This is a genomic window from Citrobacter sp. R-1.5.2 (assembly GCF_035064245.1).
Taxonomy (GTDB): domain Bacteria; phylum Pseudomonadota; class Gammaproteobacteria; order Enterobacterales; family Enterobacteriaceae; genus Citrobacter.
The window spans coordinates 57,672-115,342 of record NZ_JASEYC010000009.1 but is presented as its reverse complement, the minus strand read 5'-3'; the positions used below and the strand labels follow the sequence as shown (position 1 = coordinate 115,342).

Annotated in this window: 53 protein-coding genes (2 of these 53 cut by a window edge); 31 read left to right on the top strand and 22 right to left on the bottom strand. The window is 53.5% G+C overall.

The annotated features are described in order from the left end of the window. Both tamB and QMN38_RS16685 read left to right on the top strand, forming a co-directional pair. Positions 1-2,892, top strand: partial view of an autotransporter assembly complex protein TamB gene (gene tamB / locus QMN38_RS16690; RefSeq protein WP_323605401.1) — the 3' portion only. It extends 885 nt beyond the left edge of the window; only the last 2,892 of its 3,777 coding nucleotides appear in the window; its start codon lies beyond the left edge, outside the window; the stop codon is at positions 2,890-2,892. A 2-nt stretch (positions 2,893-2,894) separates the two neighbouring features. Beyond that, complete coding sequence (locus tag QMN38_RS16685) at positions 2,895-3,239, top strand: gamma-glutamylcyclotransferase family protein (RefSeq protein ID WP_048212859.1); 345 nt, start codon at positions 2,895-2,897, stop codon at positions 3,237-3,239. A gap of 57 nt (positions 3,240-3,296) precedes the next feature. On the opposite strand, the gene QMN38_RS16680 is transcribed toward QMN38_RS16685, so the two are convergent. The 3 genes from QMN38_RS16680 to ppa all read right to left on the bottom strand — a co-directional run bounded on the left by QMN38_RS16680 (position 3,297) and on the right by ppa (position 7,200). Beyond that, a complete protein-coding gene (locus tag QMN38_RS16680) occupies positions 3,297-5,306 on the bottom strand; it encodes a TonB-dependent receptor domain-containing protein (protein ID WP_323605400.1) in 2,010 nt (669 codons plus the stop codon). Positions 5,307-5,392: 86 nt separating this feature from the next. Then, a complete protein-coding gene (gene yncE, locus QMN38_RS16675) occupies positions 5,393-6,463 on the bottom strand; it encodes a 7-bladed beta-propeller protein YncE (RefSeq protein ID WP_323605399.1) in 1,071 nt (356 codons plus the stop codon). A gap of 209 nt (positions 6,464-6,672) precedes the next feature. Beyond that, the gene (gene ppa, locus QMN38_RS16670; protein ID WP_005134479.1) at positions 6,673-7,200 is read right to left on the bottom strand and encodes an inorganic diphosphatase; all 528 of its coding nucleotides are present in this window, start codon (positions 7,198-7,200) and stop codon (positions 6,673-6,675) included. Positions 7,201-7,509: 309 nt separating this feature from the next. Here ppa and ytfQ point away from each other — a divergent pair, with 309 nt between their 5' ends. The 5 genes from ytfQ to QMN38_RS16645 all read left to right on the top strand — a co-directional run bounded on the left by ytfQ (position 7,510) and on the right by QMN38_RS16645 (position 13,312). Further along, positions 7,510-8,466: a galactofuranose ABC transporter substrate-binding protein YtfQ gene (ytfQ, locus tag QMN38_RS16665; RefSeq protein WP_271440304.1), complete on the top strand. Its 957-nt coding sequence runs from the start codon at positions 7,510-7,512 to the stop codon at positions 8,464-8,466. 103 nt (positions 8,467-8,569) lie between these two features. Then, positions 8,570-10,072 (top strand): galactofuranose ABC transporter, ATP-binding protein YtfR, encoded by a 1,503-nt coding sequence (gene ytfR, locus QMN38_RS16660; protein ID WP_323605398.1) that lies wholly within the window; start codon positions 8,570-8,572, stop codon positions 10,070-10,072. A gap of 13 nt (positions 10,073-10,085) precedes the next feature. Beyond that, positions 10,086-11,108, top strand: coding sequence for a galactofuranose ABC transporter, ATP-binding protein YtfT (ytfT, locus tag QMN38_RS16655; protein ID WP_271440306.1), 1,023 nt, complete (start codon positions 10,086-10,088; stop codon positions 11,106-11,108). Further along, positions 11,095-12,096, top strand: coding sequence for a galactofuranose ABC transporter, permease protein YjfF (gene yjfF / locus QMN38_RS16650; protein ID WP_323605397.1), 1,002 nt, complete (start codon positions 11,095-11,097; stop codon positions 12,094-12,096). The genes ytfT and yjfF overlap by 14 nt, the downstream gene beginning before the upstream one ends. A 103-nt stretch (positions 12,097-12,199) precedes the next feature. Further along, positions 12,200-13,312 (top strand): methyl-accepting chemotaxis protein, encoded by a 1,113-nt coding sequence (locus tag QMN38_RS16645; RefSeq protein WP_271456367.1) that lies wholly within the window; start codon positions 12,200-12,202, stop codon positions 13,310-13,312. 125 nt (positions 13,313-13,437) lie between these two features. Here QMN38_RS16645 and fbp read toward each other — a convergent pair whose 3' ends face one another. Next, positions 13,438-14,436, bottom strand: a complete 999-nt coding sequence (fbp, locus tag QMN38_RS16640) for a class 1 fructose-bisphosphatase (RefSeq protein WP_323605396.1) — start codon at positions 14,434-14,436, stop codon at positions 13,438-13,440. Positions 14,437-14,611: 175 nt separating this feature from the next. On the opposite strand from fbp, the gene mpl reads away from it, so the two are divergent. Both mpl and QMN38_RS16630 read left to right on the top strand, forming a co-directional pair. Beyond that, on the top strand, positions 14,612-15,991 hold the full coding sequence (mpl, locus tag QMN38_RS16635; protein WP_271440310.1) for a UDP-N-acetylmuramate:L-alanyl-gamma-D-glutamyl-meso-diaminopimelate ligase: 1,380 nt from the start codon (positions 14,612-14,614) through the stop codon (positions 15,989-15,991). A gap of 142 nt (positions 15,992-16,133) precedes the next feature. Then, entirely contained in the window at positions 16,134-16,658 is a 525-nt protein-coding gene (locus tag QMN38_RS16630; RefSeq protein ID WP_271440311.1) for a GNAT family N-acetyltransferase, read from the top strand. 37 nt (positions 16,659-16,695) lie between these two features. On the opposite strand, the gene yjgA is transcribed toward QMN38_RS16630, so the two are convergent. After that, the gene (gene yjgA / locus QMN38_RS16625) at positions 16,696-17,247 is read right to left on the bottom strand and encodes a ribosome biogenesis factor YjgA (protein WP_137378430.1); all 552 of its coding nucleotides are present in this window, start codon (positions 17,245-17,247) and stop codon (positions 16,696-16,698) included. 95 nt (positions 17,248-17,342) lie between these two features. On the opposite strand from yjgA, the gene pmbA reads away from it, so the two are divergent. From pmbA to QMN38_RS16570, 11 genes are all read left to right on the top strand, one after another. Continuing rightward, positions 17,343-18,695 carry a metalloprotease PmbA gene (gene pmbA, locus QMN38_RS16620; RefSeq protein ID WP_271440312.1) on the top strand — a complete coding sequence of 451 codons (1,353 nt, stop codon included), beginning with the start codon at positions 17,343-17,345 and terminating at the stop codon, positions 18,693-18,695. Between the two features lie 80 nt (positions 18,696-18,775). After that, positions 18,776-19,162, top strand: coding sequence for a cytochrome b562 (gene cybC / locus QMN38_RS16615; protein WP_005134218.1), 387 nt, complete (start codon positions 18,776-18,778; stop codon positions 19,160-19,162). A 345-nt stretch (positions 19,163-19,507) separates the two neighbouring features. Further along, positions 19,508-19,816 carry a glycine dehydrogenase gene (locus tag QMN38_RS16610; RefSeq protein WP_323605395.1) on the top strand — a complete coding sequence of 103 codons (309 nt, stop codon included), beginning with the start codon at positions 19,508-19,510 and terminating at the stop codon, positions 19,814-19,816. 10 nt (positions 19,817-19,826) lie between these two features. Continuing rightward, positions 19,827-20,189: an SFCGS family glycine-rich protein gene (locus QMN38_RS16605; protein WP_137383954.1), complete on the top strand. Its 363-nt coding sequence runs from the start codon at positions 19,827-19,829 to the stop codon at positions 20,187-20,189. Positions 20,190-20,191: 2 nt separating this feature from the next. Beyond that, the gene (locus QMN38_RS16600) at positions 20,192-20,491 is read left to right on the top strand and encodes a DUF4312 family protein (protein ID WP_038636649.1); all 300 of its coding nucleotides are present in this window, start codon (positions 20,192-20,194) and stop codon (positions 20,489-20,491) included. Between the two features lie 22 nt (positions 20,492-20,513). Then, positions 20,514-21,290 (top strand): DUF4311 domain-containing protein, encoded by a 777-nt coding sequence (locus QMN38_RS16595; RefSeq protein ID WP_003025764.1) that lies wholly within the window; start codon positions 20,514-20,516, stop codon positions 21,288-21,290. Between the two features lie 11 nt (positions 21,291-21,301). Continuing rightward, positions 21,302-21,946 (top strand): DUF4310 family protein, encoded by a 645-nt coding sequence (locus QMN38_RS16590; protein WP_003830379.1) that lies wholly within the window; start codon positions 21,302-21,304, stop codon positions 21,944-21,946. A gap of 111 nt (positions 21,947-22,057) precedes the next feature. Further along, a complete protein-coding gene (locus tag QMN38_RS16585; protein ID WP_323605394.1) occupies positions 22,058-23,191 on the top strand; it encodes an amidohydrolase/deacetylase family metallohydrolase in 1,134 nt (377 codons plus the stop codon). Continuing rightward, positions 23,175-24,293 (top strand): DgaE family pyridoxal phosphate-dependent ammonia lyase, encoded by a 1,119-nt coding sequence (locus tag QMN38_RS16580; RefSeq protein ID WP_323605393.1) that lies wholly within the window; start codon positions 23,175-23,177, stop codon positions 24,291-24,293. Before QMN38_RS16585 ends, QMN38_RS16580 begins: the two co-directional genes overlap by 17 nt. Continuing rightward, a complete protein-coding gene (gene dagF, locus QMN38_RS16575) occupies positions 24,290-25,030 on the top strand; it encodes a 2-dehydro-3-deoxy-phosphogluconate aldolase (protein WP_271440315.1) in 741 nt (246 codons plus the stop codon). Before QMN38_RS16580 ends, dagF begins: the two co-directional genes overlap by 4 nt. Positions 25,031-25,051: 21 nt before the next feature. Beyond that, positions 25,052-26,965, top strand: coding sequence for a BglG family transcription antiterminator (locus QMN38_RS16570; RefSeq protein ID WP_323605392.1), 1,914 nt, complete (start codon positions 25,052-25,054; stop codon positions 26,963-26,965). 33 nt (positions 26,966-26,998) lie between these two features. Here the strand turns inward: QMN38_RS16570 and nrdG are convergent, their stop codons facing one another. From nrdG to treR, 5 genes are all read right to left on the bottom strand, one after another. Beyond that, positions 26,999-27,463 carry an anaerobic ribonucleoside-triphosphate reductase-activating protein gene (gene nrdG, locus QMN38_RS16565; RefSeq protein ID WP_271440317.1) on the bottom strand — a complete coding sequence of 155 codons (465 nt, stop codon included), beginning with the start codon at positions 27,461-27,463 and terminating at the stop codon, positions 26,999-27,001. 120 nt (positions 27,464-27,583) lie between these two features. Then, complete coding sequence (gene nrdD, locus QMN38_RS16560; protein WP_003844922.1) at positions 27,584-29,722, bottom strand: anaerobic ribonucleoside-triphosphate reductase; 2,139 nt, start codon at positions 29,720-29,722, stop codon at positions 27,584-27,586. A 409-nt stretch (positions 29,723-30,131) separates the two neighbouring features. Then, positions 30,132-31,784 carry an alpha,alpha-phosphotrehalase gene (gene treC / locus QMN38_RS16555; protein ID WP_323605391.1) on the bottom strand — a complete coding sequence of 551 codons (1,653 nt, stop codon included), beginning with the start codon at positions 31,782-31,784 and terminating at the stop codon, positions 30,132-30,134. Positions 31,785-31,833: 49 nt separating this feature from the next. Next, positions 31,834-33,252 (bottom strand): PTS trehalose transporter subunit IIBC, encoded by a 1,419-nt coding sequence (gene treB, locus QMN38_RS16550; protein ID WP_271449179.1) that lies wholly within the window; start codon positions 33,250-33,252, stop codon positions 31,834-31,836. A 157-nt stretch (positions 33,253-33,409) separates the two neighbouring features. Next, on the bottom strand, positions 33,410-34,357 hold the full coding sequence (gene treR / locus QMN38_RS16545) for a trehalose operon repressor TreR (protein WP_137383943.1): 948 nt from the start codon (positions 34,355-34,357) through the stop codon (positions 33,410-33,412). A 417-nt stretch (positions 34,358-34,774) separates the two neighbouring features. Between treR and mgtA the strand changes: the two genes are divergently transcribed. The 4 genes from mgtA to QMN38_RS16525 all read left to right on the top strand — a co-directional run bounded on the left by mgtA (position 34,775) and on the right by QMN38_RS16525 (position 40,718). Further along, positions 34,775-37,483, top strand: coding sequence for a magnesium-translocating P-type ATPase (gene mgtA / locus QMN38_RS16540; RefSeq protein ID WP_323605390.1), 2,709 nt, complete (start codon positions 34,775-34,777; stop codon positions 37,481-37,483). Positions 37,484-37,858: 375 nt separating this feature from the next. Continuing rightward, positions 37,859-38,836 (top strand): TRAP transporter substrate-binding protein, encoded by a 978-nt coding sequence (locus tag QMN38_RS16535; RefSeq protein WP_271449181.1) that lies wholly within the window; start codon positions 37,859-37,861, stop codon positions 38,834-38,836. 55 nt (positions 38,837-38,891) lie between these two features. Beyond that, the gene (locus QMN38_RS16530) at positions 38,892-39,401 is read left to right on the top strand and encodes a TRAP transporter small permease (protein WP_323605389.1); all 510 of its coding nucleotides are present in this window, start codon (positions 38,892-38,894) and stop codon (positions 39,399-39,401) included. A 30-nt stretch (positions 39,402-39,431) separates the two neighbouring features. Further along, a complete protein-coding gene (locus QMN38_RS16525) occupies positions 39,432-40,718 on the top strand; it encodes a TRAP transporter large permease (protein ID WP_271440322.1) in 1,287 nt (428 codons plus the stop codon). A 91-nt stretch (positions 40,719-40,809) separates the two neighbouring features. On the opposite strand, the gene ridA is transcribed toward QMN38_RS16525, so the two are convergent. The 4 genes from ridA to pyrL form a co-directional block, all read right to left on the bottom strand. Beyond that, entirely contained in the window at positions 40,810-41,196 is a 387-nt protein-coding gene (gene ridA, locus QMN38_RS16520; RefSeq protein ID WP_000047544.1) for a 2-iminobutanoate/2-iminopropanoate deaminase, read from the bottom strand. 73 nt (positions 41,197-41,269) lie between these two features. Further along, a complete protein-coding gene (gene pyrI, locus QMN38_RS16515; protein WP_016151492.1) occupies positions 41,270-41,731 on the bottom strand; it encodes an aspartate carbamoyltransferase regulatory subunit in 462 nt (153 codons plus the stop codon). Positions 41,732-41,744: 13 nt separating this feature from the next. Then, positions 41,745-42,680 (bottom strand): aspartate carbamoyltransferase, encoded by a 936-nt coding sequence (pyrB, locus tag QMN38_RS16510; protein ID WP_016151493.1) that lies wholly within the window; start codon positions 42,678-42,680, stop codon positions 41,745-41,747. A gap of 35 nt (positions 42,681-42,715) precedes the next feature. Continuing rightward, positions 42,716-42,817 carry a pyr operon leader peptide gene (gene pyrL / locus QMN38_RS16505; protein ID WP_202039763.1) on the bottom strand — a complete coding sequence of 34 codons (102 nt, stop codon included), beginning with the start codon at positions 42,815-42,817 and terminating at the stop codon, positions 42,716-42,718. Positions 42,818-43,055: 238 nt separating this feature from the next. Between pyrL and QMN38_RS16495 the strand changes: the two genes are divergently transcribed. Continuing rightward, positions 43,056-43,508, top strand: a complete 453-nt coding sequence (locus QMN38_RS16495; RefSeq protein ID WP_271440324.1) for a YhcH/YjgK/YiaL family protein — start codon at positions 43,056-43,058, stop codon at positions 43,506-43,508. Between the two features lie 95 nt (positions 43,509-43,603). On the opposite strand, the gene argF is transcribed toward QMN38_RS16495, so the two are convergent. Beyond that, complete coding sequence (gene argF, locus QMN38_RS16490; protein ID WP_323605388.1) at positions 43,604-44,608, bottom strand: ornithine carbamoyltransferase; 1,005 nt, start codon at positions 44,606-44,608, stop codon at positions 43,604-43,606. Continuing rightward, positions 44,578-44,673 (bottom strand): putative translational regulatory protein ArgL, encoded by a 96-nt coding sequence (gene argL / locus QMN38_RS27020; protein WP_416348267.1) that lies wholly within the window; start codon positions 44,671-44,673, stop codon positions 44,578-44,580. Before argL ends, argF begins: the two co-directional genes overlap by 31 nt. A gap of 98 nt (positions 44,674-44,771) precedes the next feature. On the opposite strand from argL, the gene rraB reads away from it, so the two are divergent. From rraB to QMN38_RS16475, 3 genes are all read left to right on the top strand, one after another. Continuing rightward, complete coding sequence (gene rraB / locus QMN38_RS16485) at positions 44,772-45,197, top strand: ribonuclease E inhibitor RraB (RefSeq protein WP_005134179.1); 426 nt, start codon at positions 44,772-44,774, stop codon at positions 45,195-45,197. Positions 45,198-45,248: 51 nt separating this feature from the next. Then, a complete protein-coding gene (gene miaE, locus QMN38_RS16480) occupies positions 45,249-46,007 on the top strand; it encodes a tRNA isopentenyl-2-thiomethyl-A-37 hydroxylase MiaE (protein ID WP_271440326.1) in 759 nt (252 codons plus the stop codon). Positions 46,008-46,176: 169 nt separating this feature from the next. Continuing rightward, complete coding sequence (locus QMN38_RS16475; protein WP_271440327.1) at positions 46,177-47,007, top strand: topoisomerase II; 831 nt, start codon at positions 46,177-46,179, stop codon at positions 47,005-47,007. Between the two features lie 25 nt (positions 47,008-47,032). Here QMN38_RS16475 and QMN38_RS16470 read toward each other — a convergent pair whose 3' ends face one another. From QMN38_RS16470 to pepA, 4 genes are all read right to left on the bottom strand, one after another. Next, on the bottom strand, positions 47,033-47,536 hold the full coding sequence (locus tag QMN38_RS16470) for a GNAT family N-acetyltransferase (RefSeq protein WP_271440328.1): 504 nt from the start codon (positions 47,534-47,536) through the stop codon (positions 47,033-47,035). Positions 47,537-47,712: 176 nt separating this feature from the next. Then, entirely contained in the window at positions 47,713-50,568 is a 2,856-nt protein-coding gene (locus QMN38_RS16465; RefSeq protein WP_323605387.1) for a valine--tRNA ligase, read from the bottom strand. Beyond that, positions 50,568-51,011, bottom strand: coding sequence for a DNA polymerase III subunit chi (holC, locus tag QMN38_RS16460; protein ID WP_271449200.1), 444 nt, complete (start codon positions 51,009-51,011; stop codon positions 50,568-50,570). The genes QMN38_RS16465 and holC overlap by 1 nt, the downstream gene beginning before the upstream one ends. A 144-nt stretch (positions 51,012-51,155) precedes the next feature. Further along, positions 51,156-52,667 carry a leucyl aminopeptidase gene (gene pepA, locus QMN38_RS16455; RefSeq protein ID WP_323605386.1) on the bottom strand — a complete coding sequence of 504 codons (1,512 nt, stop codon included), beginning with the start codon at positions 52,665-52,667 and terminating at the stop codon, positions 51,156-51,158. Between the two features lie 153 nt (positions 52,668-52,820). Here pepA and ytgA point away from each other — a divergent pair, with 153 nt between their 5' ends. From ytgA to lptG, 3 genes are all read left to right on the top strand, one after another. Further along, positions 52,821-52,871: a protein YtgA gene (gene ytgA / locus QMN38_RS16450; RefSeq protein WP_211180521.1), complete on the top strand. Its 51-nt coding sequence runs from the start codon at positions 52,821-52,823 to the stop codon at positions 52,869-52,871. A 63-nt stretch (positions 52,872-52,934) separates the two neighbouring features. After that, positions 52,935-54,035 (top strand): LPS export ABC transporter permease LptF, encoded by a 1,101-nt coding sequence (lptF, locus tag QMN38_RS16445; protein WP_271440330.1) that lies wholly within the window; start codon positions 52,935-52,937, stop codon positions 54,033-54,035. Next, on the top strand, positions 54,035-55,117 hold the full coding sequence (gene lptG / locus QMN38_RS16440; protein WP_137383924.1) for an LPS export ABC transporter permease LptG: 1,083 nt from the start codon (positions 54,035-54,037) through the stop codon (positions 55,115-55,117). The genes lptF and lptG overlap by 1 nt, the downstream gene beginning before the upstream one ends. Before the next feature lie 195 nt (positions 55,118-55,312). Here lptG and QMN38_RS16435 read toward each other — a convergent pair whose 3' ends face one another. Both QMN38_RS16435 and idnR read right to left on the bottom strand, forming a co-directional pair. Beyond that, a complete protein-coding gene (locus QMN38_RS16435; RefSeq protein WP_323605385.1) occupies positions 55,313-56,815 on the bottom strand; it encodes a helicase HerA-like C-terminal domain-containing protein in 1,503 nt (500 codons plus the stop codon). A gap of 79 nt (positions 56,816-56,894) precedes the next feature. Beyond that, positions 56,895-57,671 carry the 3' portion of a DNA-binding transcriptional regulator IdnR gene (idnR, locus tag QMN38_RS16430; RefSeq protein ID WP_271449188.1) on the bottom strand. 222 nt of this gene lie beyond the right edge of the window, so the window shows 777 of its 999 coding nt (coding positions 223-999); the start codon falls outside the window, past its right edge; its stop codon occupies positions 56,895-56,897.

Sequence of the window (57,671 nt, the reverse complement as noted above, 5' to 3'; positions counted from 1 at the left end):
ATTACGTTAAACAGCACACTCAACATCGACCCGTTAAAAGGCGAAAAGGTGAAGCTGAAGGTCGGCGGCGCACTGCGTGAACAGCTGGAGGTTGGCGTCAATCTTTCCGGTCCGGTCGATCTGGATCTGCGTGCGCAGACGCGCCTGGCGGAAGCGGGGTTACCGCTCAATCTGGAGGTGAACAGTAAACAGGTTTACTGGCCGTTCACTGGCGACAAGCAGTTCCAGGCTGATGATATCAAGCTCAAGCTGACCGGCAAAATGACCGACTACACGTTATCGATGCGCACCGCCGTGAAAGGGCAGGATATCCCTCCGGCCACCATTACGCTGGATGCCAAAGGTAACGAACAACAGATCAATCTCGACAAACTCAGCATTGCGGCGCTGGAAGGAAAAACCGAGCTGAAGGCGCTGGTGGACTGGCAGCAGGCCATTAGCTGGCGCGGAGAGTTGACGCTGGATGGCATCAATACGGCAAAAGAGATCCCTGACTGGCCGTCAAAACTGAATGGTCTGGTGAAAACCCGCGGCAGTCTGTATGGCGGAAGCTGGCAGATGGAGGTTCCGGAACTTAAGCTGACCGGGAATGTGAAACAGAATAAGGTCAATGTGAACGGCTCACTGAAGGGGAATAGCTACCTGCAGTGGACCATTCCGGGCCTGCACCTGGAACTGGGGCGCAACAGCGCGGAGGTAAAAGGGGAACTGGGGGTTAAAGATCTCAATCTCGACGCGATGATTGATGCCCCGAGTCTGGACAACGCACTGCCGGGATTAGGCGGTACGGCGAAAGGGTTGGTAAAAGTTCGCGGGACAGTAGAAGCGCCACAGTTGTTGGCGGATATCACCGCTCGCGGCCTGCGCTGGCAGGAACTTTCCGTGGCTCAGGTGCGCGTTGAAGGCGATGTGAAATCGGCGGAGCAAATCGCCGGTAGCCTCAACGTGCGCGTAGAGCGGATTGTGCAACCTGACGTCAATATCGGGCTGGTCACTCTGAACGCGAAAGGCAGTGAAAAGCAGCATGAATTACAGCTACGCATTCAGGGGGAGCCGGTTTCCGGGCAACTGGATCTGGCCGGCAGCTTCGATCGCAAAGAACAGCGTTGGAAAGGGGCGTTGAGCAATACCCGCTTCCAGACGCCGGTCGGTCCGTGGTCGCTTAACCGTGCGATTGCGTTGGATTACCGTAACCAGGAGCAGAAAATCAGCATTGGGCCACACTGCTGGAATAACCCGAATGCGGAACTGTGCGTGCCACAAACGATTGATGCGGGTGCGGAAGGTCGCGCGGTGGTGAATCTTAACCGTTTCGATCCGGCGATGCTGAAACCGTTTATGCCGGATACAACCCAGGCCAGCGGCGTCTTCAGTGGCAAAGCGGATGTGAGCTGGGACACCACCAAAGAGGGGCTGCCGCAGGGACAGGTCACGCTAAGTGGGCGTAACGTGAAGGTCACCCAGAGCGTAAACGATGCTGCGTTACCGGTCGCATTTGAGACGCTGAACCTGACCGCTGACCTGCACAACAACCGTGCTGAGCTGGGATGGCTGATTCGCCTGACCAATAACGGGCAGTTCGACGGACAGGTGCAGGTAACCGATCCGCAGGGACGACGTAATCTTGGCGGTAATGTGAATATCCGCAACTTCAATCTGGCGATGGTGAATCCCATCTTCTCCAGAGGCGAAAAAGCTGCGGGAATGATCAACGCCAATCTGCGTCTGGGCGGCGATGTGCAAAGTCCGCAGTTGCTTGGACAACTGCAGCTTAGCGGTCTGGATATCGACGGTAACTTTATGCCGTTTGACATGCAGCCCAGCCAGCTGGCTGTGAACTTTAACGGAACGCGTTCGACGTTGACGGGCGTGGTGCGTACGCAGCAGGGGCAGATTAACCTCAGCGGCGATGCCGACTGGAGCCAGATAGATAACTGGCGGGCGCGTGTTGCAGCCAAAGGCAGCAGGGTGCGTATCACCGTGCCGCCGATGGTGCGTCTGGACGTCTCGCCGGATGTGGAATTTGAAGCGACACCGAACCTGTTTACCCTGAATGGCAATGTCGATGTGCCGTGGGCGCGTATCGTGGTGCATGACCTGCCGGAAAGCGCGGTGGGAGTGTCCAGCGACATGGTGATGCTCAACGACAATCTGCAGCCAGAGAAGCCGCAAAGCGCGGGTATTCCGATCAACAGTAACCTGAACATTCATGTAGGCAACAACGTACGTATCGATGCCTTTGGTCTGAAAGCGCGTCTGACGGGCGATCTGAAAGTTGCACAGGATAAGCAGGGGCTGGGGTTGAACGGGCAGATCAATATCCCGAGCGGGCGTTTCCATGCCTATGGTCAGGATTTGATTGTGCGTAAGGGTGAGCTGTTATTCTCCGGTCCGCCGGATCAGCCGTTACTCAACATAGAAGCAATTCGTAACCCAGATGCCACCGAAGACGACGTGATCGCCGGTGTTCGCGTCACTGGTACTGCCGATGAACCGAAGGCGGAGATCTTCTCCGACCCGGCGATGTCGCAGCAAATGGCACTTTCCTATCTGCTACGCGGACAAGGACTCGATAGCGAACAGAGCGATAGTGCGGCGATGACATCAATGCTTATTGGCCTGGGGGTTGCACAAAGTGGTCAGGTTGTGGGTAAAATCGGGGAGACATTTGGCGTAAGCAATCTGGCACTGGACACGCAAGGGGTGGGTGACTCCTCTCAGGTGGTTGTCAGCGGATACGTACTGCCAGGTCTGCAGGTGAAATATGGTGTGGGTATATTTGACTCTTTAGCGACACTCACGCTACGTTATCGTCTGATGCCTAAGCTATATCTGGAAGCAGTGTCTGGCGTAGATCAGGCACTTGATTTGCTCTATCAGTTCGAGTTTTAGCAATGCGAATATTTGTCTACGGCAGTTTACGAACCAAACAAGGCAACAGCCACTGGATGACCAATGCCCTGTTGCTGGGAAATTTCAGTATCGACAACTACCAGTTGTATAGCCTGGGCCACTATCCAGGCGCAGTTCCGGGGAACGGAACGGTACACGGGGAAGTTTATCGTATTGACAACGCCACGCTGGCAGAGCTTGACGCTCTGCGTACGCGAGGTGGCGAATATGCACGCCAGTTAATTCAGACGCCGTACGGAAGTGCATGGATGTACGTGTACCAACGTTCAGTCGAGGGATTAACGCTGATTGAAAGCGGTAACTGGTTAGACCGAGACCAGTACTGATATATCGCCTACGAGAATAAACAACGCCGCCTTCGGGCGGCGTTGTTTATTTAAGGCTTAAAACTCTACGCGCGCGCCGAGATTATAGCGACGGCCTTCCACCTGAGCGGATTCATTCCACGCGGTAGTCAGCTTCGGATCTTCATCCAACACGTTGTAGACGCCAGCCATCAACTGCGTGTGCTTATTGAGCTGATAACGTAAGCCCACATCAACCATTGTGTAGTCATCGTATTTGTAATTATTGCCGCTGTTGCGGTTACTGCTGCGATAGTTCACTGTACTCCACACGTCGAGACTCTGTGTCGCCGCCCAGGTCAGCGACAGATTCGCCATATGACGCGGGTAGTCGTTCAGCGCGTAGCCTTTGTTGACGCCGCTTTTCTGCTCGCTGTGGTTCCAGGTGTAGTTAGCGTTGGCTTTGAGGTCGGCGCTAATTTGCCAGTCGGCATTCAGCTCAATGCCGTATACGTCTGCCTCACTGACGTTAAAGTATTTACTGACGGAATCTGCTTTGTAGCCATTCACCGAGCACTGGTTTGTCGCCGTGGTTTCACAAATGGTTTGTTCAGCGATTTTGTCTTTGAACTGGGTATAGAAGACCGTGCTATCCAGAGCCAGCGCATCGCCCGTCCAGTAGAGACCCAGCTCAGAGTTAACGCTTTTCTCTGGTTTCAGGTCGTCATTACCTACCGTCAGGAATGGATAAGGCACGGTTGAGCCGTAAGGGGTGACGAAGTTGCTGGAGGTCGCGCGTAGCTCCGGTTTTTTATATCCTGCCGAAATACCGCCCTTTAGCGCCCAGGCATCGCTGAAGGCCCAGTTACCGTACATTTTTGGCGTAATATGCGTGCCAAAGTTATCGTCCTGATCCATACGTGCCGAGGTGGTCAGGATGAAATCGTCGATACTCCAACCATCTTCAGCAAACAGCGCCCAGCCGTTGCGGCTGATTTTAGTTACCGGCTCTGAGCCGGGCAGCGTTTTGTTAGCCACATCAAAGCGGTCATTTAACTCTTCGCGGGTAAAATTCGCCCCGATGGTCAGTTTATGGTTGTCGAGTGTAAATGTGGTTTGCGAATTAGCGACATAGTTTTCCATCTGCACATACTGTGGAGTCTGCCCGTTATAGACGTATTTCGAACGGCCTTTCTCGTAGTTAATGTAGTTGGTTGTCGCGATGGTATCGTCTGCGTACCAGCCGGTATGCGTCAGGGTGGCGGCATTACGATCGAACAGCCATGACCACGGCGCACCGCGTTTCTGAGTGCGATTTTTCTCCTGCTCGCCGGTGACCACGTTGAGGTCGAACAGGTTGTTTTCGCTGGCGGCAAGACCCAGCGTCATATCAACGGATTTACGGTTGTGTTTGCCGAAATAGTTATTTCGATCGTCATCGCGGCGATCGAGCCAGTCGGCCGCCACGCTAAGGCCCAGCACATCGGGCACAATCGGCCCCATGGTAAACAGGTTCATCTGGCTGGTATTACCCAAATACTGGTGTTCCTGAAGCCAGGTATTCGCCGCAATTGCCGTCGTCCAGTCTTTCGCGCCGTACGGTTTTTTGGTGATGACGTTGACCACACCGCCGATAGCGTCTGAACCGTACAGCGATGACATCGGCCCGCGAATAACCTCAATACGCTCAATGGCCTCCATAGGCGGTAAGAAGTTGGCTTCGGTACCAATATCATGGCCGTAGGGGCGCGACTCACCGGTATTCTGTTTGACGCTGTTTACCATGAAGGCCGTGTAAGACGGGTCCATACCGCGGATCATAATGCTGCCCGCGTTCATGCCGCTGCTATTCGTGACTGAAACACCGGGAAGATTTTTAATGGCTTCACCAATGCTACGGTCCGGCTGAATATCCAGCGTTTTACGATCGATAACCGAAATGGTGGCCGGCGCTTCGCGCTTTTGCTGCGAGAAACCTGATGCGGTGATCACCATTTCATCTTCACTATTGCGGGAGGCCTCGCTAAGTTCCTCGGCCTGTGAGGGAAAGATAACACCGCCAGAGAATGCGACGATCCCCGTCAGCGTAATAAGTTGACGCGTTTTCATAATATAAGACACCTGAAAAGTAAAAAAATAAAAGCATCACCTTGCAACCCGGAAAAGCTGCAAGGTGTAAGAAGCGTTTTTAATTATTAATATTTAGAGAGATCGACTTTCAGCACGTAGTCGGGTTTTATGCCAATCATCTTTTCCGACTGTTTGATACTGACATACAGGGTGTTAGCATCAGCCGAAAGCGCGAGGCTGTTAGGTAAGGCCTGGGTTTCAATGCTTTGTTTTACCTGATAAGTCTTGCTATCCACAATGCTGATGCGCTTTGCATTACGGTGGGTAATATAAACTTCCTGGCGTTTTTCGTTATATAGCACGGCTAAAGAATTAATGACCTTAATTGGTGCAATAACTTTTCCATTATTAATATCGACAACCAGAACATCAGCCAGATCAGGATCGGTCAGAAACGCACGATTATTTTTTGCATCAAGCGCAATATTCAGGAAGAAATGTTTTTTGTCAGATTCAATGGTAAAACGGTTAATAATTTTTTGGCTGGTGGTATCCAGCGTAATCAGTTCATTTCGGCCATTCACGACATACAAGCGATCTTTATCAGCATCAACGGCCATACCGATCGGGTACTGACCCATGTTTTCAAGAGTGGCAATTTTTTCACGTTTTTGCGTATCCACGACCCAGACAATGCCTTTTTCAGCCACGCCGGAGACATACAGGCGGTGATGCTGTTTATCGAGCACCATTTCACGGGTATGGACAATATCTTTCGGGTTGCTGGCTTCGCTCAGTTGCAGTATCGCCAGCTCTTTACCGCTGCGGGTATCGATTAAGGTGACTGAACCTTCCAGCGTATTACCGACATACAGTACCTGGTTCTCTTCATCCAGCGCGGTGGCGAAGGCGCGGCGGCTGGTCTTGATGACTTCGGTGGTTGTGAGTTTTTCCAGATCGAGTTTGTAGATAAGCCCGCTGGTTTTGTCTTTATCAAATGACGGAGACGAGGCGGCAAAAAGCGTGTTCTGCTGACTATCAACCGCCAGTTCATACACGCCGTTACCGACATCGTGGGTCAGAAAATCGTTTTCAGGCAGCGTCTCTGCCGTGCTGGGCAGGCTGGTAAATAACAGCGCCGTGACGAGTGCTACGCCGGAATAGTGTTTCAGGGACTTCACAGTGTGGAGGTTCATTGACTTTTATTCACATTTATTTACGTGTTGCGAATGATAATGAGATCTAATCTCATTCGCAAATAAGATGAATGAAATGTGACTACCCAATCTGGTAGGTCAAAAAGAAACCAGCGGGCTACCGGGAGAATAAAGGGAGGGAAAGTACAGGCATAAAAAAACCCTTACTAACCAGAGGCTGGTGTTCAGGGTTTTCAGCGCAGGCGAAATTATTTCTTCGCGCGCTCGAAGGAAGCAACGATTTCAGCTTTAGCCGCTTCAGCGTTGTCCCAACCGTCAACTTTCACCCATTTGCCCGCTTCGAGGTCTTTATAGTGCTCGAAGAAGTGAGTGATCTGCGCTTTCAGCAGGTCCGGCAGGTCGTTCACATCTTTGATGTGATCGTATTCTTTGCTCAGTTTGGTGTGCGGTACGGCAACCAGTTTCGCATCTTCACCGGATTCGTCGGTCATTTTCAGTACGCCAACCGGACGGCAGCGGATAACTGAACCTGGCTCCAGCGGGTACGGAGTCGGGACCAGAACGTCTACCGGATCACCATCCAGAGACAGGGTGTGGTTGATGTAACCGTAGTTGCACGGATAGAACATCGCGGTGGACATGAAGCGGTCAACGAACAGGGCGCCGCTCTCTTTGTCAACTTCGTATTTGATCGGATCTGCGTTTGCAGGGATCTCGATAACAACGTAGATATCTTCCGGCAGATCTTTACCGGCAGGGACGTTGAGTAAGCTCATGTCTGTTTCCTTTAAATAAGCTATGGCAAACAAGTGGCGGGTATTATAGCCAACTCGCGCCGAATGTCTCCGCTTGTTTTCGATTTCGCGGCGCACATTTTCTTCTTTTTTCTTCTCTTTCGTGACAGGAAAATCCATATCTTCAGCCACATTTTTCATAGTGATATGAAAGCGATTACAAAGTTGTGATTAACGTTTTATTTACTTTTTTGAAGTGTGATGTAACGCAATTCGTTACATGCTCAATTGTCTATAGTTTTTTCGCGACTGTTTATTAACCAACAATATTCCCCCTACGAGGACGCACTTATGTGGAAGCGCTTACTTTTAGTCACAGCAGTTTCGACAGCCATGTCGTCTATGGCAATGGCAGCCCCTTTAACCGTAGGATTTTCGCAGGTTGGCTCTGAATCCGGCTGGCGCGCGGCGGAAACCAATGTGGCGAAAAGCGAGGCCGAAAAGCGTGGTATTACGCTGAAAATCGCTGACGGCCAGCAAAAACAGGAAAACCAGATCAAAGCCGTACGCTCATTTGTCGCGCAGGGCGTGGATGCCATCTTTATTGCGCCGGTTGTGGCAACGGGTTGGGAGCCGGTGTTAAAAGAAGCGAAAGATGCCAACATTCCGGTCTTTTTGCTCGATCGTTCCATCGATGTAAAAGACAAATCTCTCTATATGACCACCGTTACTGCCAATAACGTGCTGGAAGGTAAATTAATCGGCGACTGGCTGATTAAAGAGGTGAACGGCAAACCGTGTAACGTGGTTGAGCTGCAAGGGACCGTCGGGGCCAGCGTGGCGATTGACCGTAAAAAAGGTTTTGCCGAAGCCATCGCCAGCGCGCCAAACATCAAAATTATTCGCTCTCAGTCCGGGGACTTCACCCGCAGCAAAGGCAAAGAAGTCATGGAGAGCTTTATCAAAGCTGAAAACAACGGCAAGAACATCTGCATGGTTTACGCTCACAACGATGACATGGTGATCGGGGCTATCCAGGCGATTAAAGAAGCGGGTCTGAAGCCGGGCAAAGATATTCTGACCGGTTCAATCGACGGCGTACCAGATATCTATAAAGCGATGATTGATGGCGAAGCCAACGCCAGCGTCGAGTTGACGCCAAATATGGCAGGGCCGGCATTCGATGCGCTGGAGAAATTCAAGAAAGACGGCACGATGCCTGAGAAGCTGACCATTACCAAATCCATCCTCTATCTGCCTGATACCGCAAAAGAAGAGTTAGAGAAGAAGAAAAACATGGGCTACTAGGCCTTCATGAAAATGCCGGGGGCGCTGCGCTTGCCCGGCCTACATTACGCTCTTTTGTAGGCCGGATAAGCGTAGCGCCATCCGGCGTGATGCAGGGGGAACCATGACCACCGACCAATATCAGGAAATCCTCCGCACCGAAGGATTAAGCAAATTCTTTCCCGGCGTTAAGGCGCTGGATAATGTGGATTTCAGTTTGCGTCGTGGCGAGATTATGGCGCTGCTGGGAGAAAACGGGGCCGGAAAATCGACGCTGATCAAAGCGCTGACCGGCGTTTATCATGCCGATCGCGGCACGATCTGGCTCGAAGGCCAGACTATCTCCCCTAAGAATACTGCTCATGCCCAGCAACTGGGGATTGGCACCGTATATCAGGAAGTAAACCTGCTGCCCAATATGTCGGTGGCAGATAATCTTTTTATTGGTCGTGAGCCGCGACGCTTCGGTTTGTTGCAACGCAAGCAAATGGAAAAACGTGCCACGGAGCTGATGGCGTCTTACGGTTTTTCGCTCGACGTGCGCGAGCCGCTGAACCGCTTTTCGGTGGCGATGCAGCAGATAGTTGCCATCTGTCGGGCGATCGATCTCTCCGCGAAAGTGTTAATTCTCGATGAGCCCACCGCCAGCCTTGATACCCAGGAAGTTGAAATGCTGTTTGGTCTGATGCGACATCTGCGCGATCGCGGCGTCAGTCTGATCTTCGTCACCCACTTTCTCGATCAGGTTTATCAGGTCAGCGATCGCATTACCGTCCTGCGGAACGGCGGCTTCGTTGGCTGCCGTGAAACCCGGGAATTACCGCAAATCGAACTGGTCAAAATGATGCTGGGCCGCGAACTGGATACCCATGCGCTACAGCGTGCAGGCCGCACGTTGCTGAGCGATAAGCCAGTGGCGGCGTTCAGGGATTTTGGCAAAAAAGGTACCATCGCGCCGTTCGATCTACAGGTGCGTCCCGGCGAGATCGTTGGGCTGGCGGGGCTGCTGGGATCGGGACGAACAGAAACGGCGGAAGTGATCTTCGGTATTAAACCTGCGGACAGCGGCAGTGCGCTGATCAAAGGTAAATCGCAGACCTTGCGATCGCCGCATCAAGCTTCGTGTCTGGGGATCGGCTTCTGCCCGGAGGATCGCAAAACGGATGGCATCATCGCCGCGGCTTCGGTACGGGAAAATATCATTCTGGCCCTTCAGGCGCAGCGCGGCTGGCTGCGGCCCATCCCGCGGAAAGAACAAAACGAGATCGCCGAGCGTTTTATTCGTCAGCTCGGTATTCGCACCCCCAACGCTGAGCAGTCGATCGAATTTCTCTCCGGCGGCAATCAGCAAAAAGTCTTGCTCTCGCGCTGGTTGCTGACCAAACCGCAGTTCCTGATCCTCGATGAACCCACGCGTGGGATCGACGTTGGTGCGCATGCCGAGATTATCCGCCTGATCGAAACGCTGTGCGCGGATGGTCTGGCGCTACTGGTGATTTCATCCGAACTGGAAGAGTTAGTGGGCTATGCCGATCGGGTCATTATTATGCGCGATCGCAAACAGGTGGCCGAGATCCCGCTGGCTGAATTGTCCGTACCGGCGATCATGAACGCTATTGCGGCCTAAGGAGACTATGGTGATGCCTCAATCTCTCCCTCAATCCAATCCGCCTGAGCGGCGGTTTCGCTGGCCAAAGGGAATGCCGCAACTGGTGGCGCTGCTGTTGGTGTTGCTGGTGGATAGCCTGGTCGCGCCGCATTTTTATCAGGTCATTTTGCAAGATGGCCGCCTGTTCGGCAGCCCGATTGATATTCTCAACCGCGCCGCGCCCGTGGCGCTACTGGCGATTGGTATGACGCTGGTGATTGCCACTGGCGGCATCGATCTGTCCGTTGGGGCGGTGATGGCTATTGCAGGGGCGACAACCGCTGCGATGACGGTTGCCGGGCACAGCTTACCCGTGGTGCTGCTTGCTGCCTTAGGCTCCGGCCTTCTGGCGGGGTTGTGGAACGGGATTCTGGTGGCGATCCTCAAGATCCAACCGTTTGTCGCGACGCTGATCCTGATGGTCGCCGGGCGCGGCGTTGCGCAGTTGATCACCTCCGGGCAGATCGTCACCTTCAACTCACCTGATCTGTCGTGGTTTGGCAGCGGCTCGCTGTTGCTTTTCCCCACGCCTGTGATTATTGCATTGCTAACGCTGGTAGTGTTCTGGTTGCTGACACGAAAAACGGCGCTGGGCATGTTTATTGAAGCGGTAGGCATCAACATTCGTGCGGCGAAAAATGCCGGGGTCAACACCCGCATCATTGTGATGCTTACCTATGTACTCAGCGGCCTGTGCGCAGCGATTGCGGGCATTATTGTCACCGCGGATATTCGCGGGGCTGATGCCAATAACGCCGGGTTATGGCTGGAGCTGGATGCCATCCTGGCGGTGGTGATTGGCGGAGGTTCGCTGATGGGCGGACGTTTTAACCTGCTGCTATCGGTAATTGGCGCGTTGATCATTCAGGGGATGAACACCGGGATTTTACTGTCGGGCTTCCAGCCGGAACTGAATCAGGTGGTCAAAGCCATCGTGGTGTTGTGCGTGCTGGTCGTGCAGTCACAACGCTTTATCAGCCTGATAAAAGGAGTGCGCGGTCGTGATAAAACGTAATTTACCGCTGATGATCACCCTCGGGGTCTTTATTTTGGGCTACCTCTATTGCCTGACGCAATTTCCGGCTTTTGCCTCCACCCGGGTGATCTGCAATATTCTGACTGATAACGCCTTTTTAGGGATTATCGCCGTGGGTATGACTTTCGTCATTCTCTCCGGGGGGATCGATCTTTCCGTCGGGTCGGTGATTGCCTTTACGGGGGTATTTTTAGCAAAAGCGATTGGTTACTGGGGGATTTCGCCACTGCTGGCGTTTCCTTTGATTCTGGCAATGGGCTGTGCGTTTGGTGCGTTTATGGGATTGCTGATTGATGCCCTGAAGATCCCTGCATTTATCATTACCCTGGCGGGAATGTTCTTCCTGCGCGGCGTCAGCTATCTGGTCTCAGAAGAATCCATCCCGATTAACCATCCTGTTTATGACACGCTCTCAAGTCTGGCATGGAAAATTCCCGGCGGTGGTCGCCTGAGCGCGATGGGATTGCTGATGCTAGGGGTCGTCGTCATCGGTATATTCCTGGCGCACCGTACGCGCTTTGGTAATCAGGTTTACGCCATTGGTGGCAGCGCCACTTCGGCCAACCTGATGGGCATCTCAACCCGCAGCACCACCATCCGTATCTATATGCTGTCCACCGGGCTTGCGACGCTTGCCGGCATTGTCTTTTCCATTTATACCCAGGCCGGTTATGCGCTGGCAGGTGTCGGAGTAGAACTGGATGCTATCGCCTCGGTAGTGATTGGCGGTACGTTGCTCAGCGGTGGGGTTGGTACGGTTTTAGGTACCTTATTTGGCGTTGCCATTCAGGGGCTGATTCAGACCTATATTAATTTTGATGGCACATTAAGTTCCTGGTGGACAAAAATCGCGATTGGCATTTTATTGTTTATTTTTATTGCCTTACAACGTGGTCTCACGGTGCTTTGGGAAAATCGTCAGAGCTCGCCGGTCACTCGCGTGAGTACGGCTGAAGTACCAAAGTAACATCATGATTTTCCAGAAAACATTTAAATACCTAAACTTTTTCCGGTTGTAGTCGATAGGTTCTGTACAGGTCTGTTTTATCCCTACAACCGGAAATATAACGATGCCAAAATCCCTTTCAATTCGATCAAGTTTGTTGGTGTTATTGTCTCTGCTGACGTTTCTTCTGTTGCTGACCGGCAGTATGGGGCTTTATGCCGCCACCCGCGTTATTAACTCTTTGGTTTATCACGGTATTATGAGTGCTGCCATGTTGGCTGCCATTGCGTTGCTGGCGGTCATTTGGTTTATGCTGCGAAATAAGTTTCTTAAACCCCTGGATAACATTATTGAACAGCTGGAACGTCTGGCGACAGGCGATTTGTCGCCTGTTAGCACGTTATCGGCCAGCGCTGAATTCAACCGCCTTAACGCTGCGATGGATGAAATGCGCCATGCGTTGGGTGATTCTGTGCAGCGTGTGCGTGAAGCCAGCTCGCAAATTGATGTTGGCAGCCGTGAACTGAGCGCAGGCAACCAGCATTTGGCGCAACGTACAGAATCCACCGCCACGTCGCTGGAACAGACCGCTGCCAGTATGGAAGAACTCACCGCGACCGTGAAACAGAACGCGGAAAACGCAGAGCAGGCGCATCAGCTGGCAAAATCGGTATCGGATACCGCCGATCGGGGCAGTGAGATGGTGTGCTATGTAATTGAAAAAATGCGCGATATTTCAGGCAGTTCCAGCCGAATTGCCGATATCCTCAGTGTGATTGACGGTATTGCTTTCCAGACCAATATCCTGGCACTCAATGCCTCCGTTGAAGCGGCGCGCGCGGGTGAGCAAGGCCGTGGTTTTGCGGTGGTAGCAGGAGAAGTACGCAATCTTGCCAGCCGTAGCGCCGAGGCGGCAAAAGAGATCCGTACATTGATCAGCGATTCCCATACGCATGTGGGTGAGGGAAGTGAATTGGCGCAACAGGCGGGTGAAACCATGGATGAAATCGCGACCGAGGTTATGCGTATGACCAAGCTGATGCGTGAAATTGCCAGCGCGTCTCAGGAGCAGAGCCGTGGGATTGAGCAGGTGAATATCGCGGTGAGTCAGATGGATGAAACGGCGCAGCAGAATGCGGCGTTGGTACAGCAGTCTTCAGCGGCTACCCGCTCGTTGGAAGAGCAGTCTTCAGCGCTAATCGAAGCCATGGCCGTATTTAAGCTACAGACAGTCTAACCGAACGTAGGATTTTGTAGGCCGGATAAAGGCGTTTACGCCGCCATCCGGCAATATCACCGCATCGTGCCGGATGACGCTTCGCTTATCCGGCCTACAACGCGTTATAGGCCGGGATGTTGCGCTTACGCGTCCGGGAACTCGCGGATAAAGCGCTCTACATCGTCGACCATATGGTCATTACCGACGAAGAAGGAGCGACGCTGGTGCAGGCTTTCTGGGGTGATATCCAGAATACGGTCTTTACCATCGCTTGCCTTGCCGCCCGCTTGCTCGGCCAGGAAGGCCATCGGGTTGCATTCGTACAGTAGACGCAGTTTCCCTTGCGGGTGGCTGGCGGTGCTTGGGTACAGATAGATCCCACCTTTCAGCAGGTTGCGATGGAAATCGGCAACCAGAGAGCCAATGTAGCGCGAGGTGTACGGGCGCTGAGTGGACTTATCTTCTTCCTGGCAGAATTTAATGTATTTCTTCACGCCGTTCGGGAATTTGATGTAGTTGCCTTCGTTAATGGAGTAAGTGCTCCCCTTGGCTGGGAAGCGCATACGTTCCTGGCTGAGGCAAAATACGCCCAGAGAAGGATCGTAGGTGAAGGCGTGTACGCCACAACCGGTGGTGTACACCAGCATGGTGGATGAACCATAAACAACGTAACCTGCAGCAACCTGTTTGTTGCCCGGCTGCAGGAAATCCTCTTCCGTGACCGGTGTGCCGACAGGGGTTACGCGGCGGTAAATAGAGAAAATCGTACCGACAGAGACGTTTACATCGATGTTGGATGAGCCATCCAGTGGATCCATTAGCACAACGTATTTTGCGTGTTCACAGCCTTCAAAGACGACGATTTCATCTTCTTCTTCTGAGGCAATACCCGCCACGATGTCGCGCGCCTTCAGTGCAGCTTTCAGTTTTTCGTTTGCGAACAGATCGAGTTTTTGTTGCACCTCTCCCTGCACGTTCTCTGCACCGCTGGCACCCAGGATATCGACCAGACCGGCCTTATTGATATCGCGGTGGATGATCTTGGCGCCCAGCTTTATTGCCGACAACAAAGCAGTGAGTTCACCGGTAGCATGAGAAAACTCGTGCTGCTTTTCGACAATAAATTCACCTAACGTTTTCATAACACTTTCCCTGCAATTTATGTGGAGTAAAGCGACCGCAACAATATTAACAAATATTTCAGCTATCGCGCTCAGGTGAATCGCGCCAGCAAACTACGGAATATCCTGAAATGCGTTTCTCAGTTGCCAGACATGTGCGTAAAATGGCCCCCAGATTAAAAAAGGATAGTGACGTATGCGCATTCATATTTTGGGAATTTGTGGCACTTTCATGGGCGGTCTGGCGATGCTGGCACGCTCGCTCGGTCATGAAGTAACGGGTTCGGACGCCAATGTGTATCCGCCGATGAGCACCTTACTTGAGAAACAAGGTATTGATCTGATTCAGGGTTACGATGCCAGCCAGCTCGACCCACAACCGGACCTGGTGATCATCGGTAATGCGATGACCCGTGGTAATCCCTGCGTGGAAGCGGTGCTGGAGAAGAACATTCCATACATGTCTGGTCCGCAATGGCTGCATGACTTTGTGTTGCGCGATCGCTGGGTACTGGCGGTAGCGGGGACGCACGGTAAAACGACTACGGCGGGAATGGCAACCTGGATCCTCGAGGCCTGTGGTTATAAACCGGGATTCGTGATCGGCGGCGTGCCGGGTAACTTTGAAGTTTCCGCGCGTCTGGGTGAAAGCAACTTTTTCGTGATTGAAGCGGACGAGTACGACTGCGCCTTCTTTGATAAGCGTTCCAAATTTGTGCATTACTGCCCGCGAACCCTGATCCTCAACAACCTTGAGTTCGATCACGCGGACATCTTTGACGATCTGAAAGCGATTCAGAAACAGTTCCATCACCTGGTGCGCATCGTGCCGGGTCAGGGACGCATCATCTACCCGGAAAACGACATCAATCTGAAACAGACGATGGCGATGGGATGCTGGAGCGAACAGGAGCTGGTGGGCGAGCAGGGTCACTGGCAGGCGAAAAAACTGACCACCGATGCTTCCGAGTGGGAAGTGTGGCTGGACGGTGAAAAAGTGGGTGAAGTTAAGTGGGGCCTGGTAGGCGAACACAACATGCACAATGGCCTGATGGCGATTGCGGCAGCCCGTCACGTGGGGGTGCTGCCAGCCGATGCGGCGAATGCGCTAGGCTCGTTCATTAACGCTCGTCGTCGACTTGAACTGCGTGGTGAAGCGCACGGCGTGACGGTATATGACGATTTTGCCCACCACCCAACCGCAATTCTGGCAACGCTTGCGGCGCTGCGCGGGAAAGTGGGCGGCACGGCACGCATTATTGCGGTGCTGGAACCTCGCTCTAACACCATGAAAATGGGACTGTGCAAAGACGATCTCGCGCCATCATTAGGCCGCGCGGACGAAGTATTCCTGCTGCAACCACCGCATATTCCGTGGCAGGTAGCGGAAGTCGCTGAAGCCTGTGTCCAGCCAGCTCACTGGAGTGGTGATGTGGATGCGCTGGCGGATATGGTAGTGAAAACCGCACAACCCGGCGATCATATCCTGGTAATGAGCAACGGTGGTTTTGGCGGTATTCATCAAAAACTGCTGGATGGTCTGGCGAAGAAAGCTCAGGCAGAAGCGCAAGAGTAAAATAACGCCAGGTCTGGATGTCTTTGTTCTGGCGTGCATCTGCGACCAGCCGCTATGCGGCTGGTTTTTTATTTTGCGCGCCAGGCGGTACAGGCATTACGTTTTTCTGGCAGGGTCGTGATTGTCTACAACGGTATTAACTATGCTCACTCGCGAAAAAATAACGTCTACCACCTCGGCACTTTTTCTCCCGTTGGATGCGCTTTACGCTCAGTCGTTTCCCTGGCATGAGCAGCGGGAAATGCCAGCGAAACAGTTGGCGTTAAGTAACCCGCACTATGCGCTGGAAGCGTGGTTTGACGGTACGACATTTGTGGGGCTCAGCGGTTGCTGGGATTTCGACGAATATACGTATATCGAGCATCTGGCGATTGATGGCGCGCTACGTTCGCAAGGCTATGGCAAAAAAGTGTTACACACCATTCTCACCCGTTCTCCGATGACGATTCTGGAGATTGATCCGTTAACAACGGATATCGCTAATAAACGTTTACGCTTTTATGAGTCGATGGGGTTTTGTGCGAATGAATGGGCGCATACGCATCCGGCGTATCATCAGGGGATCGCTGACCATGAACTGATTGTACTGAGCTATCCGCACGCAATAGATGCAGAACGCTACCAGCGCTTTAATGAGGATTTGCGCCATCATGTGATGGCGTTGTAAAGGTGGTGCCCCAGGAGATGGGGCATCCTTTGCGGAATTACGCTTCGTTTTCCGCCAGTTCACGCAGATACTGGAAGATCTGACGTGCTGATTTCGGCGGCTTGTTGCCTTCTTTCTCTTTCTTCGCATTACGAACCAGAGAGCGAAGCTGCTGGCGATCGGCGGTTGGCCACAGGTTCAGCACTTCTTCTACGGCATCATCACCTTCGACGATCAGGCGATCGCGCAGTTGCTCAAGCTTGTGAAACAGTACAACCTGTTGGTTGTGGCGGTTTTTCAGCTTGTCCAGTGCCTGGCGGATTGGATCGACATCGCGCTGGCGCAACATCTTACCAATGAGCTGCAGCTGGCGGCGGCGTCCTTCCATCTTAATACGCTGGGCCAACTCAATTGCGGCACGTAAATCCGCATCGAGCGGGATTTTATCCAGCGCGTTTTTCCCCAGTTCGACCAGTTCCACACCCAGGCGTTTTAACTCCTCGGCGTCACGTTTAATTTCACTTTTACTGACCCAGATAATTTCATCGTCTTCGTCTTCGATGTCATCACCGGGAACGTCGTCGAGCCAGTCTTCGGGCTGCTTAGTCATGTCAGGCTCCTTAAAAAAAGAGGCTAATGTTACCAGTTAAGATGCGCACTGAAAAACGGTTCTCTGTTAGACTTCAGAGAAACTCTCTCTACATTATGGCATTTGCGATGAAAGTAATCTCACAAGTTGAAGCGCAGCGTAAGATTCTGGAAGAAGCGGTCTCGACAGCACTGGAATTAGCGTCAGGTCAGTCGGATGGCGCGGAAGTCGCTGTAAGCAAGACCACGGGTATTAGCGTCAGCACCCGTTATGGTGAAGTGGAGAACGTAGAATTCAATAGCGATGGTGCGCTGGGGATTACGGTTTATCACCAGAACCGTAAGGGCAGCGCATCGTCCACCGATTTAAGCCCACAGGCGATTGCGCGCACCGTGCAGGCCGCGCTGGATATCGCCCGTTACACTTCACCGGATCCGTGTGCAGGCGTGGCTGATAAAGACCTGCTGGCCTTTGATGCACCCGATTTAGACCTGTTCCATCCGGCGGAAGTCACGCCTGATGAAGCTATCGAACTGGCGGCGCGCGCTGAACAGGCAGCGTTGCAGGCGGACAAACGCATCACCAATACCGAAGGCGGCAGCTTTAACAGCCACTATGGCATCAAAGTGTTTGGTAACAGCCATGGCATGTTGCAGGGTTACTGCTCTACGCGTCACTCTCTTTCCAGCTGCGTGATCGCTGAAGAAAATGGTGATATGGAACGCGATTATGCCTACACCATTGGCCGTGCGATGGGCGATCTGCAAACGCCGGAATGGGTGGGGGCCGACTGTGCTCGCCGCACGTTATCGCGCCTGTCGCCGCGTAAACTCTCCACCATGAAAGCACCGGTTATTTTCGCCAATGAAGTGGCGACCGGGCTGTTTGGGCACCTCGTCGGCGCCATTGCGGGTGGCTCGGTATATCGTAAATCGACCTTCCTGTTGGACTCGCTGGGCAAACAAATTCTGCCGGAATGGCTGACCATTGAAGAACATCCGCACCTGCTGAAAGGGCTGGCCTCTTCGCCATTTGACAGCGAAGGCGTGCGTACGGAACGCCGTGACATTATTAAAGATGGCGTGCTGACCCAGTGGCTGCTGACCAACTACTCTGCGCGTAAGCTGGGGCTGAAGAGCACCGGCCATGCGGGCGGAATTCACAACTGGCGAATTCCGGGGCAGGGACTAAGCTTCGAGCAGTTGCTCAAAGAGATGGGCACCGGCCTGGTGGTGACTGAGCTGATGGGGCAGGGCGTGAGCGGTATTACCGGGGATTACTCGCGCGGCGCGGCGGGCTTCTGGGTTGAAAATGGCGAAATTCAGTACCCGGTGAGCGAAATTACCATCGCCGGTAACTTAAAAGATATGTGGCGAAATATCGTCACCGTCGGTAATGATATTGAAACCCGCAGCAATATACAGTGTGGTTCGGTACTGTTGCCGGAGATGAAGATCGCCGGGCAGTAATACCCGTCATACTTCAAGCTGCAGCTCGAATGATTTAGGGTATCTGGCGTTATTTTTTAATAATAAAAAGGAAGTGAGCAATGCGTAAACACCTGTTAGCGATCGTCGCGGCTTCAACGCTGGTTCTTGGTTCTTCTGCCTTTGCAGCCGATCTTGAAGACGACATGGGGATCCTCAACGACAACCTGAAGATCGTTGAAAAAACGGATAACGCGACCGAGCTAAAAGATGCGTTAACTAAAATGCGTACAGCTGCGCTGGATGCACAGAAGGGAACGCCACCGAAGCTGGAAAGCAAATCCCCTGATAGCCCGGAGATGAAAGATTTCCGCCACGGTTTTGACACGCTGATCGGCCAGATCGACGGTGCGCTGAAACTGGCGAATGAAGGTAAAGTCTCAGAGGCGAAAGCCGCAGCGGAAGAGCTGAAAACCACCCGCAACGCTTACCACAAGAAGTATCGTTAATTTATGTATCCGGCCTGCGCAACCGTAGGCCGGATAAGACGCGACAGCGTCGCCCTCCGGCACCACTCTCACCCATAAGTAAACGTTATCCCCATCACATTATTTAACTTTTAACGCCAACCCGTTTTTCCTGCCGCTTGCGGTTTCCCTGCTATCTCGTGCGATCTCCATCACGTTATCCAAGGGGAAAATAACCAATCCCGCCCTTTTTGCGGCACAGATCACTGTCGCTGCGTCCGTTTCCACTTCGAAGTGGAAAACAACTCGCTACAAACTTTTAACCTCCACCGCTACTTTACCCTCAGAGCCATTAGTGGGGTAAGACGAGTGAATAACGGAGCTGTAATGAATGACATGGGGGAATCGGTGGAACTGGCCGACCGCATGCTGGCGCAGGTGTATGCCTTGCTGCGTGAACGCCACATTATTCCCAACGCAGTACAGGAACAGATGCTGACATCGCACGTTCGCGCCATGGCGCACCGCTCGGTCACGGGTGAACCGCTACCTGAAGTCGATTCCAGCTTATTTGATGAAATATCTGCCGAATCAATGGCGCTTGCCCGCGACGTCGTCGCCGAGTTTGGCAATCTTCCTGAGGAAGAGGCCTGGCTGCTGTCGGTGCACTTCGAAGTCGCGAAAGACAACCTTTAAGGAGCAAAAGATGGAACAGATTACCGTAGTGATTGGCGATCGTCTGGGTAAAGGCCAGAAAGTGGCGGCAGGTGTTGAGAAAGCAGGCGGCCGTGCGGTTGTGGTACCGGGCGTTGCCGCTGATATGAAGCTGGGCGATGTGATGAAAGCGGAAAATGCCACCTTTGGCATCTCGTTTTGCGGCAGCGGCGGCGCGGGGGCTATCACTGCACAGACCAAATACGGCTACAAGGCGAAGTATGGTATGCGCTCGGTTGAAGAGGGCGTGACCGCCATCAACGAAGGTTGCAACGTGCTGGGGTTCGGCTTTATGGACAAAGAAGAGCTCGGCGAGCGCCTGGTACAGGCGTGGCAAAAGAAATACGGCGCTTAAGTATGAAAGAGCAATTCACCACCACGGTGAGAGTCACTGGCAAGGGCGAAGCCAAAGCGCGCGCCTTTGCCGATGCCCTGAACCACGTTCAGGCTGCGGTGATGAAAGCATCGCCGCATATCTTACTGCGTATTGAGCCACAGGATGTGCAGGTCGTTCAAGCGCGTGAAACGGTGCGCAAAGAGGCGTTTTTATTCCTCTTTCTACGCCGGGAAAGACGCACTTTCAGCGTGGAGCTGGATGTGACTGTCAACGTGACTGCCATCAATCTCGACAAGGTGGATTTCGTTACGCAACGCTGATTCTCTATTAAAAGGCATAATTATGTTCCTGATAATATTAATAAAATCGCTCATCATCGGCGCGCTGGTTGGCGTCGGTGTCGGCGCTGGGGCTGCACGCATGTTTCATGCGCCTACCACTCAAGGGATGGGCGCATTTCGTACCCTTGGGGAACTGAATTCCTGTGAAGGGGATCCGGCTTCTCACTTCTCGTTCGGCCTGGGCTTCTTCTTTAACGCCTGGGCTTCTTCCGTTGCGGCGGGGGCGTTCACTCAGGACGTTGACCACCGCATCATCCCCAACTGGGGTGCCGCCGCGCTGATGATCAAAAATCGCAACGTCGGTGAAACGCTGCACGATCCTAAACGCATGGCGATTGCTTGTGGCGTCATTGGCATGATCGTTGTGACGTTCCTGAACCTTACCGCATCATCCGTACCCGAAGCATTGCAGGTTACCGCCGTTAAGGTGCTGGTTCCCGCAGCCAACCTGCTGGTCAACACGGTAATGCCGGTGATCTTCTGGCTGGCGGCGATCGATGCCGGTAAAAAATCTGGCTTCTGGGCGACCGTTTTCGGTGGTGCAGCACAGCTGATTATGGGTAACGCCGTTCCGGGTCTGGTCCTCGGTATCCTGATTGGTAAAGGTGTTGAAGAGAGCGGCTGGAACCACGTCACCAAAGTGATGATGGTGGCTATCGTCGCGCTGTTCGTCCTGAGCGGCTTCTTCCGCGGCTTCGATATGAAGATGATCGAATCTTTCCATCTGACCGTGCCTAACTGGCTGGAACTGATCCACAACTCGCTCAGCGGCAAATAACGGAGGCCATCATGGAACAAAATAAAGGTTTTTGGTTTGCCGACTGGTCGTTCCCGATCTTCGTTGGCCTGCTCTCTTCTGGCGTCTTTGCCGGAACGCACATGTACTACCTGTATGGCATTGGTGCATTCAACGAAGTGGCATTCGTGGCGATGCTTAAAGCGGGAATGGATACCGGCTCCTACGGCGCGGTAGCGGCTTTTGGTGCAAGCTTCCTGTTTGCCCGCATCATTGAAGGGTCTCTGGTGGGGATTCTGGACATCGGCGGGGCGATTCAGACCGGTGTTGGGTTAGGCGTTCCGGCGCTGCTACTGGGGGCGGGCATTATTTTCCCGGTCGCCAATTTTGCCGCCTCACTGGTCACCGGTCTGGTGATTGGTCTGGCGATTGGCTACATCATCATTCTGGCGCGTAAGTTCACCATCAATCAGAGCGACTCGACCTACGGGGCTGACGTGATGATGGGGGCCGGCAACGCCTCCGGCCGCTTCCTTGGGCCGTTGATTATCCTCAGTGCCATGACGGCCTCTATTCCTATCGGGATCGGCTCTCTGGCGGGCGCACTGCTGTTTTACCTGTGGCAGAAACCAATCACCGGCGGTGCGATCCTTGGGGCGATGATCCTCGGTTCCATCTTCCCTATTGCCATTAGTTGATGGTGTGCCGTTGTAGGCCGGATAAGGCGCAGCCGCCATCCGGAAATGACGCCTGATGGCGCTGCGCTTATCAGGCCTACACGACCGCCCCCATTTCAACAGGAGAGAGACATGTTTGATTTACTCCTGCGCCATGCGCGTCTGGTTGACGATACGGTGAGTGATATTGCGCTAAAGGACGGCAAAATTGCGGCGCTGGGCGACATTGATAGCCCGGCGGCAAACATCATCGACTTACGCGGCGAGTGCTACGTCAGCGCAGGCTGGATTGATTCCCACGTCCACTGTTATCCCAAATCCCCGATTTATCATGACCAACCCGACAGCGTGGGCATTGCCACCGGCGTCACTACGGTGGTGGATGCGGGCAGCACTGGCGCTGATGATATTGACGATTTTTACACGCTGACGCGCGATGCAGCCACTGAAGTTTATGCACTGCTGAATATCTCCCGCGTTGGGCTTATCGCGCAGAACGAGCTGGCTAACATGGCCAATATCGACGCCGATGCGGTGCAGCAGGCGGTGAAACGCCACCCCGATTTTATCGTGGGTCTGAAGGCGCGCATGAGCAGCAGCGTGGTCGGTGAAAATGGTATTACACCGCTGGATCGGGCTAAAGCGATGCAGGCGCAGAACGGTGACCTGCCGCTGATGGTGCACATCGGCAACAACCCCCCGGATCTGGATGAGATTGCCGAACGCCTGATGGCGGGCGACATCATCACCCACTGCTACAACGGTAAGCCAAACCGCATTCTGACACCGGAAGGTGAGCTGCGTGCATCGGTGACACGGGCGATTTCGCGCGGGGTTCGTCTGGACGTTGGGCACGGTACAGCCAGCCTCAGCTTTGCGGTGGCGAAACGCGCGATCGAACTGGGTATTCTGCCGCACACCATCAGTTCCGATATTTACTGTCGCAATCGCATCAGCGGCCCGGTGCATTCCCTGGCGAATGTGATGTCGAAGTTTCTCGCTATCGGCATGTCACTGCCACAAGTTATTGAATGCGTAACCGCTAATGCGGCCGATGGTCTGCGGCTGAAAAACAAGGGCCGACTGCAGGTGGGGCTGGATGCCGATCTGACCCTCTTTGCGCTGAAACGCCAGCCTGGCGTGCTGGTAGATGCCGAAAACGACAGCCTGCAGGCTGAACAATTGCTGGTGCCGCTTGCCGCAATACGTGCGGGTAAGGGCTATATGACCGAACAAGGGAGCGCGGAACATGCCTTCGATTTTTGAGAAATACGATTTAAAACAGGTGATTAATACCTCTGGCCGCATGACGGCACTGGGTGTCTCCACGCCGCGACCAGAGGTGGTTGAGGCTGCAATGGCCGGGATGAATCAATACTTCGAAATGAAAGATCTGGTCAACAAAACCGGTGAGTACATTGCGAAATTGCTGGATGTGGAAGGGGCTACCGTCGTTTCCTGTGCCTCGGCAGGGATTGCCCAGTCGGTGGCGGCGGTGTTGGTTAAAGACAGTGACTGGCTATTGGAAAACCTGCACGTGACGCCTGTCGATAACAACGAAATCGTGCTACCCAAAGGCCACAACGTTAACTTCGGCGCTCCGGTTGGCGCGATGGTGGCGCTCGGCGGCGGTAAGTTAGTGGAAGCGGGCTATGCCAACGAATGCTCGGCGGCGCAGCTGGCTGCGGCTATTACACCGCGCACGGCGGCCATTCTGTATATCAAATCTCACCACTGTGTACAGAAAAGCATGCTCAGCGTAGAGCAGGCTGCGGTGGTCGCTCGCACGCATAACCTACCGTTGATCGTCGATGCGGCGGCGGAAGAGGATTTGCAATGTTACTACCGTGTCGGCGCGGACCTGGTCATTTACAGCGGTGCGAAGGCGATCGAAGGGCCAACCAGCGGTCTGGTGATTGGCAAAACGCAGTATGTTGAATGGGTCAAACGCCAGACGGCGGGCATTGGCCGGGCAATGAAGGTCGGCAAAGAAGGCATCCTCGGTTTGACCTGTGCTATCGAACTGTACCTAAGCGCGCAGAAAGAGAGCGGCGCAGAGATGGTAGAAAAAATGACGCCGTTTATAGAGGCGTTGAATGCCCTGAATGGCGTGAGCGCTCGTGTCGTGTGGGACAGTGCAGGGCGTGACATTGCACGTACAGAAATTAAGTTTGACGAAGCGGTAACCGGTATCGCCACGGGCGAACTGGTCGACGCGCTGAAACAGGGGGAGTATGCGATTTACTTCCGTGGTTACAAAGCCAATGAAGGCATCATTGAGGCGGATGTGCGCAGCGTCGATCGTGCGCAACTGGAGATTGTGGCTCGCCGGATTGCTGAAGTGATTTCGCAGGAGAAAAAAGCATGAAATTAACCCCTAATTTTTACCGCGATCGCGTCTGTCTGAACGTGCTGGCAGGCTCCAAACAGAACGCCCGGGATATTTATGCGGCGGCGGAAGGACACGTGCTGGTTGGCGTGTTGTCAAAAAATTACCCCAACGTTGAAAGCGCGGTTGCGGATATGCGTGAATACGCGGCGCTTATTGACAATGCACTGTCTGTGGGGCTGGGGGCGGGCGATCCGAACCAGTCGGCAATGGTCAGTGAAATTTCCCGCCAGGTGCAGCCTCAGCATGTTAATCAGGTGTTTACCGGCGTGGCAACCAGCCGTGCGTTATTGGGCCAGCAGGATACGGTAGTCAATGGTCTGGTCTCGCCAACGGGTACGCCGGGCAGGGTGAAAATTTCCACCGGTCCGCTAAGCAGCCAGGCACCAGACGGCATTGTGCCGGTTGAAACCGCGATTGCTCTGCTCAAAGATATGGGCGGTAGCTCAATTAAGTACTTTCCGATGGGCGGTCTGAAATGCCGTGACGAATACATCGCGGTCGCGCAGGCCTGCGCCCGCCACGACTTCTGGCTTGAGCCTACCGGCGGTATAGACCTGGAAAATTTCGCGGAAATCCTGCAGATCGCCCTTGATGCTGGAGTGAGCAAAATCATTCCTCACATCTATAGTTCGATTATTGATAAGGTGAGTGGCGATACCCGTCCGCAGGACGTTCGCCAACTGCTGGCGATCACCCGCGCCTGCGTAGGCTAATTAACAGATGAGGAAACTGACGTGAGATTCCCCAACCAACGTTTAGCGCAGCTGTTTGACATGCTGCAAAACGAAGCGCTCCCGCAGGATGAGCTGGCGCAGCGGTTGTCGGTTTCTACACGCACCGTACGTGCGGATATTACGGCGCTAAACGCGCTGCTTACCCAGTACGGCGCGCAGTTTGTTCTCAGCAGGGGCAGCGGTTACCAGCTTAAAATTGATGACCCGGCAAGTTATCACTCCCTGCAAACGCAGCAGCCTGAAACGTTGCTGCGCATCCCGCGAACCAGCCAGGAGCGGGTACACTGGCTGGTGGTCCGTTTTCTGACGTCGGCCTTTTCACTGAAACTTGAAGATTTAGCTGATGAATGGTTTATCAGTCGTGCGACGCTGCAAAACGATATGGCCGAAGTCCGTGAACACCTGCAACGTTATCATCTGACGCTGGAAACACGTCCCCGGCATGGCATGAAGCTGTTCGGCAGCGAGATGGCGATTCGCGCCTGTTTGACCGATCTGCTATGGACGCTGGCGCAGCAGGATCCGCAGCATCCGTTAGTGACGCAAGAGGCGCTGAATGCCGGGATCCCTGAACAGCTACAACCGATTTTACAGGATATTTTTGCCCGTTTTCATATTCGACTGACCGATGAGGGCGAGCTGTTTCTGCGCTTGTACTGTGCGGTGGCTATCCGGCGGATTAGCGAAGGGTATCCACTGCCTGAATTTGCCGCTGAAGAAACTGAACAGGCGGTGTGCCTGGCGGCAAGAGAGATTGCGGGGATTTTGCACCAACTGGCAGACAAGCCGCTTTCCGCGTATGAAGAAAACTGGCTTCAGGTACACATTGCCGCCCGTCAGGTACAGGAGATTGCGCCCAGCGCCATCAATGCCGATGATGACGAAGCGCTGGTCAATTACATCCTGCGTTTTATCAACACCCAGTACAACTACAACCTGCTGAATGACCAGCAATTGCATGCCGATCTGCTGACACATATTAAGACAATGATCACCCGGGTGCGTTACCAGATAATGATCCCTAATCCGTTGCTGGAAAATATTAAACAGCACTACCCGATGGCATGGGATATGACGCTGGCCGCCGTGTCAGGTTGGGGAAAATACACGCCGTATACCATCAGTGAAAATGAGATCGGCTTTCTGGTTCTGCATATTGGCGTTGGGCTGGAACGTAGTTACAACATCGGTTACCAGCGTCAACCGCGTGTGCTGTTGGTCTGTGATGCGGGAAATGCGATGGTGCGGATGATTGAAGCGGTGCTGGCGCGAAAATATCCGCAGATTGATATTGTGGGCACCGTGACGCTACGCGACTACGAACAGCGTGAAAGCATCAGCGAAGACTTCGTTATTTCTACCGCGCGGATCGGTGAAAAAGATAAACCCGTAGTGATGATTGCGCCGTTCCCTACTGACTATCAACTGGAGCAGATCGGGAAACTGGTGCTGGTGGACCGAACCCGTCCGTGGATGCTGAACAAGTTTTTCGATGCCGCCCACTTTCGTATTATCGACGGCACCATGGATCAGCAGACGCTGTTCAAAACGTTATGCCACCAGTTGCAGGATGAAGGTTTTGTCGACGCGGAGTTTCTTGATTCGGTTGTTGAACGTGAGGCCATTGTCAGCACCATGTTGGGCGACAGCATTGCTCTGCCGCATGCGCTCGGCTTGCTGGCAAAGAAAACGGTGGTCTACACCATCCTCGCCCCGCAGGGTATTGCCTGGGGCGATGAAACGGCACACGTGATTTTCTTGCTCGCCATTAGTAAAAGCGAATACGAAGAAGCGATGGCCATTTACGATATTTTCGTCACCTTCCTGCGTGAACGCGCCATGACGCGGCTCTGCGCGTGTCAGAATTTTGCCGAGTTCAAAACGGTTGCGATGGAGTGCGTCAGTCGTTTTTGAGAGGCGGAAAACAGAATATTAACCGCCTGGAGATTAACGTAAATGATGTACAACCTGGTTGCTGCTGCCGCGCCAGATCAGCGCCGGGTCTTTGAGGTCCTGCACAAATTTGCCATCAACCAGCACGTTGATGAGATCCACCACCTGCATCTGCGCGGCATTGAGTTCATCGAGCTTGTAACCGGTCCATACCCAGATGTCTTTCCCCGGACATTCAGCGCGAATACGCTGTACCAGTTTCAGGATATCCGGCACGTTTTGCGGATGCAGCGGATCGCCGCCGGACAGCGAGATCCCCTGACGGTGAATACGCGTATCGTTAAGATCGGCAACGATCTTGTCTTCCATCTCTTTGGTGAATGGCAGACCGGAGTTTAACCGCCAGGTGCTTTTGTTATAGCAGCCAGGGCATTCATGCACGCACCCGGAAACAAACAAGGTGCAGCGGGTGCCGGGGCCGTTAACGATATCGACGGGATAATATTGGTGGTATTGCATAGAAGATGTCCAGAAAGCATGTAGGCCGGATAAGGTGCTTGCACCGCATCCGGCAACATTGTGATGCCTGATGGCGACGCGATTGCGTCTTATCAGGCCTACGGCCTTTGCAAACGGAAATTAACCTATCTGCCCGTTACCTAAATGCTTAACGCGGCGCTTCACTTCTTCCTGCTTACCGGCGTTAAACGGACGGGCGTCCGGGCTGCCTAAGTAACCGCATACGCGACGGGTTACCGATACGCGCGCGGCGTCGTGGTTACCACATTTCGGGCAGGTGAAGCCTTTGCTGGTGCATTCGAACTCACCAGTAAAGCCACATTCGTAGCACTCATCGATTGGCGTGTTGGTCCCGTAATACGGCACGTGCTGGTAGCTGTAATCCCACACGTCTTCCAGCGCTTTCAGGTTGTGCTGAATATTCGGGTACTCGCCGTAGCAAATGAAGCCTCCGCTTGCCAGCGGCGGGTACGGCGCTTCGAAATCGATTTTGTCGTACGGGTTTACCTTCTTCTCTACATCAAGGTGGAAGCTGTTGGTGTAGTAACCTTTGTCGGTTACGCCTGGCACCACACCAAATTCGGCGGTATCGAGACGGCAGAAGCGGTCACACAGGTTTTCACTGGGTGTGCTGTACAGGCTGAAGCCGTAGCCGGTCTCGTCTTTCCACTGATCGACTGCCTGACGCAGGCGTTCCACAATGGCGATAGCTTTGGCGCGAAGCTGCTCGCTGTCGTACAAGTGTTTGTCGCCAAACAGCGCGTTGATGGTTTCGTGAATGCCGATGTAACCCAGAGAAATCGATGCGCGACCGTTTTTAAAGATTTCAGACACGTCATCGTCTGCTTTCAGACGCACGCCGCAGGCCCCTTCCATATACAGGATCGGTGCAACGCGGGCCTTCACGCCTTCCAGACGCGCAATGCGGGTCATCAGTGCTTTACGTGCCAGCACCAGACGATCGTCGAGCAGTTTCCAGAAGGTGGCTTCATCGCCATGAGCTTCCAGCGCGATACGCGGCAGGTTGAGGCTGATAACGCCTAGGTTATTACGGCCATCGTGAATCTGTTCGCCGTTCTCGTTTTCCCATACACCCAGGAAGCTGCGGCAGCCCATTGGCGTTTTGAACGAGCCGGTCACTTTCACTACCTGATCGTAGTTCAGGATATCCGGATACATACGCTTGCTTGCGCATTCCAGCGCCAGCTGTTTAATGTCGTAGTTTGGATCGCCAAACTTGTGGTTCAGACCGTCACGAATCGCGAATACCAGTTTCGGGAAGACGGCTGTTTTACGGTTTTTACCCAGTCCCGCGATGCGGTTACGCAGAATGGATTGCTGGATCAAGCGGGATTCCCAACTGGTCCCCAGGCCAAAACCAAAGGTGACGAATGGCGTCTGACCATTAGCGGTATGCAGGGTATTCACTTCATACTCAAGGGACTGGAATGCGTCATAGCACTCTTTCTCGGTACGGGAATGTGCATAACCATCAGCATCCGGGATCTGCCACTCTTCAGCGGTTTTACGGTGTTTATTAAAGCTCTCGGTCACGAATGGCGCGAGGACTTCATCAATACGGTTGATCGTGGTGCCGCCATAAATATGGCTGGCAACCTGCGCGATGATTTGTGCAGTGACGGCGGTTGCGGTCGAGATGGATTTTGGCGGCTCAATCTCCGCGTTACCCATCTTAAAGCCCTGTGTCAGCATACCTTTCAGGTCGATCAGCATGCAGTTAAACATCGGGAAGAACGGCGAGTAGTCGAGGTCGTGATAGTGAATATCACCACGCTCGTGTGCCTGGACGACATCACGCGGCAGCAGGTGCTGGCGCGCATAATGTTTGGCGACGATACCCGCCAGCAGGTCACGCTGGGTCGGGATCACTTTGCTGTCTTTGTTGGCATTTTCATTCAGCAGAGCAGAGTTGGTTTGCTCAACCAGACCACGAATTTCCTGGTTCAGACGGCCACGTTTTTCACGCTGTATATCACGGTCGTGGCGATATTCGATGTACGCACGGGCGAGTTGTTTGTACGGACCAGACATCAGTTGGTTTTCTACCGCGGTCTGGATCTCGTTGATATCGACCTGGCTGCGCTCATTCATCTGACTGCTAACGACTTCTGCGACGGTGGCACAGTAATCTGCGTCATCGACTCCCGCTGCTTTAGCTGCACGCAGAATGGCTTCTTTGATGCGCTCTGATTTAAACGGCACTTTACAGCCATCTCGTTTCATCACATGCGGTGTCATGATCACTCCATATTTATAAGAACAGGTTATCCACAGAGGTTGGGGAAGCGGCCATGGGTTTATTCATCTATCAGGCCAATGACTTCCCGCAATCCCGACCCACTTTATCCACAATTCCACCGCTAACCGGGGAAATGTCGTTGTAGCAATTGTAGTCGATTAATACAACATATTGGGTCGGCGTGCATTTTAAGTTCTATATGTAGTGATTTGCATCAAGGATGTTTACGATTTATTTGATGTAGCGCAAAGTAAAAACTGGAGCGTACAGATGACGGGCACTGCAGCCGATTGTAAATTGTGGCAAGAAAAATCTGATTAATTATTCAACAAAAACAGGAAGGTAAGTCAGACATCTTCGGTGAAGCCCGGTAGCGCTATCCGTACCGGGCTCAAAGCCAATTGCAAGCTATTTTTGCAGCCACCAGATGGCTTCAAAAGGACGTAATGTCATATCGCCTGGCTGGCTGGCGACCTCGGCGTAGTTGTGCATCATCACCTGCCAGTTTCCCTGGGTGTCAGCGGGTTGCCAGGGCTGGAAGGTGTTGCTCAGGTTGGCAATGACCAGAAGCCGCTGCCCTTGCCACTCGCGCTGATAGCACCATATGTGCGGGCTGTCAGGTAGCAGATCCTGGTAATCACCCCAGGTGAGAACCGGCTCCGCTTTACGCAATGCGATCAGCTTCTGATAGGTATAGAACACCGAGTCGTCATCATTCAGCGCCGCTGCGACATTGATATCCGCTGCGTTGTCGCACAGATTGATCCATGGTTCACCCTGCGTGAAGCCTGCGTGTTTGCTGGCATCCCATTGCATCGGCGTGCGGCTGTTATCACGGGATTTACTGGCCAGAATCGTCAGTAATTCGTCGGCATCGCGTCCCTGCGCATTCAGCTCAGCGAACATGTTATGGCTTTCTACGTCGCGATAATCGGTTATCTGGCGGAAGTGTGGGTTGGTCATGCCAATCTCTTCCCCCTGATAGATATAAGGCGTGCCCTGCATACCATGCAGCACCATGGCCAGCATTTTGGCGGCAGGAACGCGGTATTTCTCTTCATCGCCAAAACGCGAAACGATACGTGGCTGATCGTGATTACACCAGAACAGCGCGTTCCAGGCGACGTTGTGCATGCCTTGCTGCCAGTGGCGGAACAGGGTTTTTAGCGCCACATAGTCGGGTTTTGCTAGCGTCCATTTCTCTCCATTGGGGTAATCCACTTTCAGATGGTGGAAGTTAAAGGTCATCGACAGCTCACTACCATCCTGGGCGGCGTATTGCTGGCAATGTTCCAGCGTAGTGGATGACATTTCTCCCACCGTCATCAGGTTGCGTGGGGTAAAGACATCGCGGTTCATCTCACGCAAAAATTCATGTGCGCGTGGACCGTCGGTATAAAAACGGCGTCCATCACCGTCTGGATCGTTCGGGAAGTCCTGATCTTTAGAGATAAGATTCACCACGTCGAGACGCAGACCGTCCACGCCGCGATCGGCCCAGAACTCGCACACTTTTTTTAGCTCAGCGCGAACCGCCGGTTTTTCCCAGTTCAGATCGGCCTGCTCTGGGGCAAAGAGGTGCAGGTAATACTGCTCGCTTTCGGCGTGCCAGCTCCAGGCACTGCCGCCAAATTTGGAGCGCCAGTTGTTCGGGCTGGCCTCTGACGTGCCATCGCGCCAGAAATAAAACTGACGATACGGGCTGTTTTTATCCAGAGCGTCACGAAACCAGGCGTGCTGTGTTGAAGTATGGTTAAACACCATATCAAGGATAATACGGATGCCGCGCGCTTTTGCCTGCGTGACCAGTTCGTCAAAGTCTGCAAGCGTACCGTAGGCCGGATCGACGGACATATAGTTAGCGACGTCATAGCCGTTATCAACTTGCGGTGAAATGTAGAATGGCGTCAGCCAGATAGCATCGATCCCCAATTTTTGCAGGTAGTCGAGACGCTGCGTCACACCGCGCAAATCACCGGTACCGCTACCGGTGGTGTCCTGAAAACTCTTGGGGTAAATTTGATAAATAACGCCGTTTTGCCACCAGTGTGGAATATTCATTGCTGTTTCCTGGAGATACGATGGGGCGCAACTGCGCCCCGAAGAAAAGTCAGACAATCTGTAAGGTGCCCTGACGGTATTTACGCTGGTAGATGAACGAAGTCAGTACCATCGGGATAACAATGGAAATCACCATCGCCAGACCAAATACCTGCCAGTACGTTGGCTGAATGGAGAGGATGCCAGGCAAGCCGCCGACGCCAATGCCGTTTGCCATCACGCCGTTCAGGCCGCACAACAGCCCGGCAAGGCCCGAACCAATCATCGCGCACAGCATCGGGAAGCGATATTTCAGGTTGATGCCGTACATCGCGGGTTCAGTTACCCCCAGATAGGCGGAGATCGCAGCAGGAACAGAGATTTCACGCTCATTGTGTTTACGGCTGGAGATAATGATGCCGACCACCGCAGAGGCCTGAGCGATGTTAGACAGCGCAATCAGCGGCCATACCGGTGTGCCGCCCATGCTCTGGATCATCTGCATATCGATAGCCAGCGTGGTCTGATGTACACCGGTGATCACCAGCGGGGCATACAGGAAGCCGAACAATGCTGCGCCAATCGGGGCAAAGCTGCCGGTCAGCAGATGGCGGACGGCAAACGCGACACCGTCGCCGATCATGCGGCCAAATGGACCGATAAAGGCATGGGCGAGGAACACGGCCAGGATCAGCGAACATACCGGGACGATGACCAGGTACAGATAATCCGGGACGATGCGTTTCATCCGCGTTTCAATAAAGCCGAGCGCCAGGCCCGCCAGCAGCGCCGGAATAACCTGCGCCTGGTAGCCCACTTTCTCGATACTGAACAGGCCGAAGTTCCACACTTCCGGTACCTGCTGGCCGAGCAAATAGGCGTTCATCAGTTGCGGAGAAACCAGCGTGACGCCCAGCACGATGCCGAGGATCGGCGTACCGCCCATTTTCTTCACGGCAGACCAACAAATCCCCACCGGCAGATAGAAGAAGATCGCTTCGCCGATCAGCCACAAGAAGTCGTAGAGCGTTTTGAGCGAGGGATGCATCTGCGCCAGCGTCTGCCCGTTGCTCATCGGCACATCGCCGATGACGTTACGAAAACCTAAGATCAAACCACCGCTGATCAGCGCAGGGAGCAGTGGGAAGAAGATCTCCGCGAAGTGAGAAATCAACTGCTCGTGCCACTTCATGTTCTGCCGCGCCGCTTTCTTTGCCTGCTCTTTGTCGGCACTGGCTTGTCCGGTGGTCGCCAACAGCGCCTTGTAGTAATCACCTACCTCAGTGCCGATCACGACCTGAAACTGCCCGGCGTTGGTGAAGCAGCCTTTAACCATCGGTAGCTGTTCGATCTCTTTGGGTCTGGCATTCGCGGGTTGATTCAACACAAAACGCAGGCGCGTAATGCAGTGACTCACCGTGGCGATATTGTCGCGCCCGCCAACCAGCTCTATCAGCCGGTCGATATCCGCTTGTTTTACTTTGCTCATGATGACGTGTGTTCCCCGTAGGTCGGATTAGACGCTTTCGCGACGTCATCCGGCAGCTGTCTCGTTGTTGGTGCCAGAGTATATCGTCGGTGAATATTTAAAAATGGGAACGTTCCCGAAACGCAGCGAAGATCACAAATTAGTGCTCAGAAAGCGATCAGGAGAGGGTGGCAGGAATGACGATTTGCCGCAGTTCGCTGCGGCCGTTGATCTGTTCGATCAGCTGTAACGCCGCTTGCCGCCCGGCTTCAGCGTAGCCAGGATCGACTGTGATGATCTCCGGATGGAGGAATTTCATCAGCGGCGTATTACCGACGCTTGCCAGTTGCAGGTTGTCGATTCGCTGTTCCTGCAGATATTTGCTGACACCAAGGGCAAGCGTGTCCGTTGCACAGACTAACGCGGTGGTTTCCGGGGTGATGACATCGGCGGCATGCTCATAGCCCTGCTTCATGGCAAGACCAGGCAGAGCAGCGACAGGATGCAGCTTATGTTTCTTGCAGAAGGTCAGGTAGGCCTCATGACGGCGCTTACCGGTGGTGACATCGCTATGGGGGACGCCAAGGAAACTGATATGACGATGTTCGCGATCGTACAGACGCTGCATCAGGGTATGAATGGCACCTTCGTCGTCATAACAGACGGAGGCAAAGCCTTTGGCATCCCTGGCCAGCAGCACCAGAGAGTCCTGCCAGGAGGTGAGCATAGTTTCCGTTACGCCGGTAAAACCAAACAGCACGACGCCATCAATGTTACGACGTTTGAGCATTCCCAGATGTTCTTCTACCAGTTCAGGTGAGAACTGGCTTTCCATCATAATCGGATCGTAACCCTGCTCATAAAAGGCGGGCAGCATGGTCTGCACCGCGAGGTTTTCTGAAAGTGAGTCCAGACGTGTGACGATAATCGCCACAACTTTGTCGCTTTGCCCGCGCATGGCGCGTGCGGAGCGGGAAGGGGAAAAACCGTGCTGATTCATCACTGCTTCAACACGTTCACGGGTGCGTTCGCTAACGCCGCTTTCGTTGTTGAGCACACGGGAAACCGTTGATTTTCCCACGCCGCTTAAGCGGGCGATGTCTTTAATAGTCAGCCGATTTTGCATCCTGTTTTCCCGTTGCGCACTTTTTCAGTTATATCAAAGAGAGTAACTTTACTCATGTGGAGTGCAATGGGCAAAGTCTGCTTTAAACCGTTCACCCTTCAGGCGATGTGTATACGTTTGGTTTAGTTTCCGTGCTGTATCATACCGCCATAATTGTCACAAACCTTATGGTTTTCTGCGTATAATCCGCAGCGCTTATCATTCACTTACCGGAGGCTATATGGATCCCGATCCCACCCCTCTCCCGAAATGGAGAACCCCCCTTCTCCGGTAAGCCTGTTTTCACTGTCTTACCGGAGCTGTAAGACAGTGACGTTCTGACGTCCCTGTTGTGATTTTAAAATTGCCACCAGGCAAGGCTTTGCCACGCCTGAAGGATTTACTGCGCCCGCTTATACTGGTGCAGAGGGACTGCCTATGTTCAAAAATATAACCCGCCAGCTGTTTGCCCGGCTTAACCGCCATTTGCCGCATCGTTTGGTGCATCGCGATCCGTTGCCTAATGCGCAGACCGTTGCCAGCACGCCGATCCCACCGTCACTCAGTGAACATTGCCTGAAGATGGCGCTGATGGATGAAGAGGCGCTGTGGAAAACGTTTGATGCGCATCCGGAAGGATTGAATGCCGCAGAAGTGGAGAGCGCCCGCGAAAATCATGGTGAAAACCAATTGCCGACGCAAAAGCCATCGCCGTGGTGGGTTCATCTGTGGGTCTGCTACCGCAACCCGTTTAATATTCTGCTGACTATTCTGGGCGGCATTTCTTATGCCACCGAAGATCTGTTTGCTGCGGGCGTCATCGCCTTGATGGTGTGTATCTCAACGCTGCTGAATTTTGTGCAGGAGGCGCGTTCCACCAAAGCGGCGGATGCGCTGAAAGCGATGGTCAGCAATACCGCCACGGTACTGCGCGTTATCAACGAAAAAGGGGAGAACGGCTGGGTTGAACTGCCGATCGATCAGCTGGTTCCTGGCGATATTATTAAGCTGGCAGCCGGCGATATGATCCCGGCCGATTTACGTATCGTCCAGGCGCGCGATCTGTTTGTGGCGCAGGCTTCGCTGACCGGTGAGTCTTTGCCGGTTGAGAAAGTGGCGACCAGCCGTGACCCGCAGCAAAGCAACCCGCTGGAGTGCGATACCCTGTGTTTTATGGGCACCAATGTGGTGAGCGGAACGGCACAGGCCATTGTCATTGCCACCGGGGCGAACACCTGGTTTGGACAACTGGCAGGCCGCGTCAGCGAGCAGGAAAGTGAGCAAAATGCCTTCCAGAAAGGGATCAGCCGCGTCAGCATGTTGCTGATCCGTTTTATGCTGGTAATGGCACCCATTGTGCTCATCATCAACGGCTACACCAAAGGTGACTGGTGGGAAGCGGCGCTGTTTGCGCTGTCTGTCGCGGTGGGGCTGACCCCGGAAATGCTGCCAATGATCGTCACCTCAACGCTGGCGCGCGGGGCGGTGAAGCTGTCCAAACAGAAGGTTATCGTCAAACACCTCGATGCCATCCAGAACTTTGGCGCGATGGATATTCTGTGCACCGATAAAACCGGTACTCTGACTCAGGATAAAATAGTGCTGGAGAATCATACCGATATCTCCGGTAAGCCCAGCGAACACGTCCTGTATTCCGCGTGGCTGAACAGCCATTATCAGACCGGGCTGAAGAATCTGCTGGATACGGCGGTTCTCGAAGGTGTGGATGAAGAATCTGCCCGTCAGCTCTCTACCCGCTGGCAGAAAATTGATGAGATCCCGTTTGATTTTGAGCGTCGTCGGATGTCGGTGGTGGTCGCTGAAGAAACCGATGTGCATCAACTGGTGTGCAAAGGCGCGTTGCAGGAGATCCTCAGTGTTTGCACCCAGGTGCGCCATAACGGGGAAATTGTCCCGCTGGATGAGAACATGCTGCGCCGGGTGAAACGCGTTACCGATACGCTGAACCGCCAGGGGCTGCGCGTGGTGGCGGTGGCGACGAAATACCTGCCTGCGCGTGAGGGCGATTACCAACGTATTGATGAGTCAGACCTGATCCTTGAAGGCTATATCGCCTTCCTCGATCCACCGAAAGAAACGACCGCCCCGGCGCTGAAAGCCCTGAAAGCCAGCGGTATTACGGTGAAAATTCTCACCGGTGACAGCGAGCTGGTGGCGGCGAAAGTGTGTCATGAAGTGGGTCTGGATGCAGGTGATGTGGTTATCGGCAGCAGCATCGAAGGGTTAAACGACGACGAGCTGGCAAAACTGGCTCAGCGTACCACGCTGTTTGCCCGCCTGACGCCAATGCACAAAGAGCGCATTGTCACACTGCTCAAGCGTGAAGGTCACGTAGTGGGCTTTATGGGCGATGGTATCAACGATGCCCCGGCGTTGCGCGCGGCGGACATTGGTATTTCTGTTGATGGTGCGGTTGATATTGCGCGTGAAGCGGCAGACATCATCCTGCTGGAAAAGAGCCTGATGGTGCTGGAAGAAGGGGTGATCGAAGGGCGTCGTACTTTCTCGAACATGCTGAAGTACATCAAAATGACGGCCAGTTCCAACTTTGGTAACGTGTTTAGCGTGCTGGTGGCGAGCGCATTTCTGCCGTTCCTGCCGATGTTGCCGCTGCACTTACTGATTCAGAACCTGCTGTACGATGTATCCCAGGTGGCGATCCCGTTTGATAACGTTGATGAAGAGCAGATTAAAAAGCCGCAGCGCTGGAACCCTGCCGAGCTGGGACGCTTTATGATTTTCTTTGGACCGATCAGCTCTATCTTCGATATTCTGACATTTTGCCTGATGTGGTTCGTTTTCCATGCCAATACGCCAGAACATCAGACGTTGTTCCAGTCAGGCTGGTTCGTGGTCGGTCTGTTGTCGCAAACGCTGATTGTGCATATGATCCGTACCCGTCGCGTGCCGTTCATCCAGAGCCGCGCCGCATGGCCGTTGATGCTGATGACGCTGGTCGTGATGGTGGTGGGCATTGCGTTACCGTTCTCGCCATTGGCCAGCTACCTGCAATTGCAGGCATTGCCGCTGAGCTACTTCCCGTGGCTGATTGCGATTCTGGCAGGCTACATGACATTGACCCAGTTAGTGAAAGGTTTTTATAGCCGTCGTTACGGCTGGCAATAACCGCTAAACGTCTCAACAGGATGGTGTTAACACCATCCTGCATTTCTCTTCTTCATTCGAAGATATTCCTCCGTAATATTGTTGTTTTATTTTTATTGAAATACTAACGCGGCTAATTAGTCTAAAACCGCGTCCTTTGCGTTGCTTTTCTATCAGGAAAACGATCTGCGTTGCAAAAATGAAACAGCGTGCTAAAAATTATAGAGCTTAGTTTTTTTTTGTGAAGGCAGTCATCGAAATAAATTGTTACACCAGTTAGTCTGCACCGGTAACGTCGTTAAGAAAGTTTCTCGCTGCCCGTTTTTAATTCCGGCAGTCATTTGCTCTGCAAGCTATTCCTGTTAATGGATATTATGAACTTCTGGAGAAGGACAAATGAAACTGACAAAAAACCTGATAAGTCTGTGTATTGGTGCTTCGGTATTACTGGCCAGCCATTCAGCGTTGGCACAAACCTTCCGCGCCGCAGATGTGCATCCGGCTGATTACCCGAACGTGGTGGCAGTGAAACACATGGGGGAAAAGCTCAGCGCGGCGACCGATGGTCGTCTGGAAATTAAAACATTTCCAGGTGGCGTGTTAGGCGATGAAAAACAGATGATTGAACAGGCGCAATTAGGCGCTATCGATATTATTCGCGTCTCGATGACACCTGTCGCTGCTATCCTCCCTGAAATTAACGTATTTACCCTGCCGTATATTTTCCGTGATGAAGACCATCTGCATAAGGTTCTCGATGGTATGATCGGCCAGGAAATTGGCGACCGTCTGACGGCCAATACCAAATCACGGCTGGTGTTTTTGGGCTGGATGGATGCGGGGACGCGTAACCTGATCACCAAAAATCCGGTGGTGAAACCGGAAGATTTACACGGTATGAAAATCCGCGTTCAAGGGAGTCCGATAGCGCTGGATACCCTGAAAGCGATGGGCGCTAACTCCGTTGTAATGGGCGTCAGTGAAGTCTTTAGCGGCATGCAGACAGGGGTTATTGATGGAACGGAAAATAACCCACCGACGTTTGTCGCGCACAACTATTTACCTGTCGTTAAAAACTACACCTGGAGCAAACATTTTATTATTCCTGAATTATTTCTTTTCTCGAAAGCGAAATGGGATAAATTGAAAAAAGAAGATCAGGATCTCATTATTAAGCTCGCTAAAGAAGCCCAGGTAGAGCAACGCAAACTTTGGCAGGATTATAATGCGAAATCACTGGAAACGATGAAAGCCAACGGCGTTCAGTTCCACGATATTGATACGGACTATTTCTATAAAGCCACTCAGTCAGTGCGGGATAATTACGGTAAAGAACACCAGGATTTGATCAAGCGTATTCAGGATGTGCAGTAGTTCATCGGGCGGATGATATCCGCCTGAATCATTTGATTAATTCGAGGTGATGATTATGGGTGAATGCTATTCATCGGTAATGGATTTTCTTTATCGGGTCTCAATGTGGATTGCCGGTGTGGCATTATTGGTGATGGTTGCCATTATACCGATTGGGATATTCGCACGTTATGTCCTGAACAATGCCCTGTCATGGCCTGAACCCGTCGCTATTCTCTGCATGGTGACATTCACCTTTATTGGTGCTGCGGTAAGTTATCGCGCAGGCTCGCATATCGCAGTGAGTATGGTCACTGATCGCCTGGGTGAAAGCGCCCGCCGTTATTGCTTTATTGTCGCGGATATCATGCTGGCGGCGATAAGCCTGTTTATCCTCTGGTACGGAACCAATCTGTGTCTTGAGCTGTGGGATCAACCCGTTGCGGAATTCCCGATTTTAAGCGCCGGGCAAAACTATCTTCCGCTGCCAATTGGCTCTGCTATCACGCTGCTCTTTATTGTTGAGAAGATCTGCCGTGGCCCGCAGTACCTGCGTCCTGTTGTCATGCTGGGTTCGACCAGCTAATTACCGCCCCCATTTCATTAAGGAAAGCAGATGGATGCATTTATTCTCGTCTTTACGCTTGGCATCATGCTGGCGATTGGGGTACCGGTAGCGTACGCGGTAGGGATTAGCGCCATCATTGGTGCCTGGTACATTGATATCCCACTGGAAGCGGTGATGATCCAACTGACCAGTGGCGTGAACAAGTTCTCCCTGCTGGCGATCCCGTTCTTTATTCTGGCTGGCGCGATCATGGCCGAAGGCGGAATTGCGCGTCGGTTAGTGAATTTTGCCTACATTTTTGTTGGTTTTATTCGCGGAGGCTTGTCACTGGTCAACATCGTGGCATCGACCTTTTTTGGCGCAATCTCAGGATCGTCGGTGGCAGACACCGCTTCCATCGGTTCGGTGATGATCCCGGAGATGGATAAAAAAGGTTACCCTCGCGACTTTGCCGCGGCGGTGACCGCCAGCGGTTCGGTGCAGGCAATCCTTACGCCGCCCAGCCATAACTCGGTTATCTACTCGCTGGCAACGGGTGGGACGGTGTCGATTGCCGCGCTATTTATCGCCGGGATCCTGCCGGGCCTGCTGTTAAGCTTGAGCCTGATGGTGATGTGCGTGGCGTTTGCCCATAAACGCGGCTATCCAAAAGGCGAGCGCGTGCCGTTTCGCCAGGCGCTGAAGATTTTCGTCGATACGCTGTGGGGATTGATGACGGTGGTGATCATCATGGGGGGGATCCTGTCGGGCATCTTTACCGCGACGGAATCCGCGGCGATTGCCTGCCTGTGGGCCTTCTTCGTCACCATGTTTATCTATCGCGACTATAAATGGTCTGAACTGCCGAAGCTGATGTTCCGCACGGTGAAAACAGTCACCATCGTGATGATCCTGATTGGTTTTGCTGCCGCGTTTGGCGCTGTCATGACCTACATGCAGTTGCCGATGCGCATCACCGACGCGTTCACCAGTATCTCGGATAACAAATACGTCATCCTGATGTGCATTAACATTATGCTGCTGCTGATTGGTACGCTGATGGATATGGCGCCGCTGATCCTGATCCTGACACCGGTCCTGCTGCCAGTGACCAACGCGCTCGGCATTGATCCGGTTCATTTCGGCATGATCATGTTGGTGAACTTAGGGATCGGGTTGATTACGCCGCCGGTAGGGTCGGTGCTGTTTGTCGCCAGCGCGGTGAGTAAGCAGAAGATTGAACAAGTGGTGAAGGCGATGCTGCCGTTCTACCTCGTCCTGTTCCTGGTACTGATGTTGGTAACGTACATTCCGGCGATTTCGTTGTTCCTGCCGAAACTGTTTGGTGTGCTGTGATAAATGCCCGGTGGCGCTCGCGCTTACCGGGCCTACAAATTACGCTTCCATTGGCCGGATAAGGCGAAATCGCCATCCGGCACAAGGAAACTTAGCGACGAACGGCGATCGCTTCAATCTCGATTTTCACGTCTTTCGGCAGACGAGCAACTTCCACGCAAGAACGCGCCGGGAAAGTCGCGTTGTGCTCAGTGAAGAACGCTTCGTAGGTGGCGTTGACGGTTGCGAAATCGTTCAGGTCTTTAACGAATACGGTAGTTTTTACGATATCGCCCACTTTCAGGCCTGCTGCTTCAACGATAGCTTTTACGTTTTCCAGCGACTGACGCGCCTGAGCGGACACGTCTTCCGCTACGGCACCGGTTTTCGGATCGACCGGGATCTGACCGGAAGTGATTACCATGCTACCCAGGTCAACGCCCTGAACGTATGGGCCGATAGCGGCTGGTGCATTTTCCGTCGCAATAGTTTTGCTCATGATATCTCCAGATGAACTGCAGTATTAAGGTGTTAGCCATTATAGAGAGGCAACATTTCAATACCAACCGCAATTAGTTGGCCAGCACCACATAATGCGAAAACTCTTTTTCACAGTATTTGCATTTGAGCGCGATATCATCAGCGCGTTTTTTCACTGAAAAGCTGGAGGAAACCGGTTCAGCATGGCTGATGCAGTTGCTGTTCGGGCAGACCAGCACGTTGTCGATTCGTTCCGGCAGGCTCGGACGTGATTTACCCACCACGTCATAATCGTCAATGCGGTTCACCGTCGCCTGTGGCGCGTACAGAGAAAGCTGGTTAACTTGCTCATCGGTCAGGAAGGTGTTTTCAATTTTAATCAGGTCTTTACGACCCATTTCGCCTGACGGCAGGTTCAGACCGATGGTGATACGCTGATCGGTTTCTGTCAGCTTGAACAGCGTCAGCAGTTTAAAACCAACCTGTGCGGGAATATGGTCAATCACGGTGCCGCGTTTGATGGCTTCAACCTGCAGTTTGTTATCGTGTGTCATCTCTTTTTCTCCCTTACAGTGCCAGTTCGCTATTCAGTACCAGTGCCAGTAACGCCTGGCGGGCGAAGATGCCGTTGCCAGCCTGCTGGAAATACCAGGCGTGCGGCGTCTTATCGACATCGGTGGTGATCTCATCGATACGCGGCAGTGGGTGCAACACTTTCATGTTCGCTCTGGCACCATTCAGGTCGCTGGCACGCAGGACGAACTGTGCTTTCACGTTGGCGTATTCGGAAGGGTCCAGACGTTCTTTTTGCACGCGGGTCATGTAGAGAATATCAACCTCTGCCATAACCTCTTCGATGGTGCCGTGCAGGCTCCAGGCGATACCTTTTTCATTTAGCATGTCCAGAATGTATTGCGGCATGGCCAACGCATCCGGGGCGATGAAGTAGAAGCGGTTGCCTTCGAATTTCGCCAGTGCCTGGGTCAGGGAGTGGACGGTACGACCATACTTCAGGTCACCCACCATGGCGATTTGCAGATTGTCCAGGCGGCCCTGGGTTTCCTGAATGGTGAACAGGTCCAGCAGCGTTTGGGTGGGATGCTGGTTCGAACCATCGCCCGCGTTCAGTACTGGCACGTTGCCGGAGAACTCTGTGGCCAGACGGGCAGCACCTTCCTGCGGATGACGCATCACAATGGCGTCAACATAGGTACTGATGACGGAAATGGTATCAGCCAGCGTTTCACCTTTTTTGCCCAGTGATGTGTTGCTGCTGTCAGAGAAACCCACCACGCTGGCACCCAGGCGGTGCATCGAGGTTTCAAAGGATAAACGGGTGCGCGTCGATGCCTCAAAGAAGCAGCTGGCTATCACCTTATGCTTTAGCAGCTCCGGCTGTGGGTTGGCTTTCAGTTTCGCCGCTGTCGCGAGAACCAGATTGAGGTCATCGCGGCTGAGGTCATTTATGGAAATGATGTGTTTTTGATAGAGCGGGTTAGCCATGTTTATCTCCTGACGCCTGGGCAAAAAAAAGCCCCTCAATTGAGGGGCTTGGAATGGATGATCAACGGAAAGAAAAACGGCAGGCCAGCGTCCTTTTTCAGACGCGGTAAGACAAAATGTCGTACACACTGAACCATACATCCTCCCGGCAAATTGTCCGCGATTATACTCAGCTCCGTTATGGGATCAAGCGAAAAATGCACAATTTATTCATCGCAAACGATTCTCATGAATATTCATGCACCCTGTCGGGTGATCGGCTACGTTGAGATAAACATGCGTTGACGCAAAATATCAGCAAATAGCAGTGGTATGGCAGACGGTTTTTTCGTATAACAACTAAAATGAAACATTGTTTTAATTAAGGGGTTTGAGATGATTGTCGGCAATATTCACAACCTGGATGTCTGGCTGCCAGAAGAGCTGCGTCAGGCGATTGAACACATCAAGGCACACGTGACGGATGCGACGGAAAAAGGTAAGCACGACATCGACGGTGATCGTCTGTTTTATCTGATTGCAGAAGATATGACGGAGCCGTTTGCCCAGCGTCGCGCTGAGTATCACGCCCGTTATCTGGATATTCAGATCCTGCTCAAAGGCCAGGAAGGTATGACCTTCAGTACACAGCCTGCGGGCGCGCCGGAAACCGACTGGCTGGCGGATAAAGATATCGCCTTCGTGGCGGAAGGGGTACAGGAGAAAACGGTCGTGCTGAACGAAGGTGACTTCGTGGTGTTCTATCCGGGTGAAGTGCATAAACCGCTGTGTGCAGTCGGGTCGCCGGCACTGGTGCGCAAAGCCGTGGTGAAAATGCGGGTGGCATAAGCGTGATTGCCGGGTGCGGCTTCGCCTTGCCCGGCCAACGGGAGCGCGGTTGTAGGCCGGATAAGATGCTTAGCATCGCCATCCGGCATATGCCTTCACTTCGCTAATGTCGCCACCATCACCGCTTTGATGGTGTGCATCCGGTTTTCCGCCTGAGAGAATACGATACTGGCGGGGGATTCAAAGACCTCATCGGTCACTTCCATACCGCCGTGCAAACCATACTCTTGTGCCATTTGTTTACCCAGCACGGTCTGATCGTCATGAAACGCGGGCAGACAGTGCAGGAACTTCACCTGTGGATTACCCGTCAGCGCCATCATCGCGCTATTAACCTGATAGTTACGCAGCAGCGCAATACGCTCTGCCCACTTCTCTTTTGCTTCGCCCATCGAGACCCAAACGTCGGTGTAGATAAAGTCCGCACCTTTTACACCTGTGGCAACGTCTTCGGTCAGCGTAATATTACCGCCATTTTTCTGTGCCAGCGCCTTGCACTCCGCCACCAGGCTCTCTTCAGGCCAGCATGCTTGTGGTGCAACCAGGCGTAGATCCAGCCCGGTTAACGCGGCGGCTTCCAGCATGGAATTGCCCATATTGTTGCGGGCATCACCGGTATAGACCAGCGTCATCTCATTAAACGCTTTACCCGGCAGGTGTTCCTGCATAGTTAACAGATCCGCCAGTAACTGAGTGGGGTGAAATTCGTTGGTTAACCCGTTCCATACCGGAACTCCGGCATATTCCGCCAGCGTTTCCACAACGTCCTGACCGTGACCCCGATACTGAATACCGTCGTACATACGACCGAGTACGCGGGCGGTGTCTTTGATCGACTCTTTATGACCAATCTGGCTGCCGCTTGGCCCGAGATACGTCACGCGAGCACCCTGATCGTATGCGGCAACTTCGAAAGAGCAACGGGTACGAGTCGAGTCTTTTTCGAAGATGAGCGCAATGTTTTTACCGGTGAGCTTAGCGACCTCAGTACCGTTTTTCTTATCTGCCTTGAGCTGTGCGGCGAGCTGTAGCAGTGACGTGAGTTCAGCAGAGGTGAAATCGAGCAATTTCAAAAAGTGCTTCTGATAAAACGCAGACATGGTTCCCTCGCATGGCTTAAGCCATTTATTGAATTAAAATTCAATTTATATGGATGTTTATTCATTTGCAACCTTGTTTAACAAATCTTTCCTGGAAAGGTGGAGGCAATGTCAGCGGTATGTGACAATAAGAGTATCGGCAGGACATTATGAGGAACGAGCCATGGCAAACCCGGAACTACTGGAAGAGCAGCGTGAAGAAACACGCTTGATTATTGAAGAGTTACTCGAAGATGGCAGCGACCCTGATGCGCTGTACACCATCGAACATCACCTTTCCGCGGATGACTTTGAAACCCTGGAAAAAGCGGCAGTAGAAGCCTTCAAACTGGGTTATGAAGTGACCGAGCCTGAAGAGTTGGAAGTGGAAGAAGGCGACACAGTTATTTGCTGTGACATTCTCAGCGAATGCGCCCTGAATGCCGAACTGATCGACGCTCAGGTAGAGCAACTGATGAATCTGGCTGAAAAATTTGAAGTGGAATACGACGGGTGGGGTACCTATTTCGAAGACCCTAACGGCGAAGAAGGTGAAGATGGCGACGATGAAGACTTCGTCGACGAAGATGATGACGGCGTGCGTCACTAAGTCATCTGATGACCTACGGCAGTGTTTGCTGCCGTAGGGCAAGGACAATGTATGGATTACCCGCAAATACTCTCCCCAATCCTCAATTTTCTGCACTGCAAAACACCCCAGGCATGGCTTGATAAAGCGCAGGACCCGGCAAATCTTCCCCTGCTGCTGACCGATCACCTCGTCTGCGAGCTGAAAGCGGCACAAACAGCGATGCTGTTGGTGCGTAAATATGTCGCTGACAAAGCTGGTTCACAGGCGTTGCTGGACTGGCTGAAACCCTATGAGGCTTTTGCGTTCAGAGAGGGAGAGGAGCCTGACTTCATTGCACTGAATAAACAGATCAGCAAAAGTGTGATGCCGCAGACCGACGATCCGTGGGGGCGCAAGCTTATCGACAGCATGGTTTTGCTGATCAAAGAAGAGCTGCATCATTTCTGGCAGGTGCGCGAGGCGATGATGAGCCGCAACATCCCCTACATCAAAATTACTGCCAGTCGTTACGCCAAAGGCATGCTTAAAGAGGTTCGCACCCACGAGCCCTTAACGCTGATTGATAAGCTCATTTGCGGCGCATACATTGAGGCGCGCTCCTGTGAACGATTCGCGGCGCTGGCACCGTATCTGGATGATGATTTACAGGCGTTTTATCTGTCGCTACTACGATCAGAGGCGCGCCATTATCAGGATTACCTGGCGTTGGCACAGCAGATTTCAACCGATGACATCAGCGCCCGGGTGCGTTTCTTTGGTGAAGTGGAAGCGTCGCTGATCCTGTCTCCAGATGATGAATTCCGCTTTCACAGCGGCGTACCCGCGTAATACACCTTCCCGGCGCGGCTCGCCATGGTTGCCGCGCCATCTCTCCTCTTCCTGATACCTGCAGATAAATTCTGGTGGCTGGAAAACCATCGCCTCTACCGTAATAATCAGAACACACAACGGGGAAATATATCCCCGACATACGTATCGATTTGAATAAGGATGGTTAATGAACTGGGCACACGTAGTGTTGGCGGGCTATATCGGGGCGGTGATTGCTATCGTCGTCGGCATGTTTCGCAAAAAAGGCTGGGTAGGCAAGATCTCCGGCGCGGTGATTTTTGTGGTCGCGATTATTGCATGGAATATTTTTGATGTGCACTACCTTATCCCGCGTGAAAGTCCGGAATATGGTATGACCGAAGAGCAGAAGTTTGACAATGCGATGCGCGCCAATCCGGTGTTTCAGGTGATTAGAGAGCAGGAGCCAGCGCTAACACAAAAAATCATCACCCAGGCCGTGCAGATGAAGAACGAGGGCAAAAGTGAGCAGCAGGTTATCGATGCCATACAGCCGCAAATCCTTCAGCTACAGATGGCACGTCTGCAGCAAGCACCTGATGCTAACGTCATTGAGTATATGAAGATTAACCTTGAGCAGATTGCTGCGGTGGAAAAGGTGGGTGATGACGAATGTTTCCGTTTCCTGTTTCCGGCGGTGAAAGGGGGCATTAACCCGGTACATCTTGTCCCGCGTGAGATTATGAATCGGCGGATGGTGGGCGATATGGGCATGATGCGCGCCGCCTATGGCCCGGATAAACATACGGTGACGGCCGAGGAAAAACAGCTGGCGCTGCAGGATTTACAAGCGATCAGCCCCGGGCTGGTACAGCGCTATGGGGATGATATTCAGATTATGGCCGACCCGAATAAAGGAATTGGCAAAGAGAAGATCGCCTGTGAGATTGTGCAGGATCTCTGGACTCAGGTGCTGAAACTCCCCACCGCTCGCGCGGCTGGCGTGATCCGTCTGATGCTTTCAGCCGAAATGCAGTAAAGCAGAAATGCCCCTTTGCCTGACGTCAGAGGGGCTTTAACATCCTTACTTCGCAATCGACGTGGCCGGTGCAGCCAAGCGCTTCGCTGATATGCTCAAACCCTAAATGTTCATACAGACGGATAGCCTCAGTCAGGAATGCAGTTGTTTCCAGATAGCACTGCTTAAAACCCTGCTCACGGGCATGATCCAGCGCCATTAGCGCCAGCTTTTTCGCGAGTCCCTGACCGCGTGCGCTCGACAGGAAGTACATCTTTTGCAGCTCGCAAATGTCCGGCTCGCTACAGCCTAACGGCGCAACGCCGCCGCCGCCCACGACTTCACCGTTTTGCTCAACCACCCAATAGGCCGCGCCCGGCTGGCTGTAAACCTGGAACAGTTCGTCCAGATTGGGGTCGGCAACGGTATAGCCTTTATCGGCAGTCAGGCCGTATTCGGCGGAGACCTGGCGGATCACACAGGCAATGGCGGGGTTATCGTCGGCAGCAATGCGACGCAGCGTAGCCGAGACAGGCGTAATGACACTCATAGCGAACTCATGACATAAAAGTGAGACATATGCAGTTAATACCACTGCGGAGAGGGGAAGTGCAAGCGAGGATAATTCAACACAGGTCGGATGCGCTATGCTTATCCGACCTGTGTTGACGATGCCTGTAGGCCGGATAAGCGCAGCGCCATCCGGCAAACGTACAGGCACGATTTTTACAGCGCGGCGATGACCGCCTGCTGCTCAATCAGCTTCGCTTTGGCTTCTGCGTAACCGTCCAGTTTCTCACGCTCTTTAGCGATGACCGCTTCCGGTGCGCGAGCAACGAAACCTTCGTTGGAGAGCTTGCCTTCGATACGGGCAATCTCGCCTTCGATTTTCGCCACTTCTTTTGCCAGACGCGCCAGCTCATCTTCTTTGTTGATGAGGCCAGCCATCGGGATCAGCAGTTCGGCACCGTCGATGATTTTAGTCACGGAAACCGGACCTTTGTCATCGGCTGGCAGCACGGTGATGCTTTCCAGTCGTGCCAGGTTCAGCAGGAAGCTACGGTTGTCGTTCACACGACGCATCGCGTCAGTACTGCAACCACGCAGCAGCAGTTCCAGCGGTTTGCCTGGGGCGATGTTCATTTCCGCGCGGATGTTACGTACGGCAACGATCGCCTGCTTCAACCATTCAGTGTCAGCCAGTGCCGCTTCGTCAACCTGCGCCGCGTTATATTCCGGGAACGGCTGCAGCATGATGGTATCTGCGGTGTTGCCGCAAATGACTTTCACACGCTGCCAGATGGTTTCGGTGATGAACGGAATGATCGGGTGCGCCAGACGCAGCAGACCTTCCAGCACGGTAACCAGCGTATTGCGGGTGCCGCGCAGTTCAGACTCAGAACCGCCGTTCATAACCGGCTTGGTCAGCTCCAGATACCAGTCACAGAACTGGTTCCAGGTGAATTCGTACAGAATGCCCGCAGCGATATCGAAGCGGAAGTTATCCAGCGCTTCGCGGTACGCTTTGATGGTCTGGTTGAATTCAGCCAGGATCCAGCGGTCTGCCAGAGACAGAGTCATTTCGCCGCCGTTGAAGCCGCAATCCTGCTCTTCGGTGTTCATCAGCACGAAGCGGCTGGCGTTCCACAGCTTGTTACAGAAGTTACGGTAACCTTCCAGACGCTTCATGTCCCAGTTGATATCGCGCCCAGTAGAGGCCAGCGCTGCCAGGGTGAAACGCAAGGCGTCGGTGCCGTGCGGCTCGATGCCGTCCGGGAACTGCTTCTCGGTACGCTTGGCAATTTTCTCAGCCAGCTGCGGCTGCATCATGTTGCCGGTACGTTTTTCAAGTAGTTCTGCCAGAGAAATACCATCAACCATATCCAGCGGGTCGATGACGTTACCCTTGGATTTGGACATCTTCTGGCCTTCGTCGTCACGAATCAGACCGGTCATGTAGACGGTCTTAAACGGAACCTGCGGCTTGCCGTTTTCATCTTTGATGAAGTGCATGGTCATCATGATCATGCGGGCAATCCAGAAGAAGATGATGTCAAAACCGGAGACCATCACGCTGGTTGGGTGGAACTGACGCAGCGCATCGGTGTTTTCCGGCCAGCCGAGGGTAGAGAAGGTCCACAGCGCGGAGGAGAACCAGGTATCCAGAACGTCTTCGTCCTGACGCAGTGCAACGTCGGCACCGAGGTTGTTTTCCTGACGCACCTCAGCTTCGGTACGGCCAACGTAGACGTTGCCGTCGTTGTCATACCATGCCGGGATACGGTGGCCCCACCACAGCTGACGGGAGATACACCAGTCCTGAATATCACGCATCCAGGAGAAGTACATGTTTTCATACTGCTTAGGTACGAACTGGATGTCGCCGTTCTCAACCGCTTCAACTGCCGGTTTCGCCAGCACATCTGCGCGGACGTACCACTGGTCAGTCAGCATCGGTTCGATAACCACGCCGCCACGGTCACCGTACGGCACGGTCAGATCGTGGGGTTTGATTTCTTCCAGCAGACCCAGAGCGTCAACGGCCGCAACCACGGCTTTACGCGCGGCAAAGCGTTCCAGTTTCTGGAATTCAGTCGGGATCTCGTTCGAGTAGACGTCGGATTCTTCACCTTTAGTGTCGTACACTTCCGCGGTTTCGCGGATATCACCGTCAAAGGTCAAAATGTTGATCATCGGCAGGCCGTGACGTTTACCGACTTCATAGTCGTTAAAGTCGTGTGCCGGGGTGATCTTCACGCAGCCGGTGCCTTTTTCCATATCCGCATGTTCGTCACCGACGATTGGAATGCGGCGGTTAACCAGCGGCAGAATGACGAATTTGCCGATAAGGTCTTTATAACGCGGATCTTCCGGGTTTACGGCAACGCCGGTATCGCCCAGTACGGTTTCTGGACGAGTAGTGGCAACAACCAGGTAATCTTTACCGTCTGCGGTTTTCGCGCCATCGGCCAGCGGATAGCGGATGTGCCACATCGAGCCTTTGGACTCACGGTTTTCCACTTCCAGGTCAGAGATAGCAGTGCGCAGTTTCGGGTCCCAGTTTACCAGGCGTTTGCCACGGTAAATCAGGTCTTCTTTGTACAGGCGAACAAAGACTTCTTTCACGGCATTGGAAAGACCTTCGTCCATCGTGAAGCGCTCGCGCTCCCAGTCAACAGAGTTGCCCAGGCGGCGCATCTGACGGGTAATGGTGCCGCCGGATTCCGCTTTCCACTGCCAAATTTTATCGATAAACGCTTCGCGACCGTAATCGTGACGAGTTTTACCTTCTTCAGCGGCAATCTTACGCTCAACCACCATTTGGGTTGCGATACCCGCGTGGTCGGTACCCGCCTGCCACAGAGTATTTTTACCCTGCATGCGCTGGTAGCGGATCATGGTGTCCATGATGGTTTGCTGGAAAGCATGACCCATATGCAAACTGCCGGTGACGTTCGGCGGCGGGATCATGATGCAGAAGGACTCTTTGCTTTCATCGCCGTTAGGTTTGAAATAGCCCTGCTTTTCCCAGTGCTCGTAAAGCGGCTGTTCGATATCTTGTGGGTTGTATGTCTTTTCCATTATTTCCAGGTTGCCGTATTCAGGTTAAAACCAGCCACGCGGTAAGCTTTGTAGCGATCGCGTGCCGATTGTTTCAAAGAATCTTCGTAAGGGACGAAGTCTATCACTTCTGTGAAAGCGGTGGCAAAATCTGCAAAGCCAACGCGCAAACTGATGAGCAGGTCGCGCGGGCTACTGTTGCGTTTTTCTGGCCAGGCTATCTCTACCGGCGCGCCCCCTCTGGGGCCTTCACCCGCCAGATTATGCGGCACAAAACTCTCTGCCGGTCTTGCCCACAATGCTTCATCCAGGCGTATGGCCTGTTTTTCATCTTCGCAGGCGATCAATACGCGCTTGCCCGCGCGCCAACGTTCTGCGGCAATTTCACACACCAGTTGCTCGACGGCGCTTAAGCCATCAACGGTAGTGTCATTATCCAGAAGATAGAACGTCGCATTCTTCATATATGGGGCTTCTTGTGGTGGATTTAAATACAAGGCCGGGTGACCCGGCCTTATCGCCTGATGGCGACGCTCGCGCGTCTTATCAGGCCTACAGCTTGCTGCTTTGTAGGCCGGATAAGCGTAGCGCCATCCGGCATTTACACATTACTCGTCGCCGTTAAATCCGGCGCGATTGAGCAGGAACTGCGACAGCAACGCGACCGGACGACCGGTTGCGCCTTTGGCTTTCCCTGAACGCCATGCGGTACCGGCGATGTCCAGGTGCGCCCAGTTGTACTTACGGGTAAAGCGTGACAGGAAGCAGCCTGCGGTAATCGCGCCGCCAGGACGTCCACCGATATTCGCCATATCCGCAAAGTTTGACTCTAACTGTTCCTGATACTCATCACCCAACGGCAGGCGCCACGCGCGGTCACCCGCTTGTTCGGACGCGCCGATCAGCTCGTGCGCCAGTGGGTTATGGTTCGACATCAGGCCGGTGATGTGATGACCCAGGGCAATCACGCACGCGCCGGTCAGGGTGGCGACGTCAATGACGGCTTCGGGTTCAAAGCGCTCGACGTAGGTTAACACGTCGCACAGCACCAGACGGCCTTCAGCATCAGTATTGAGCACTTCAACAGTCTGACCAGACATAGTGGTGAGCACATCACCCGGACGATACGCGCGACCGCCAGGCATGTTTTCACAACCCGCCAGTACGCCGACGACGTTGATCGGCAGTTGGAGTTCCGCCACCATGCGCATCACACCGTACACTGCCGCAGCACCGCACATGTCGTATTTCATCTCATCCATGCCTTCGGCTGGTTTGATGGAAATACCGCCGGAGTCAAAGGTCAGCCCTTTGCCGACCAGCACAATCGGACGCGCATCTTCAGACGGATTGCCCTTGTATTCGATGACCGACATCAGCGACTCGTTCTGCGAACCGTGGCCGACCGCAAGATAAGAGTGCATACCCAGCTCTTTCATTTGCTGCTCGCCAATGACGCGCGTCACAACATTTTTGCTGTAGCTGTCTGCCAACTGACGTGCCTGAGACGCCAGGTACGCGGCATTACAGATGTTCGGCGGCATGTTGCCGAGGTCTTTCGCCGCTTTAATCCCGGCGGCAATGGCCAGACCGTGCTGAATAGCACGTTCACCGCTGGTCAGCTCACGGCGGGTCGGTACGTTGAACACCATCTTACGCAGCGGACGACGCGGCTCGCTTTTGTTGGTCTTCAACTGATCAAAGCTGTACAGCGTTTCTTGCGCTGTTTCGACAGCCTGACGCACTTTCCAGTAGTTATTGCGGCCTTTGACGTGCAGCTCGGTCAGGAAGCAAACGGCTTCCATCGAACCGGTATCATTCAGCGTATTGATGGTTTTCTGAATGACCTGCTTGTACTGGCGCTCATCAAGCTCACGCTCTTTGCCACAACCAATGAGGAGAATTCGCTCAGACAGGACGTTAGGAACATGGTGCAGCAACAGGGTTTGACCCGGTTTACCTTCCAGTTCGCCACGACGCAGCAGTGCGCTGATGTACCCGTCGCTGATCTTGTCGAGCTGCTCTGCAATCGGAGAGAGGCGGCGTGGTTCAAAGACGCCCACGACGATGCAGGCACTCCGCTGTTTCTCCGGGCTACCGCTTTTTACACTGAACTCCATGCACTACGCTCCTGAATCTTAAAGACAACGGCGGTGGCTACGGATAGAATTGCAAGCTTTCGTAACTCATACCCGCTGTTGCGGTGACTTCGTGTTAATCTTAACGTTATTACGGCATTGGCACGTCAGAACAATTTCTGAGAGGTGGATCCGTTGAGTATAATAATCTTAGCGACGATTTCGACGACTCAAGAGAATAAATGACGTTTAAGCCATGAAACAAGCTATTTTCCTGCAAAAAGACGGGTTTTTACGGGCGTATTTAAAGTGATAATCATAAGATATCTGGTACGGGAAACGCTCAAAAGCCAACTTGCGATCCTTTTCATCCTACTTTTGATCTTCTTTTGTCAAAAGTTAGTCAGGATCCTGGGTGCGGCGGTTGACGGTGATATCCCGGCAAATCTGGTGCTCTCGCTGCTGGGGCTGGGCGTGCCAGAAATGGCGCAACTTATCTTGCCCTTAAGCCTGTTCCTTGGGCTGCTAATGACGCTGGGCAAACTGTATACCGAAAGTGAAATTACGGTTATGCACGCCTGCGGGCTGAGCAAGGCTGTGCTGGTAAAAGCGGCGATGGTGTTGGCGTTGTTTACCAGTATCGTTGCGGCAGTCAACGTAATGTGGGCAGGGCCTTGGTCCTCCAGACATCAGGACGAAGTGCTGGCGGAAGCGAAAGCGAACCCCGGCATGGCGGCGCTTGCTCAAGGGCAATTCCAGCAGGCAACGAACGGAAGTTCGGTGTTGTTTATCGAAAGTGTTGACGGTAGCAGCTTCAAAGATGTGTTCCTCGCGCAAATCCGCCCGAAAGGTAACGCCCGTCCTTCGGTGGTGGTGGCTGATTCCGGACATCTGACTCAGTTGCGTGACGGCTCTCAGGTCGTGGTGCTGAACAAAGGTACGCGTTTTGAAGGGACCGCGCTGCTGCGCGATTTCCGCATTACCGATTTCCAGGACTATCAGGCAATTATTGGCCATCAGGCCGTGGCGCTGGACCCCAACGATACCGACCAGATGGATATGCGCACGCTGTGGAATACCGACAACGATCGGGCCCGTGCGGAGCTGCACTGGCGTATCACATTGGTATTCACCGTATTTATGATGGCGCTGATGGTTGTCCCGCTGAGCGTGGTTAACCCGCGTCAGGGTCGCGTACTGTCCATGCTGCCAGCCATGCTGCTCTATTTACTGTTCTTCCTGGTGCAGACGTCGCTGAAGTCGAACGGCGGGAAAGGTAAGCTGGACCCGGTGTTCTGGATGTGGGTGGTTAACCTTGCCTATCTGGCACTGGCGATTGTGCTTAACCTTTGGGATACGGTGCCGATGCGCCGCTTGCGTGCCCGTTTTATGCGTAAAGGAGCGGTATAATGCAGCCCTTTGGTGTACTTGACCGCTATATCGGTAAAACCATTTTTACCACCATCATGATGACGTTGTTCATGCTGGTGTCACTCTCCGGGATCATCAAGTTTGTCGACCAGCTGAAAAAAGCCGGGCAGGGGAGCTACGATGCAATGGGCGCCGGGCTGTATACCCTGCTTAGCGCTCCGAAAGATATCCAAATCTTCTTCCCGATGGCGGCACTGCTCGGCGCGTTGCTGGGGCTGGGCATGCTGGCTCAGCGTAGTGAACTGGTGGTGATGCAGGCGTCCGGTTTTACCCGTATGCAGGTGGCGCTGTCCGTGATGAAAACCGCGATTCCGCTGGTGCTGCTGACGATGGCCATCGGTGAATGGGTTGCGCCGCAGGGCGAACAGATGGCGCGTAACTATCGTGCGCAGCAGATGTACGGTGGCTCGCTGCTGTCTACCCAGCAAGGGCTGTGGGCGAAAGATGGCGACAGCTTTGTTTACATCGAGCGAGTGAAAGGGGACGCCGAATTAGGCGGGATTAGCATTTACTCCTTTAACGATAAGCGTCGTCTGCAGTCGGTACGTTATGCTGCCAGCGCAACATTTGACCCGGAACAGAAAGTCTGGCGTTTGTCGCAGGTGGATGAGTCTAACCTGACTGATCCAAAACAGATCACGGGTTCGCAAACGGTGAGCGGGACGTGGAAAACCAACCTTACGCCGGACAAACTCGGTGTGGTGGCACTGGACCCGGATGCACTGTCGATTAGCGGTCTGCATAACTACGTGAAGTACCTGAAGTCGAGCGGCCAGGACGCCGGGCGCTACCAGCTCAATATGTGGAGCAAAGTCTTCCAGCCGCTGTCTGTCGCGGTGATGATGCTGATGGCGCTGTCGTTTATCTTCGGTCCGCTGCGTAGCGTGCCGATGGGCGTGCGTGTGGTGACGGGGATTAGCTTTGGCTTTGTGTTCTATGTGCTGGACCAAATCTTTGGCCCGCTGACGCTGGTGTATGGTATTCCGCCGATTATCGGCGCGCTGCTGCCAAGTGCCAGTTTCCTGCTGATTAGTTTGTGGCTGATGCTGCGTAGGTCGTAATCACAGTAAAGCGCAGTGCCTGATGGCGCTGCGCTTATCAGGCCTACTCGGGGCCTGTAGGCCGGATAAGGCGTTTGCGCCGCCATCCGGCAACGAACCACGCAGTGCCTGATGGCGCTGCGCTTATCAGGCCTACTCAGGGCTTGTAGGCCGGATAAGGCGTTTACGCCGCCATCCGGCACAGTACCACGGGGACTAGCGTTTTCTCCCGCCCATCAAACTCCCCAACATCCCGCGGATTATCTGATTGGTGACTTGCCGCGCCGCGCTTTTCGCCACGCTCTGTACCACGCCATCGCGTTTGCCGCCACGCGGTCCGGTGCTGCCAAACAGAATATCCTTCAACCCACCGAGAATACCGCTGTCCACCTCGACTGCTTTACCGTTGGCGGGTGGCGTATTTTGCTGCCCGGTGCTGGCCTGCACGCCTTGCTGCAAACGTTCATAGGCTGACTCTCGGTCGATCTCTTCTTCGTATTTGCCGTACAGGGACGAGTGATTAATCAGCCCGTTGCGCTCATCGTCCGTCACCGGCCCCATCCGCGAGCACGGCGCAATGACCATCGCTCGCTCAACTACCGACGGGCTGCCTTTGGCGTCCAGAAACGAGATTAGCGCCTCGCCGGTACCCAATTCCTGAATGGCTTTTTCGGTATCAAATGCCGGGTTGGCACGCATGGTTTGCGCCGCGGTTTTCACCGCTTTCTGATCTTTCGGCGTGAACGCGCGCAGGGCGTGTTGCACGCGGTTGCCCAACTGGCCGAGTACGTTGTCCGGAACGTCCGACGGGTTTTGCGAAACAAACCACACGCCGACCCCTTTCGAGCGGATCAGGCGGATGACCTGTTCGATTTTATCCAGCAGCACCTGCGGGGCGTCGTTGAACAACAGATGGGCTTCGTCGAAGAAGAACACCAGTTTAGGTTTTTCCAGATCGCCGGCTTCTGGCAGTTGTTCGTACAGTTCGGAGAGCATCCACAGCAGGCTGGCGGCATACAGTTTGGGCATCTGGTAGAGCTTCTCGGCGCTGAGGATATTAATCACCCCTTTGCCATTGGCATCGGTACGCATCCAGTCTTTGATGTCCAGCATCGGTTCGCCAAAGAAGTGCGCCGCACCCTGTTGCTCCAGTGACAGCAGCCCGCGCTGGATAGCCCCGACCGAGGCGCTGCTGATGTTGCCGTACTGGTTCTGGAAGGATTTAGCGTTATCGCCAATGTACTGGGTGATGGCCCGCAGATCTTTGAAATCCAGCAGTAACAGTCCCTGGTCATCGGCAATGCGGAAGATAATATCCAGCACGCCGGACTGTACGTCATTGAGGTTCAGCAAACGGGCCAGCAGCAGCGGCCCAAGGTCAGAAACTGTGGCGCGAACGGGGTGACCTTTTTCGCCGAAAATATCCCACACCGTGACCGGATTAGCATGTGGCTGCCAGTCGGTAATGCCGATGTTTTTCAGGCGGGTAAGTAGCTTTTCAGACGCTTGTCCTTCCTCGGCCACGCCGGTTAAGTCACCTTTCACATCGGCCATAAAGACCGGTACGCCAATCTCGGACAACGATTCGGCCAGCTTCTGTAGCGTGACGGTTTTACCGGTCCCGGTCGCGCCGGTAATCAGCCCGTGACGGTTGGCCATGCCTGGCAGTAAAAACAGTTCGGTGTCCGGCGTGCGGGCAATTAGCAGGGGTGCGCTCATTGAGATTTCCTCCATTTATCCTGCCTGGAGTATAGGCAATGTCGATGAAAGAAAGTATGCGCGGGTGTGAGAAAAGGCGTTAAAGCGTATTGCCGTGATAAATCTGATACCCCAAATCGACAGTATTGTGGTTGTGGTCGTTGTTCTTGATTTTGCTCAGTAACATCTGTGCCGCCATACGACCGATTTCAAAACGCGGGGTAATGACGCTGGCAAGGCTTGGGATCATCTGCCGACCCATTTCCAGGCCGTGAAAACCGGCAATCGAGATCTGCTCCGGGACGGCAAGCTCGCGCTCGCGACACAGCAGCAGTGCGCCCATCGCGATGTCGTCGTTGGTGCAAAATACGCCGTCTAAATCCGGATGTGCAGTGAGCGCATCACGCATCATTTGTGTGCCCAGATGGATGGATGAGATGGCGCGTGGGTTAACGCGCAGCGGTTCCAGACCCCGGCGGGTCATGGCGTCGCAGTAGCCACGATAACGTTGTTCATCGCGGATATCGTCTTTCGAACCCAGGTAGATGATCTTATGTCGCAGGCGTTTATCCAACATGGTGCTGACCATATCAAATGCCGCCTGACGGTTATCAAAGCCTACCTCCATGTCCAGGCGATCGCCCTGGATATCCATCAGCTCGACCACCGGAATGTTGGCAGAGCGCAGAAATTTAACGGTGCGTAGGGTGTGGTATTTCTCGGAAAGAATAATGCCGTCGATATTGTACGACAGCAGGTTGATTACCGATTCTTCTTCGGATTCCCGGTCGTAGTTATAGTTGGCGATCAGCGTCTGATAGTTATGGTCGGAGGTGACAGATTCAATACCGGCCAGAATGTCAGCGAACAGCTGGTT

Bases quoted from the DNA above. Each gene is read 5' to 3' on its own strand.
- QMN38_RS16685 (WP_048212859.1), top strand. From the start codon at position 2,895: ATGCGAATATTTGTCTACGGCAGTTTACGAACCAAACAAGGCAACAGC.
- QMN38_RS16680 (WP_323605400.1), bottom strand. From the start codon at position 5,306: ATGAAAACGCGTCAACTTATTACGCTGACGGGGATCGTCGCATTCTCT.
- yncE (WP_323605399.1), bottom strand. From the start codon at position 6,463: ATGAACCTCCACACTGTGAAGTCCCTGAAACACTATTCCGGCGTAGCA.
- ppa (WP_005134479.1), bottom strand. From the start codon at position 7,200: ATGAGCTTACTCAACGTCCCTGCCGGTAAAGATCTGCCGGAAGATATC.
- ytfQ (WP_271440304.1), top strand. From the start codon at position 7,510: ATGTGGAAGCGCTTACTTTTAGTCACAGCAGTTTCGACAGCCATGTCG.
- ytfR (WP_323605398.1), top strand. From the start codon at position 8,570: ATGACCACCGACCAATATCAGGAAATCCTCCGCACCGAAGGATTAAGC.
- ytfT (WP_271440306.1), top strand. From the start codon at position 10,086: ATGCCTCAATCTCTCCCTCAATCCAATCCGCCTGAGCGGCGGTTTCGC.
- QMN38_RS16645 (WP_271456367.1), top strand. From the start codon at position 12,200: ATGCCAAAATCCCTTTCAATTCGATCAAGTTTGTTGGTGTTATTGTCT.
- fbp (WP_323605396.1), bottom strand. From the start codon at position 14,436: ATGAAAACGTTAGGTGAATTTATTGTCGAAAAGCAGCACGAGTTTTCT.
- mpl (WP_271440310.1), top strand. From the start codon at position 14,612: ATGCGCATTCATATTTTGGGAATTTGTGGCACTTTCATGGGCGGTCTG.
- QMN38_RS16630 (WP_271440311.1), top strand. From the start codon at position 16,134: ATGCTCACTCGCGAAAAAATAACGTCTACCACCTCGGCACTTTTTCTC.
- yjgA (WP_137378430.1), bottom strand. From the start codon at position 17,247: ATGACTAAGCAGCCCGAAGACTGGCTCGACGACGTTCCCGGTGATGAC.
- pmbA (WP_271440312.1), top strand. From the start codon at position 17,343: ATGGCATTTGCGATGAAAGTAATCTCACAAGTTGAAGCGCAGCGTAAG.
- cybC (WP_005134218.1), top strand. From the start codon at position 18,776: ATGCGTAAACACCTGTTAGCGATCGTCGCGGCTTCAACGCTGGTTCTT.
- QMN38_RS16610 (WP_323605395.1), top strand. From the start codon at position 19,508: ATGAATGACATGGGGGAATCGGTGGAACTGGCCGACCGCATGCTGGCG.
- QMN38_RS16605 (WP_137383954.1), top strand. From the start codon at position 19,827: ATGGAACAGATTACCGTAGTGATTGGCGATCGTCTGGGTAAAGGCCAG.
- QMN38_RS16600 (WP_038636649.1), top strand. From the start codon at position 20,192: ATGAAAGAGCAATTCACCACCACGGTGAGAGTCACTGGCAAGGGCGAA.
- QMN38_RS16595 (WP_003025764.1), top strand. From the start codon at position 20,514: ATGTTCCTGATAATATTAATAAAATCGCTCATCATCGGCGCGCTGGTT.
- QMN38_RS16590 (WP_003830379.1), top strand. From the start codon at position 21,302: ATGGAACAAAATAAAGGTTTTTGGTTTGCCGACTGGTCGTTCCCGATC.
- QMN38_RS16585 (WP_323605394.1), top strand. From the start codon at position 22,058: ATGTTTGATTTACTCCTGCGCCATGCGCGTCTGGTTGACGATACGGTG.
- QMN38_RS16580 (WP_323605393.1), top strand. From the start codon at position 23,175: ATGCCTTCGATTTTTGAGAAATACGATTTAAAACAGGTGATTAATACC.
- dagF (WP_271440315.1), top strand. From the start codon at position 24,290: ATGAAATTAACCCCTAATTTTTACCGCGATCGCGTCTGTCTGAACGTG.
- nrdG (WP_271440317.1), bottom strand. From the start codon at position 27,463: ATGCAATACCACCAATATTATCCCGTCGATATCGTTAACGGCCCCGGC.
- nrdD (WP_003844922.1), bottom strand. From the start codon at position 29,722: ATGACACCGCATGTGATGAAACGAGATGGCTGTAAAGTGCCGTTTAAA.
- treC (WP_323605391.1), bottom strand. From the start codon at position 31,784: ATGAATATTCCACACTGGTGGCAAAACGGCGTTATTTATCAAATTTAC.
- treB (WP_271449179.1), bottom strand. From the start codon at position 33,252: ATGAGCAAAGTAAAACAAGCGGATATCGACCGGCTGATAGAGCTGGTT.
- treR (WP_137383943.1), bottom strand. From the start codon at position 34,357: ATGCAAAATCGGCTGACTATTAAAGACATCGCCCGCTTAAGCGGCGTG.
- mgtA (WP_323605390.1), top strand. From the start codon at position 34,775: ATGTTCAAAAATATAACCCGCCAGCTGTTTGCCCGGCTTAACCGCCAT.
- QMN38_RS16535 (WP_271449181.1), top strand. From the start codon at position 37,859: ATGAAACTGACAAAAAACCTGATAAGTCTGTGTATTGGTGCTTCGGTA.
- QMN38_RS16530 (WP_323605389.1), top strand. From the start codon at position 38,892: ATGGGTGAATGCTATTCATCGGTAATGGATTTTCTTTATCGGGTCTCA.
- QMN38_RS16525 (WP_271440322.1), top strand. From the start codon at position 39,432: ATGGATGCATTTATTCTCGTCTTTACGCTTGGCATCATGCTGGCGATT.
- ridA (WP_000047544.1), bottom strand. From the start codon at position 41,196: ATGAGCAAAACTATTGCGACGGAAAATGCACCAGCCGCTATCGGCCCA.
- pyrI (WP_016151492.1), bottom strand. From the start codon at position 41,731: ATGACACACGATAACAAACTGCAGGTTGAAGCCATCAAACGCGGCACC.
- pyrB (WP_016151493.1), bottom strand. From the start codon at position 42,680: ATGGCTAACCCGCTCTATCAAAAACACATCATTTCCATAAATGACCTC.
- pyrL (WP_202039763.1), bottom strand. From the start codon at position 42,817: ATGGTTCAGTGTGTACGACATTTTGTCTTACCGCGTCTGAAAAAGGAC.
- QMN38_RS16495 (WP_271440324.1), top strand. From the start codon at position 43,056: ATGATTGTCGGCAATATTCACAACCTGGATGTCTGGCTGCCAGAAGAG.
- argF (WP_323605388.1), bottom strand. From the start codon at position 44,608: ATGTCTGCGTTTTATCAGAAGCACTTTTTGAAATTGCTCGATTTCACC.
- argL (WP_416348267.1), bottom strand. From the start codon at position 44,673: ATGAATAAACATCCATATAAATTGAATTTTAATTCAATAAATGGCTTA.
- rraB (WP_005134179.1), top strand. From the start codon at position 44,772: ATGGCAAACCCGGAACTACTGGAAGAGCAGCGTGAAGAAACACGCTTG.
- miaE (WP_271440326.1), top strand. From the start codon at position 45,249: ATGGATTACCCGCAAATACTCTCCCCAATCCTCAATTTTCTGCACTGC.
- QMN38_RS16475 (WP_271440327.1), top strand. From the start codon at position 46,177: ATGAACTGGGCACACGTAGTGTTGGCGGGCTATATCGGGGCGGTGATT.
- QMN38_RS16470 (WP_271440328.1), bottom strand. From the start codon at position 47,536: ATGAGTGTCATTACGCCTGTCTCGGCTACGCTGCGTCGCATTGCTGCC.
- QMN38_RS16465 (WP_323605387.1), bottom strand. From the start codon at position 50,568: ATGGAAAAGACATACAACCCACAAGATATCGAACAGCCGCTTTACGAG.
- holC (WP_271449200.1), bottom strand. From the start codon at position 51,011: ATGAAGAATGCGACGTTCTATCTTCTGGATAATGACACTACCGTTGAT.
- pepA (WP_323605386.1), bottom strand. From the start codon at position 52,667: ATGGAGTTCAGTGTAAAAAGCGGTAGCCCGGAGAAACAGCGGAGTGCC.
- lptG (WP_137383924.1), top strand. From the start codon at position 54,035: ATGCAGCCCTTTGGTGTACTTGACCGCTATATCGGTAAAACCATTTTT.
- QMN38_RS16435 (WP_323605385.1), bottom strand. From the start codon at position 56,815: ATGAGCGCACCCCTGCTAATTGCCCGCACGCCGGACACCGAACTGTTT.